Annotated in this window: 47 protein-coding genes and 1 tRNA gene (1 of these 48 running past the window's edge); 20 read left to right on the top strand and 28 right to left on the bottom strand. The window is 58.9% G+C overall.

Annotated elements, in window-relative coordinates; all coding sequences use genetic code 11:
- The 3 genes from DNI29_RS02670 to DNI29_RS02660 all read left to right on the top strand — a co-directional run.
- On the top strand, positions 1–88 hold the 3' portion of the coding sequence (locus DNI29_RS02670) for a hypothetical protein (protein WP_110976517.1). Its footprint begins 626 nt before the window's first position; the window shows 88 of its 714 coding nt (coding positions 627–714); its start codon lies beyond the left edge, outside the window; it ends in the stop codon at positions 86–88.
- A gap of 252 nt (positions 89–340) precedes the next feature.
- Positions 341–1,336: an aldo/keto reductase gene (locus tag DNI29_RS02665; protein WP_110976516.1), complete on the top strand. Its 996-nt coding sequence runs from the start codon at positions 341–343 to the stop codon at positions 1,334–1,336.
- Positions 1,337–1,488: 152 nt separating this feature from the next.
- Positions 1,489–1,935: an META domain-containing protein gene (locus DNI29_RS02660; RefSeq protein ID WP_110976515.1), complete on the top strand. Its 447-nt coding sequence runs from the start codon at positions 1,489–1,491 to the stop codon at positions 1,933–1,935.
- Between the two features lie 63 nt (positions 1,936–1,998).
- Here the strand turns inward: DNI29_RS02660 and DNI29_RS02655 are convergent, their stop codons facing one another.
- Positions 1,999–2,700, bottom strand: coding sequence for a DsbA family oxidoreductase (locus tag DNI29_RS02655; RefSeq protein ID WP_110976514.1), 702 nt, complete (start codon positions 2,698–2,700; stop codon positions 1,999–2,001).
- 145 nt (positions 2,701–2,845) lie between these two features.
- Here DNI29_RS02655 and DNI29_RS02650 point away from each other — a divergent pair, with 145 nt between their 5' ends.
- Positions 2,846–3,322 carry a YdeI/OmpD-associated family protein gene (locus DNI29_RS02650; protein WP_162303480.1) on the top strand — a complete coding sequence of 159 codons (477 nt, stop codon included), beginning with the start codon at positions 2,846–2,848 and terminating at the stop codon, positions 3,320–3,322.
- A gap of 8 nt (positions 3,323–3,330) precedes the next feature.
- Here DNI29_RS02650 and DNI29_RS02645 read toward each other — a convergent pair whose 3' ends face one another.
- From DNI29_RS02645 to DNI29_RS02630, 4 genes are all read right to left on the bottom strand, one after another.
- Complete coding sequence (locus tag DNI29_RS02645) at positions 3,331–3,780, bottom strand: DUF2141 domain-containing protein (protein WP_110976512.1); 450 nt, start codon at positions 3,778–3,780, stop codon at positions 3,331–3,333.
- Between the two features lie 87 nt (positions 3,781–3,867).
- A complete protein-coding gene (locus DNI29_RS02640) occupies positions 3,868–4,323 on the bottom strand; it encodes a hypothetical protein (RefSeq protein WP_110976511.1) in 456 nt (151 codons plus the stop codon).
- A 161-nt stretch (positions 4,324–4,484) separates the two neighbouring features.
- Positions 4,485–4,934 (bottom strand): hypothetical protein, encoded by a 450-nt coding sequence (locus DNI29_RS02635; protein ID WP_123823041.1) that lies wholly within the window; start codon positions 4,932–4,934, stop codon positions 4,485–4,487.
- Between the two features lie 229 nt (positions 4,935–5,163).
- Positions 5,164–6,006 carry an alpha/beta fold hydrolase gene (locus DNI29_RS02630; RefSeq protein WP_110976509.1) on the bottom strand — a complete coding sequence of 281 codons (843 nt, stop codon included), beginning with the start codon at positions 6,004–6,006 and terminating at the stop codon, positions 5,164–5,166.
- Positions 6,007–6,037: 31 nt separating this feature from the next.
- Here DNI29_RS02630 and DNI29_RS02625 point away from each other — a divergent pair, with 31 nt between their 5' ends.
- Entirely contained in the window at positions 6,038–6,517 is a 480-nt protein-coding gene (locus DNI29_RS02625; RefSeq protein WP_162303479.1) for an META domain-containing protein, read from the top strand.
- 88 nt (positions 6,518–6,605) lie between these two features.
- Here DNI29_RS02625 and DNI29_RS02620 read toward each other — a convergent pair whose 3' ends face one another.
- Both DNI29_RS02620 and DNI29_RS02615 read right to left on the bottom strand, forming a co-directional pair.
- Entirely contained in the window at positions 6,606–9,485 is a 2,880-nt protein-coding gene (locus DNI29_RS02620) for a hypothetical protein (protein ID WP_317048743.1), read from the bottom strand.
- Between the two features lie 75 nt (positions 9,486–9,560).
- Positions 9,561–9,956: a hypothetical protein gene (locus DNI29_RS02615; protein ID WP_110976507.1), complete on the bottom strand. Its 396-nt coding sequence runs from the start codon at positions 9,954–9,956 to the stop codon at positions 9,561–9,563.
- A gap of 331 nt (positions 9,957–10,287) precedes the next feature.
- Here DNI29_RS02615 and DNI29_RS02610 point away from each other — a divergent pair, with 331 nt between their 5' ends.
- From DNI29_RS02610 to DNI29_RS02600, 3 genes are all read left to right on the top strand, one after another.
- The gene (locus DNI29_RS02610) at positions 10,288–13,344 is read left to right on the top strand and encodes a PAS domain-containing protein (RefSeq protein ID WP_110976506.1); all 3,057 of its coding nucleotides are present in this window, start codon (positions 10,288–10,290) and stop codon (positions 13,342–13,344) included.
- Between the two features lie 43 nt (positions 13,345–13,387).
- Entirely contained in the window at positions 13,388–14,545 is a 1,158-nt protein-coding gene (locus tag DNI29_RS02605) for a methionine aminotransferase (protein ID WP_110976505.1), read from the top strand.
- 103 nt (positions 14,546–14,648) lie between these two features.
- A complete protein-coding gene (locus DNI29_RS02600) occupies positions 14,649–15,458 on the top strand; it encodes an amidohydrolase (RefSeq protein WP_110976504.1) in 810 nt (269 codons plus the stop codon).
- Between the two features lie 111 nt (positions 15,459–15,569).
- Here the strand turns inward: DNI29_RS02600 and DNI29_RS02595 are convergent, their stop codons facing one another.
- Positions 15,570–17,885, bottom strand: a complete 2,316-nt coding sequence (locus DNI29_RS02595) for a T9SS type A sorting domain-containing protein (RefSeq protein WP_110976503.1) — start codon at positions 17,883–17,885, stop codon at positions 15,570–15,572.
- Between the two features lie 54 nt (positions 17,886–17,939).
- On the opposite strand from DNI29_RS02595, the gene DNI29_RS02590 reads away from it, so the two are divergent.
- A complete protein-coding gene (locus DNI29_RS02590) occupies positions 17,940–19,250 on the top strand; it encodes a UDP-N-acetylmuramoyl-tripeptide--D-alanyl-D-alanine ligase (protein ID WP_110976502.1) in 1,311 nt (436 codons plus the stop codon).
- A gap of 258 nt (positions 19,251–19,508) precedes the next feature.
- Here the strand turns inward: DNI29_RS02590 and rfbC are convergent, their stop codons facing one another.
- On the bottom strand, positions 19,509–20,051 hold the full coding sequence (gene rfbC, locus DNI29_RS02585) for a dTDP-4-dehydrorhamnose 3,5-epimerase (protein WP_110976501.1): 543 nt from the start codon (positions 20,049–20,051) through the stop codon (positions 19,509–19,511).
- Positions 20,052–20,100: 49 nt separating this feature from the next.
- Positions 20,101–21,231 carry a glycosyltransferase family 4 protein gene (locus DNI29_RS02580; RefSeq protein WP_110976500.1) on the bottom strand — a complete coding sequence of 377 codons (1,131 nt, stop codon included), beginning with the start codon at positions 21,229–21,231 and terminating at the stop codon, positions 20,101–20,103.
- Between the two features lie 149 nt (positions 21,232–21,380).
- On the opposite strand from DNI29_RS02580, the gene DNI29_RS02575 reads away from it, so the two are divergent.
- The 3 genes from DNI29_RS02575 (at position 21,381) to DNI29_RS25225 (ending at position 25,723) form a co-directional block, all read left to right on the top strand.
- Positions 21,381–22,169 (top strand): c-type cytochrome, encoded by a 789-nt coding sequence (locus DNI29_RS02575; RefSeq protein ID WP_110976499.1) that lies wholly within the window; start codon positions 21,381–21,383, stop codon positions 22,167–22,169.
- Between the two features lie 49 nt (positions 22,170–22,218).
- Positions 22,219–23,556, top strand: a complete 1,338-nt coding sequence (gene hflX, locus DNI29_RS02570; RefSeq protein ID WP_110976498.1) for a GTPase HflX — start codon at positions 22,219–22,221, stop codon at positions 23,554–23,556.
- Between the two features lie 445 nt (positions 23,557–24,001).
- On the top strand, positions 24,002–25,723 hold the full coding sequence (locus DNI29_RS25225) for a GEVED domain-containing protein (RefSeq protein WP_110976497.1): 1,722 nt from the start codon (positions 24,002–24,004) through the stop codon (positions 25,721–25,723).
- A gap of 206 nt (positions 25,724–25,929) precedes the next feature.
- Here the strand turns inward: DNI29_RS25225 and DNI29_RS02560 are convergent, their stop codons facing one another.
- On the bottom strand, positions 25,930–28,041 hold the full coding sequence (locus DNI29_RS02560; protein WP_110976496.1) for a T9SS type A sorting domain-containing protein: 2,112 nt from the start codon (positions 28,039–28,041) through the stop codon (positions 25,930–25,932).
- Between the two features lie 299 nt (positions 28,042–28,340).
- Between DNI29_RS02560 and DNI29_RS02555 the strand changes: the two genes are divergently transcribed.
- Entirely contained in the window at positions 28,341–28,832 is a 492-nt protein-coding gene (locus DNI29_RS02555; protein ID WP_110976495.1) for a SixA phosphatase family protein, read from the top strand.
- Positions 28,833–28,932: 100 nt separating this feature from the next.
- Positions 28,933–31,017, top strand: coding sequence for a polyphosphate kinase 1 (gene ppk1, locus DNI29_RS02550; protein WP_110976494.1), 2,085 nt, complete (start codon positions 28,933–28,935; stop codon positions 31,015–31,017).
- Between the two features lie 270 nt (positions 31,018–31,287).
- On the opposite strand, the gene DNI29_RS24820 is transcribed toward ppk1, so the two are convergent.
- On the bottom strand, positions 31,288–31,476 hold the full coding sequence (locus DNI29_RS24820) for a hypothetical protein (RefSeq protein WP_238387983.1): 189 nt from the start codon (positions 31,474–31,476) through the stop codon (positions 31,288–31,290).
- 4 nt (positions 31,477–31,480) lie between these two features.
- On the opposite strand from DNI29_RS24820, the gene DNI29_RS02545 reads away from it, so the two are divergent.
- Positions 31,481–31,816, top strand: a complete 336-nt coding sequence (locus tag DNI29_RS02545; RefSeq protein ID WP_110976493.1) for an ASCH/PUA domain-containing protein — start codon at positions 31,481–31,483, stop codon at positions 31,814–31,816.
- A gap of 217 nt (positions 31,817–32,033) precedes the next feature.
- On the opposite strand, the gene DNI29_RS02540 is transcribed toward DNI29_RS02545, so the two are convergent.
- Positions 32,034–33,125 carry a DUF6268 family outer membrane beta-barrel protein gene (locus tag DNI29_RS02540; RefSeq protein ID WP_110976492.1) on the bottom strand — a complete coding sequence of 364 codons (1,092 nt, stop codon included), beginning with the start codon at positions 33,123–33,125 and terminating at the stop codon, positions 32,034–32,036.
- Positions 33,126–33,307: 182 nt separating this feature from the next.
- Positions 33,308–37,216 carry a BamA/TamA family outer membrane protein gene (locus DNI29_RS02535; protein ID WP_238387982.1) on the bottom strand — a complete coding sequence of 1,303 codons (3,909 nt, stop codon included), beginning with the start codon at positions 37,214–37,216 and terminating at the stop codon, positions 33,308–33,310.
- A gap of 247 nt (positions 37,217–37,463) precedes the next feature.
- Between DNI29_RS02535 and DNI29_RS02530 the strand changes: the two genes are divergently transcribed.
- Positions 37,464–38,705, top strand: coding sequence for a Pycsar system effector family protein (locus DNI29_RS02530; protein WP_110976490.1), 1,242 nt, complete (start codon positions 37,464–37,466; stop codon positions 38,703–38,705).
- 108 nt (positions 38,706–38,813) lie between these two features.
- On the opposite strand, the gene DNI29_RS02525 is transcribed toward DNI29_RS02530, so the two are convergent.
- Entirely contained in the window at positions 38,814–39,974 is a 1,161-nt protein-coding gene (locus DNI29_RS02525; RefSeq protein WP_162303478.1) for a DUF2652 domain-containing protein, read from the bottom strand.
- 127 nt (positions 39,975–40,101) lie between these two features.
- Here DNI29_RS02525 and DNI29_RS02520 point away from each other — a divergent pair.
- A tRNA-Arg gene (locus DNI29_RS02520) sits at positions 40,102–40,173 on the top strand.
- Positions 40,174–40,275: 102 nt separating this feature from the next.
- Here the strand turns inward: DNI29_RS02520 and DNI29_RS02515 are convergent.
- Entirely contained in the window at positions 40,276–40,977 is a 702-nt protein-coding gene (locus DNI29_RS02515) for a response regulator (RefSeq protein ID WP_110976488.1), read from the bottom strand.
- 328 nt (positions 40,978–41,305) lie between these two features.
- Here DNI29_RS02515 and DNI29_RS02510 point away from each other — a divergent pair, with 328 nt between their 5' ends.
- A complete protein-coding gene (locus DNI29_RS02510) occupies positions 41,306–41,665 on the top strand; it encodes an STAS domain-containing protein (RefSeq protein WP_110976487.1) in 360 nt (119 codons plus the stop codon).
- Positions 41,666–41,825: 160 nt separating this feature from the next.
- Entirely contained in the window at positions 41,826–43,313 is a 1,488-nt protein-coding gene (locus DNI29_RS02505) for a nicotinate phosphoribosyltransferase (RefSeq protein WP_110976486.1), read from the top strand.
- 48 nt (positions 43,314–43,361) lie between these two features.
- Here DNI29_RS02505 and DNI29_RS02500 read toward each other — a convergent pair whose 3' ends face one another.
- Positions 43,362–43,895 carry a DUF4240 domain-containing protein gene (locus DNI29_RS02500; RefSeq protein WP_110976485.1) on the bottom strand — a complete coding sequence of 178 codons (534 nt, stop codon included), beginning with the start codon at positions 43,893–43,895 and terminating at the stop codon, positions 43,362–43,364.
- A gap of 177 nt (positions 43,896–44,072) precedes the next feature.
- Between DNI29_RS02500 and DNI29_RS02495 the strand changes: the two genes are divergently transcribed.
- Positions 44,073–44,288, top strand: a complete 216-nt coding sequence (locus DNI29_RS02495; protein ID WP_110976484.1) for a heavy-metal-associated domain-containing protein — start codon at positions 44,073–44,075, stop codon at positions 44,286–44,288.
- Between the two features lie 90 nt (positions 44,289–44,378).
- Here DNI29_RS02495 and DNI29_RS02490 read toward each other — a convergent pair whose 3' ends face one another.
- The 11 genes from DNI29_RS02490 to DNI29_RS02440 form a co-directional block, all read right to left on the bottom strand.
- Complete coding sequence (locus DNI29_RS02490) at positions 44,379–45,482, bottom strand: AIR synthase-related protein (RefSeq protein WP_110976483.1); 1,104 nt, start codon at positions 45,480–45,482, stop codon at positions 44,379–44,381.
- 171 nt (positions 45,483–45,653) lie between these two features.
- Entirely contained in the window at positions 45,654–47,162 is a 1,509-nt protein-coding gene (gene purF / locus DNI29_RS02485) for an amidophosphoribosyltransferase (protein WP_110976482.1), read from the bottom strand.
- Between the two features lie 105 nt (positions 47,163–47,267).
- Positions 47,268–47,984, bottom strand: coding sequence for a phosphoribosylglycinamide formyltransferase (gene purN, locus DNI29_RS02480; protein ID WP_238387981.1), 717 nt, complete (start codon positions 47,982–47,984; stop codon positions 47,268–47,270).
- The gene (gene purD / locus DNI29_RS02475; RefSeq protein ID WP_202910358.1) at positions 47,968–49,251 is read right to left on the bottom strand and encodes a phosphoribosylamine--glycine ligase; all 1,284 of its coding nucleotides are present in this window, start codon (positions 49,249–49,251) and stop codon (positions 47,968–47,970) included. Before purD ends, purN begins: the two co-directional genes overlap by 17 nt.
- Before the next feature lie 28 nt (positions 49,252–49,279).
- Positions 49,280–49,663, bottom strand: a complete 384-nt coding sequence (locus DNI29_RS02470) for a nuclear transport factor 2 family protein (protein ID WP_110976480.1) — start codon at positions 49,661–49,663, stop codon at positions 49,280–49,282.
- A gap of 26 nt (positions 49,664–49,689) precedes the next feature.
- Complete coding sequence (locus tag DNI29_RS02465) at positions 49,690–50,622, bottom strand: phosphoribosylaminoimidazolesuccinocarboxamide synthase (protein ID WP_110976479.1); 933 nt, start codon at positions 50,620–50,622, stop codon at positions 49,690–49,692.
- A gap of 46 nt (positions 50,623–50,668) precedes the next feature.
- The gene (locus DNI29_RS02460; RefSeq protein WP_110976478.1) at positions 50,669–51,703 is read right to left on the bottom strand and encodes a phosphoribosylformylglycinamidine synthase subunit PurQ; all 1,035 of its coding nucleotides are present in this window, start codon (positions 51,701–51,703) and stop codon (positions 50,669–50,671) included.
- A complete protein-coding gene (locus DNI29_RS02455; protein ID WP_110976477.1) occupies positions 51,703–54,741 on the bottom strand; it encodes a phosphoribosylformylglycinamidine synthase subunit PurL in 3,039 nt (1,012 codons plus the stop codon). The genes DNI29_RS02460 and DNI29_RS02455 overlap by 1 nt, the downstream gene beginning before the upstream one ends.
- 126 nt (positions 54,742–54,867) lie before the next feature.
- The gene (gene pyrE / locus DNI29_RS02450; protein ID WP_238387980.1) at positions 54,868–55,482 is read right to left on the bottom strand and encodes an orotate phosphoribosyltransferase; all 615 of its coding nucleotides are present in this window, start codon (positions 55,480–55,482) and stop codon (positions 54,868–54,870) included.
- Positions 55,483–55,691: 209 nt separating this feature from the next.
- Positions 55,692–56,453 carry an orotidine-5'-phosphate decarboxylase gene (pyrF, locus tag DNI29_RS02445; protein WP_110976475.1) on the bottom strand — a complete coding sequence of 254 codons (762 nt, stop codon included), beginning with the start codon at positions 56,451–56,453 and terminating at the stop codon, positions 55,692–55,694.
- Between the two features lie 105 nt (positions 56,454–56,558).
- Complete coding sequence (locus tag DNI29_RS02440) at positions 56,559–57,404, bottom strand: dihydroorotate dehydrogenase (protein ID WP_110976474.1); 846 nt, start codon at positions 57,402–57,404, stop codon at positions 56,559–56,561.
- Positions 57,405–57,671: the final 267 nt, after the last annotated feature.

Raw genomic sequence — 57,671 nt, 5'->3', positions numbered from 1 at the left:
CACGGGCACGGCAACCCTCAAGCCCACGCGCCTCACCCAAGAGCTGGTTCGTACGTCGGCCGAAAGCTTTCCGTACCGGAAGAAGTAGGCTTCGGGCCTTATTACGGGGTAGGAAATTGGAGTTCCACCTAGCTGCCCCTACCCCCGCTGGCGCGGCAAAAGCGCTTCATGCCAGTGAGCTGAAGTTGATAAGAAGGCAGCATACAACTGAACCATAGCAGCTGAACTGTGGCAGTCCGGCGCATGGCTTGGGCGTAACCTTTGGCCTGTAGTGTGGGTTTGACTGACTCCCGGACCTTCCCAAGGCCGGGTACTCCTGACACTTCTCTATCCTTTCATCATGGAATACATTGAATTAGGCACCTCTGGGGTGCGCGTTTCGCGGATAACGTTTGGCAGCTGGGCAGCCGGCGGCTGGATGTGGGGCGGCACTGAGCAGAACGACGCCGTAGGCGCCATCCGCGCTTCTTTTGACCTGGGCGTAACCAGCATTGATACGGCCCCCATTTATGGGCAAGGCCTAAGCGAAGAAATTGTGGGCGAGGCCATCAAAACCCTACCCCGCGACCAGGTCCAGATCCTGACCAAGTTTGGCATGCGCTGGGACGAGGCCAAGGGTGATTTTGCCATGAAGAGCAAGAACAACCAGGGCCAGGACATCGACGTGTATAAGTACGCCGCCCCGGCCAGCATTATCCGGGAGTGCGAGGACAGCCTGCGCCGCCTCGGCACCGACTACATTGACCTGTACCAGATTCACTGGCCCGACAAGACTACGCCCATTCATGACACCATGGAGGCCGTGCAGCGCCTGATTGAGCAGGGCAAAGTGCGCGCCGCCGGCGTGAGCAACTACTCTGTGGAGCAGATGCAGGAAGCCGAGCAGGTAGTAAACCTGGCCTCGAACCAGGTACCCTACAGCATGGTGCGCCGCGACATTGAGAAGGATGTGGTGCCCTACTGCCTGGAGCACAACAAGGCTATTCTGGCCTACAGCCCCATGCAGCTTGGTTTGCTGACGGGCAAAATCAAGCCCGGCCAGCACTTCGATGCCAGCGACCTGCGCGCCACGCACCCGCTGTTCAAGCCCGAGTTTGTGACGCGCGTGAATGCCTTCCTAGATAAAATCCGGCCCATGGCGGAAAGCAAAAATGCTACCCTCGGCCAGTTGGTGCTGCGCTGGACGCTGGCGCAGCCCGGTATTTCGGTGGCCCTGGTGGGCGCCCGCAACGCCGAGCAAGCCGTGCAGAATGCCCACGCCATTGATGTGCAACTCTCGCCCCAGGAGGTAGATTTCATCAGCCAGCAACTGGAGCAGCTGCAGCAACCCGCGTAAGGCCTACCCCCTTCGGAAACAAAAAGCGCCACCCATACCGGGTGGCGCTTTTTGTTTGCAACCTTTTGGCCAGTAGCTAACTCTGTAATTTACAACGGCCCTCATATATCGTTTATCTGCCCCCACTACCTCACCTTTCCTACCCTTCACTTATGCGCAAACCTCTTCTCTATTCAGGCATCATCGGGCTGGGTCTTCTGGCAGGCAGCTGCCAGGATGATAATGACTCGCAGCCCGCCGTGGAATTACTGAACACCCGCTGGAAGCTAGTGCAGATAGAAGAAACGCCCATATCTGTTTCCAGCTACTCCGATACCTTCCGCTCCTACATCCGGTTTACTTCCGGCCCTAACCGTACGGAAGGCTTGGCGCCGTGCAATTCGTTTGGGGGCACGTTCACGCTTGGCAGCAGCCCCGGCGTGCTCAGTATTAGCGGGCAATCCTCCACCAGAGCAACCTGCGCCGCCCAGAGCTTGGAGGATAAATACCTGAATGCCCTACCCCGTACCGCAGGTTATGAAATCCGCGGCTATGAGTTGCGGCTTTATGACGCCAGCAACACCTTGCGGCCGCTACTTATTTTCCAGAAAGCTGAGTAGATCCAACAAAAAAGCCATTCCCAGCATTAGGAATGGCTTTTTTGTTGACGGCGTAGCCTACGCTTAGCAATTGCTGCCATCAAGACCGCAGGCGGCCCCGTCGGCGCCGGCCAGTTGCACGGGCTGCGGGCGAGATTCTTCCCATACTTTCTCCAGCACTTCCTGGAACAGCTCGCTTGGCTGGGCACCCGACACGGCGTACTTGTCATCGAAGACGAAGTACGGCACGCCGCGCACCCCAATCTGGCGAGCCTGGTACTCGTCGTGGCGCACCTCCTGGGTGAACTGCTCGGAGTGGAGCACTTGCTCTACTTCCGCGGCGGGCAGGCCTATTTCATTAGCCAGGCGGGTAAGGGTAGCAAAGTCGTTGAGGTCTTGGCCTTCTTCCAGATATGCTTTGAAGAAGCGCTCCTTGGCGGCGTCCTGCTTGCCGTGGCGGTCAGCTAGGTGCACCAAGCGGTGAGCATGCAGAGTGTTGGCGTGTACGGCGCGGTCGAAGTCAAACGCCAGTCCTACCTCAGCCGCCGATTGGGTCATGTTGGCGCTCATCTGCCGGGCCCAGGCTTCGGTATTTCCATACTTGGCGGCCAAGCGCTTATACAAGCTCACGCCGGGCTCGGTCTGGGCCCCGGGGTCCAGTTCAAAGCTGTGCCACTGGATTTCCACTTTATCGGCGTGGGGAAAATTCGCCAGTGCGTTTTCCAGGCGCCGCTTGCCGATGTAGCAGAACGGGCACACAATGTCGGACCAGATTTCTATTTTCATGTCAGCAATGATTTTACAAGTTCAGGCGGGTATAAGCCGCAGGGCCCTCAAAAGGTTTTAGCCGTCAGCCGGCCCCTACAGCATATCACAAAACCCACTGAACAGTGCCCAGGGTTCCTCAGGACCAAATACCCTTTTCATGCCCATGCACTCCTTTGAAGCTTACCTGGAAGCCGGCGGCCCCAGCTTTATGCCTACGCAGGTGGTAGCAGTGCCACCGCTAACCGTGGAGGCCCTGGGCGGGAAAAGCGCCCGGCGCGTGGTGGGTACTCTGAATGGCTACCCCATCCGGCTGAGCCTATTGCCCCAAACGGGCGGTGGGCGCTACCTCATGATCAACAAGGAGCTGTGCTTGGCCGCCGGGGTGCAGGTGGGCCAGCACGTACAGCTCAGCCTGGAACCCGACCCGGAGCCCGACCGAGTGGACCTACCCACCGAACTAGCCGAAGCGCTGGAGGCCTGGCCGGAAGCGGAGCACAACTTTCAGCTACTGTCTGGTGCTATGCGGCGCGCATTGGCTCAGCACATCAGCACGGCACGGCAAGCGGAAACCCGCGCCCGCCGCGCCGTAGAAACGGCCGAGCGGCTCGCCCGCGGGGCTCATCCGTTCCGCAAGGGGTAGGCGGACGGCTACTTCGTCAGGGCAATGCTTACGACTTTGCCCGCTCCGTTTACCGTGAACTTGCAGTCGTTGAAATCGGGTGGGGATAGGCGCGGGCGCACGTTATTGGAAAAGGCGAAAGGCTCCGTCGGGATGCCCATCAGGTTCTTGTCCAGCTTATCGTTGTTGTTGGTGTCCTGGGTGATGGCCACGGCCCACTCGCCGGGCGCCAGCTCCACCGGCAGGCTTACCTGATGCTGCCCACTGGGCTTTACCACCTTCATAAATGCATAGCCGCCTTTAGTCAGAAACTTTTCCCGCGCATTATAGAAGTACAGCTTTACGCAGGAGGAAGTAGACGCCAGGGCCGACACCACCACCGTGACAGAAGAAGGCCCGCCCGCCACCGAGGAAGTGGTGGGAGCAGTTAAACCAAGAGTGCAAAGGGCGGTCAGGCAGAGGGGCTTCAGTACTTGCATGGCAGAAGATAAGCAAAGGGACACTGCCAGGCCAACACGGCTGCTAAAAAAATAATTACCTCAACTCCTTACAGATATCCGGCCGGCCTACCCCCTGCTACGGGCACGGCTCCCGGAAGGGTTTTGCTGCGGCTTCAGCTGTTGGTACGCTTGATCCAAGGATGCATAGTAGCTCACCCCCAGGTGATAGTCGCCGTGGAGGGTGTTTTGGGAATACTGCTGAATGGCAATCTGCCCGAATACATTTTCGGGCCCAATGAATCCAAAGTTTCGAATGCCCGCCTGGTAGGCGCGGCGGTTCCAGTCGGTGGCGGCCCATTGCTGGTCGGCGGGAAGCATAGCCCCGAATTGTCGGGTATCTGATAGCCAACTCAGGTTCGGGTACTGCAAGCGGTAATGTTGGTAGAGCGTCAGCCCTTTATCTAGCAGAAATCGAAGATTACGACTGTTGGCAAACCCATGCCACCGGATGAGTAGGCAGGGTACTTCGGGCAAGAGGAGCAGCTCACCGAACGGTTCGGTATGGAGCTGAATTTCAGACATAGGATAGGAAAACGTAAACGACGTATCTGGGCCCTTCTTAGTCTAGAACCCATATTCGCTTAAGTTTACGGGAGCCTCCTGCCCAGGGTGCTACCCCCTCGGCGAACAGAAACCTTATGCCGACCAACCATAACCCGGGCTCGTTGAAGCACGAGGTTGGCTTAAAACTGCCGCAGCCACTCGGCGGCCATGTTGTACTCTTCGAAGGTGAGCACAAAAGGGTACGGGCTTCGGTTCACAGCGTAGTCGGTGTATTGGCGGCTCTGCTGATCAGGAGAATATACCCAGGCCAGGTACTGCAAGCCAGCACTAATTAGCTGGGGCAGTACGTGCAGGGCATCCCATTCCGGGCTTGTCACGGCCATTACCGTCAGGTGGGTATTGTCGTTGAGCAGCTTAGTGTACTTGCCACTAGCAACGGCGGCTATTAACATTTCTGAGCCAGCCCGCATGGTAGCCGCCGTTTGGGCCCCGTACCAATCGGCGTAAAGCCAGCCGTTAGTAGCATCATACGAAAGCCGGACCTGAGGCAGTTCCTGCAAGAGCTGCACCCCGGATGAAGAAAAGAAAGGCTGCTGCTCAGAGGTAGAACCCGGCAAACGAGACGTCACAGTGCTGATTTGGCTAAAGAATGAAGCCGGATGGGTCCGGGGCAACCTACACAAACCGTCGTGCCCGGCCGGGATGATACTAAATAACGACAATTTCTAGTAAAACGCACTCTAAACCATGATTTTATAATGCGCTTTAATTAGAACATTTCCAAGTTATTAATCAGTGCCATCGACGCTTCCTTGCTATTGATTTAGTATGCGCAGCTTCTCTTTACCAAACACCTACCTAAATGCCGGTTTGGAGGGGATTGGTTAGAGGAAAAAGCTTCAGGCTTCGCAGAAAATCGGTGGTTAGGTCTATTACCTGAGTGGGTGCCTGGCGGTGCGGGGTGTGGCCCAGGCCTGGCAGGAGTTCGGCGCGCACGGGCCCGGCTACTTGCCCGGCAATGGCCGCTACCTGCGCTGGGGTGCCGTATTCGTCGGCGGTGCCCTGGAGTACCAGCACGGGGCACTGCACCTGAGGCAGATAGTGCTCAATGTTCCAGCTTCGGAAGGCCGGGCTTAGCCAGGTATCCGTCCAGGCCCGGAACACAGCTTCAGTATTAGCGCCGTGGTAGCGAGCCAGGCGCTGGGACAAATCGGTGGTGGCATATTGCTGGCGGGCCTGCTCAATGCCGCGCAGGGTTTCTGCCTCCACAAACACATGGGCGCCAATGGTTACGGCCGCGGCTACCAGGCCCGGCTCGGCGGCCGCTACCAGCAAGGCCAGCGTACCCCCATCAGAATGCCCAAACAGCACGGCTTGCGCAACTCCGCAGGCTGATAGCACAGCGGGCACGGTTTGAGCTTCCTGTTCGAGGTAGGCAGGCGTACGGAGCTCGGGACCAAACGGTGCCGACTCACCGTAGCCGCGCCGGTCGTAAATCAGGGCGTGGCATTGCAGGGCGGTGGCCAGCTGCTCGGGTAAGTCGCGCCAGAGACGGATGCTACCCAGCGAATCGTGCAGGAATACCAGCCAGGGCCGCTGCTCGGCCGCCGGACTAACGTGGCGGAGGGTGCGTACGCGCAGGTAATGGTCGAGGAAGGGCAGGGTGAAATCAGTGGCAGAAAGCAGAGCGGGCGCGGGCATGATGCAAGTATGCAACCATTTACTGGCTATCTTGCTCCTTTCTCCGTCCTACCTCATCCTTCCGGCTCAATCCATGCGGCGTTTTCTACCCCTTGTTTTCATTGCAGGCACGGCCCTGCTTACTAGCTGCGCTAAAGACACGGAGCCCGTACCCGCGCCGCTGTATTTGCTGGATCAGCGCTGGGTGCTGGCCGAAATAGAAGGGAAGGCCGCGGGTGAGCAAACTGGCAGCACTAGCACCGATTTGATATTGAGCTCGGTAGGGAGTTCGAACAGCGGCCGGGCTTTCTGCAACCAGTACGGAGGCCAGTACCAACTGGCGGCGGCCTCCGCCGGGCTTCGCTTTAGCAACCAGCATGCTACGTATGCCACCTGCTCTAATCAGGATCTTGAAACCCGCTACCTGCAACTGCTACCCCAGGTAACGCGCTACAGCATCAGCAACCGCCAGCTGGCCCTCTACGACACGGAGCACGCGCAGCCGCTGCTGGTGTTTAAAGCCGCTAAGTAAGACAAGGTTATACGACTTCATACTTCAAGACAAGAAAGCCCGGTTCTGACAGCAGAACCGGGCTTTCTTGTCTAAACCGGGGGTAGGCCTAAAAGCCGATGTTGAGTACTAGCGGCTGCAGCTCCCAGCGCCCGTAGGCGGAATTGTACACGGTGCGCACCCCTGCTTCCAAGGGCGTCCGGAGCCGCAATGGGTTAAACACCGCCGACAAATCGAAGCCCATGGCATAGTAGCTGCCAGCCGATCTGCCCGATTTTCCCCAAACGCCATCCACGAAAGCCGCGCCCTTTAGCCGCTGCACGTACAGCACCCGGCCGATGTCCCAGTGCATATCGGCCAGGGGCAGGCGGTACTCGGCGCTCAGGGTGGTTAGCTGATTGTAGCTTAGGTAGGGCAAAGAGCGAGGGTAGAAGATGGCCGAGCCGAACCGGTACTCGCGCTGCTGCTGCCATTGGTAGCCCGCCCGCAGTCGGATGGCATGGTGCCAGCCCAGGCCCGGCAGAAACAGGCTGCCCTGCGCCGCCCGCTGCCCAGCCGACAGCCCCGTGCCGAAGGGGGTACCCCGCCACACCAGGCTCAGGCTTTGCCCCCAGCGGGGCCCTACGTCGCGGTAGCTCTGGCGCAGGGTGCGGGCAAAGGCTACGCTACCAACCAAGGCGTGCAGAGGCCGGCGGCCTACCTCCGTACGGCTGGGTTGAGCAACCAAGTCGTAGCCTTGGGTTTGTTCCAGCTGATAGTAGGCTCCTACCGTTAGGGAAGTGAGCATGCGGGAGGTAGTGAGCGTGAGGGGCAGACGGCTACCCACGCTCAAGCGGTTATACTGCCACCGGTCGTAGTCAACGCCGCCGGCCGCCAGAACGCCGGCCACCCGGCGGGCACCGTGCTCCACGCTTACATCCAGCACGGGCCAAAGCCCCTGGTAGCTGACATCGGCAAACACGCGGCCCGTGCGCTCCACCCCATCGTAGCCCGTCCCCACCATCAGCTGGGTTGTGCTCAACACATCCTGCGCCCGCAGGCCCAGGTTCAGGCCCGTTCCCGAAGGGCTTTGCACCAAGCCCCAGCCGTACGCATTAAAGGCATGGGGTAGGCGGCGGTAGCGGCGAGCTACCAGCGGCGCACCTGCTACGGAGTCGTGGGGCAGTACCGGGCCCACGGTGCGGGTGCCAGGCTCCCCAGCAGTCAACTCGTCGGCGTAGCGGTTGGCGGGGGTGCCGGCGGTAGGCGACGAAACCGGGCGCCACTGCTCCGGCTGCAGGGCCATTTCCAGCACGCGGCTGCCTTGGGCCCGCACCTCATGAAAGGCCAGACGCTGCCCATCCGGCGAAACAGCGGCGTGGTAGGCCCCCACCAGACGCGCGGTTATTTGCCGGACCTCGCCGGTTTGTGTGTGCACGGCATATACCTCATCCTGCCCGGAACGTGGGGAGTTGAATAGCACGTAGTCCTGCCAGGGCTGGGGGTGCGAAATGTTGTCGTTGGCGGCGGGCAGCAGCGTGCGGCTCTGGTCGGTTTCCAGCGTCAGCAGCTCCAAACTTTTACCGGCCGGCTCCAGGCGCACGATGGCAGCGGTGCGCCCATCGGCACTGAAGCGCGGGTGCAGGTAGGGCAGGTTGCGGGGGTTATCGAAGGTACGCAGTACGGCCCCGGTGCCGGTATCGAGCAGGTGCAGGCGGTGCTGGTAAGCCGAATCGGTGCTGACGGCTAATAGGCGCTGCCCATCCGGGGCCAGCACAGCGGCCGTGTAGCGGGTACGGCGGTCGGGGCGGCTTACCTCACCGGTAGTCAGGTTGAGCACGCGCAGCTCGGAGTACACCTGCTGCTGCCACCGGGGGCCGTAGCGAAACTCCAGCCAAGCCGCTTTCCCGCCGCCCACCGACAGCTGCTCGGCATTGTGGTGCAGGCCCAGCACCCACCGGCGCCGCTCCCGGCCGCCACGGCTTAGCTCTACCAACTGCGGCGTATGCCCCAGGCCGCTTTTCAGGGCCAACACAGTGTTGTTATCAACATACTGGGGGTACTGATACTCCGTGAATACCTTTTCAGTAGCCGCTACGGGCAGCTCGGTGGCGGGCGTCAACTCGCGGCCGGCTTGCTGGGCGCGCCAGGTGCTGTCCAGCTCCTGCATGGTGCGGGCGTAGAGGTCGTCGGTACGCAGGCCGGTGGTGCGGCGCAGCTTATCGGAAAACGACAGCGGGTACACCGGGAAATGGTAGTAGCGGTTCAGCACCTCGCCCCAGGTAGTGGCTCCGGCCGTGCGCTTCAGGCGGGTAGTCAGGAAGTAGCCCAGCACATAATGGTTGGGCACGTTGTCGCGGAAGGAGCCGGCCACGGCCTTGGCGTAGGAGTAGCGGCGGCCGGCCAGCAGGTTGGCACGCAACGGAGCATCGAAATTGGGAATACGCCCCCGCCCGCTGCGGGTCAGGGCGGTTTCGGTACCCACGGCGTCGCCTTCCGCAAACCAGTCAGGTACGCCCAGGGTCGTCAGGCCCAGACCGCCGTAGCCGCCCAGGATATAACCCAGCTGCCCCAGGCCCTGGTGGGCCTTGTCGTACTGCACTACGTGGCGGTATTCGTGCACGGTCAGTTCATCCAGCCAATCCAGTGTACCCGCCAGGAAAGGGTCTTGGGGAAAGGTAGTGTAGAACTCGGAGCGGCGCGGCAGCAGCGTCACGAAGCCGTTACCCACGGTGGTGCGGGTTTGCAGCACTACGGTTACGGGCCGGGCCGCCAGTCCTAAGGAGGCGCCAGCCGGCTCATGCACTTGTTCTAATCGGTGGGCCGTCCGGCGGGCCCGGTCGGCAAATCCTTCGGGGTACAGTACCCGGAAGTGGGGCGTGCGCACCTCAAACCACCGCACGGAAGCCGGCACCTGGTCGAGTATGGGGAGAGTTTGGGCCAGAGCGGCCCCGCCGGACCAGGCTGCCAGGGCCACGGCTGGCAGCAGCGTACGAAAAGAGAATATCACGCGAAGAGCACGGGTTGGGATTCCCGAAGAAACTACCGTTCCGGCCCGAAAGCAAACCCGTTGTTTAGCACGAGGCTACATCTGCCGCAGCCAGGCTTCAGCGGTTTCCGGGTTATCGAAGGGTAGGACCACGGGGCGGGTGGTGTGCTGCAAGGTTAGGTCGGTGGAAAGGCGGCTGTACACGTTGGGCGAGTAAATCCAGGCGAAGTACTGCAAGCCGGCCGCGGCCATGGCCGGAAACCACTCCTTGCCGCCCCACTCCGAGGCATCTAGCCACATGCTGGTTACACGACGGTTATCATTGAGCACCTTGCGGCATTGCTCCTGCCGCATCAGCTCCAACATCCGAAGCGCACTGGCTTTTACCGATTCTCCGGTTTGGTCACCGGTCCAGTCAGCGTAAAGCCAGTCGTTGGCGTAGTCGAAATAGATGCTGATATGCTCGTCCTGGTGCAGTAGTCGTAGGGCCATAATGCTTCTTTCTGCCAGCAAATAAACACTACTCCTGGCACATACCGGAGGTTGCTGCCCTACCCCTTGACCAGGCTTCAACCTCCAGTGCATTCCGTTTCGTTATCGGCATCTGCCTTAGTCTGATGAGGGTACCCTTGCTTCTCGCCCACTCCCTACCCCTACCAATTGGCTAAGCCCAAGGCGCCCGGTTACGAAAGCCAACGTGAGGCCTGGGCATGATTTATGAGGTAGGCGGTGGTGGTTTCTTTTTCCGGGCGACGTACACTGCTACCTTGCGGCAGGGCCCGGACGGCCGGACCTGTATTTGCCCGCCCCGCCCTCTTCTCTCATGACCTCTGAGTCGCTCGATTTTCAGCTTCTTTTCGAAGCGCTTCCCAGTCCACACCTGGTTTTAACCCCCTCTCTCAGCGTAGCCACGCTGAACAAAACCATGTGCCAGTTGCTGGGCGTGCGGCCGGAGGCAGTAATAGGCCAACCGGTGCTGTCAGTGCTGCCGGTGGAGCCTGGCACCCCCACGGCCGAGCTGTGGCAAACCACGCTGCTGGAAGTGGTGCAGCACCAGGAGCCGCGCCGCCTTGATGCCCTCCGCTACGAGCAGCCACCAGCCGGGCCTTCGGAGCCGGGTGGCACGCGCTATTGGCAGGCTATGCTGCAGCCCGTACTGGCCCCAACCGGTGAGCTGCGGCAGATTCTGGTTCGGGTGCTGGATGTAACCGACCAGGTGCAGGCCGAGCAGCAGGTGCAGTTGAGCCGTGAGAACTTCTCGACCTTAGCCCGCACCAGCCACGATGTACTCTGGGACCTGGACCTACGCACGGGCCAGTCGTGGCATAATGAGATGTTTACCACGGTGTTCGGCTACCCCCGAACCCCCGAATACCAGAGCTTTGAGTTCTGGTACAAGTGCCTTCACCCCGACGACCGCCCCCAGATAGATGCTGCTATAGCGGCCATAAAAAGCGGACAGCAGCCTGTCACGCAGCTTTCTTACCGCCTCCGTCGGGCCGATGGCAGCTGGGCCGAATTGGTGGACCGCTACCACCTCATCTGTGATGAAGCCGGTCAGCCCGCCCGCCTGTTTGGGGCCGTGCAGGACGTGACCCAGGCCCGGACTACGGAGCGCGCCCTGATCCACAGCTTGGAGCAGTTCCAGGTTCTGGCCGATATCATTCCGCAGCTAGTATGGGTGCTGGACCCGCAGGGCCAGATCTTGTATGCTTCGCAGCGGTGGGAAGACTACATTGGCCTGACTGCCACCGACAGCAGCTGGCCCGCTCTTCTTCACCCCGAGGACCGCGCGCGGGCGCTGACAACTTGGGCCCAGGCCCGGGACACGGGCGGTTACTACCAGTGCGACTACCGCCTGCGCGGTAAGCAAGGCCAGTACCGCTGGTTTTTGGCCCAGGCCCGGCCCCTGCTCGATGAAAAAGGGGAGGTAGCGAAATGGTTTGGCACCTGCACCGACATCGAGGATCAGAAGCAAACCCAATTGCTGCTGGAAAAGAAAGACACTCAGCTCCAGCTGATTCTGGGCCAAGTGCCGGCCTATATTGCTACCCTGCTGGGCCCCGAGCACTTGGTTAGCTTCATCAACCAGCGCTTCAACGACCTATTGGGCGGCCAGATCAGGGTAGGGCAGACAGCCCGGCAAGCCGCTCCTGTTCTGGCCGATCAGGGCCTGCTTGACTTGCTGGACGAAGCCTATGCCACGGGGCAGCCCGTGATAGAGCAGGAACGCAGCGTGTGGCTTCCGAGTGAGGATGAACTCCAGCAACGCTATTTCGATTTCACGGCGCAGCCCCTGCTTGACAACGCGGGCGTAACCCAGGGCTTTCTGGTGTTTGCAGTGGAAGTGACGGAGCGGGTGGTGGCCCGCCTGCGGCTGGAAACCCTGAACGAGGAGCTGCGCCGCCAGGATGAGCTACTGCGGGTCACAACGGAATCGTTGCCCCAGATTACCAGCATCACTCGCCCCGATGGCTCCATGGAATACCTCAGCCCCCAATGGTTTGAGTACACCGGTCAGACCATCGACGACCTGCCCAATTGCTGGATACTGGCACTCCATCCTGAGGATGTAGCGCTGTGCCGACAAGCCTTTCAGCAAGCCATAGCCGAGCTTAGCCCCTTCAGCGTGGAAATGCGCCTGCGCCAGCACGATGGGCAGTACCGCTGGCACCTGAGCCGCTCTGTGCCATCATTTAACTCGGAAGGAGAGCTGCAGTATTTTTATGGAGCGTGCGCCGATGTGCAGGATCAGCGGCTAATGGCCGAGGAGCTGCGCCGCAGTGAGCAGCAGTTCCGGTTTTTGGCCGAAAGCGTGCCAGCCGTCGTCTGGACGGCCCAGCCCAATGGCACCATCGACTACCTCAATTCCCGCTGGAGCCATTATACCGGCGTGCCGGTGGACCAAACCCTGCGCGAAGGCTGGACAGAGTTACTCTGGCCCGAGGAGCGGGAAGCCATAAACCAGGAGTTCAGCCACTGCATCCAGACGGGAGCTGACATGAGGATGGAAAGCCGCCTGCTGAACGTGAGCACCGGCCAATACCGCTGGTTTCTGCACCGGGCCCATCCTCTGCGCGACGAACAGGGCCAGATTCAGCGGTGGTTTGGCACCACCGCCGACATTGATGACTATAAGCAGGTGCAGCAACGCCTGGAAGAGAAAAACGCCGAGCTTACCCGCACCAACCAGGACCTCGACAGCTTCGTGTACGCCGTTTCGCACGATCTGAAGCAGCCAATTCATAACATGGCGGGCATCTTTCAGGAGTTGATTCGGACGGCCTTCTTCCGCGACCCGGACGCCATGAAGCTCATCACCATGTTCGAGAAGTCGTTGCACCAGATTGACGGTACTATTCACAACCTCTCGGAGCTGGTGCGCATTCAGAAGCTGCGGCACCAGCAGCCAGCCGAACGACTGGATATGGCCGAGCTTACGGAGGAAGTGCTGCTGAGCATTCATGAGCAGGTGACCAGTTCCCGGGCCCTTATTCGCACCGATTTTAAAGCGCTGCCGGCTTTATTTTTCGTGCGGCCTCATCTGCACAGTGTGCTGTACAACCTGCTCAGCAACGCCCTTAAGTATGCCGCTCCGCTACGCCGCCCCCGCATTCAGGTGCGCACGTTGCTGGTGGAAGGGCAGCCGGTGTTAGAGGTGCAGGATAACGGCCTGGGCCTGGACCTGCAGCGCTTTGGGGGCGAGTTGTTCCAGCTGTTTCGCCGCTTCCACGACCACGTAGAGGGGGCCGGCCTGGGGTTATACCTCGTAAACCGGGTAGTACAAAACGCCGGCGGCCATATCACCGTCGATAGCACCGTGGGCGAGGGCACCACGTTCCGGGTGTTTCTGCCGCCCAGCGCCCGGCCGGTTTCATAGCTCGTCTGCTTTAGTACCTTGGGTACAGTTTGTATTTGCTGTTATGCCCTACCCCTCCCTCGCCTCCAAACTGCCCGACGTGGGCACCAGTATTTTCTCCGTGATGACCCAGCTGGCCCAGGACAGCGGGGCCATTAACCTGGCCCAGGGCTTTCCGGATTACGACCCGCCCCGGCCGCTGCTGGAAGCCCTGGCCCGCCATGTGCTTACCCCCGGCCACCAACAATATGCGCCCATGCCGGGCCTGCCGCGCCTGCGCGAGGCCATAGCCGCTAAAACCGCCCGTCTGTACGGTTACGCCCCCGACCCCGCCTCCGAAATTACTGTCACCAGCGGCGCCACGGAGGCGCTGTACGCGGTGCTAGCTGCCGTAGTGCGTCCCGGCGACGAGGTGCTAATTCTGGAGCCGGCTTACGACCTGTATGCCCCGGCCGTGCGCCTGCAGGGCGGCGTGCCCGTATACGTGCCCCTGCTCCTGCCCAACTTCCGCCCCGACTGGGACCAAGTAGCGGCGGCCCTTACGCCCCGCACCCGGCTGGTCATGATCAACTCGCCGCACAACCCCACCGGCGCTACCCTCACCTCCACCGACCTGGACACGCTGGCAGAGCTGCTGCGCCCTACCCCTACCCTTGTGCTCAGTGATGAAGTGTATGAGCATATGGTGTTTGATGGCGAGCCCCACCGCAGCGTAGTGGGCCATCCGGAGCTGCGCGAGCGGGCCTTTGTGCTGTCTTCATTTGGCAAAACCTACCATGCTACGGGCTGGAAGGTGGGCTACTGCGTGGCCCCACCGGCCCTGACTATGGAGCTCCGCCGGGTACACCAGTTCGTGACCTTCAGCGTGAGTACACCTACCCAGCACGCCCTGGCCGATGTGCTGCCTGATACCAGCCTCTACGATTCGCTACCTGCATTTTACCAGCAAAAGCGCGACCTGTTCCGGGAGCTGTTGGCTGCCACGGGCTTTCGGCTGCTGCCGGTGCAGGGCGCTTACTTCCAGGTAGCTGACTTCCAAGCCATAGCCCCCGACCTCGACGATGAAACCTTTGCCCGCCGCCTGACCCAGGAGACGGGGGTAGCAGTGGTGCCCGTTTCCGCTTTTTATCATAATCGGCAGGACCACCAGCTGGTACGCTTCTGCTTTGCCAAGCAGGACGCTACCCTGCGCGCCGCCGCCGAGCGCCTCCAGCAGCTATAAGCCGGAGCTCCCGCATCGGACTGGAACTTTATAGTCGGTATATCGTGGTTTTTCGGTATACTTCCTAGACCGAACTTTTCCCTCTTGCCCTAATCCCACTACTGTGTCCGATCTGACCGTCTCCTTCGTGCAAACCTCCCTGCAGTGGCACGACCCGCATGCTAACCGCCAGGAAATGGGCCGTCATATTGCTGAAATATCGGTTCCTACTGACCTGATTGTGCTACCGGAGATGTTCACCACGGGCTTCAGCATGAAGGCCGCCGAACTAGCCGAACCGGTTGACGGCCCCACCACCGACTGGATGCGCCAGCTAGCCGCCAGCCGCGACGCGGTGGTAGTGGGCAGTATTATCATTAAGGATCAGGACGCTTACTACAACCGCCTGCTGTGGGTGCGGCCCGATGGTACCGTCAGCCACTACAACAAGCGCCACCTGTTTACCCTGGCTGGAGAGCATGAGGTGTACAGCTCCGGCACCGACCGCCTGATTGAAGAATGGCGGGGCTGGCGCATCTGCCCCTTGATCTGCTACGATTTGCGCTTTCCGGTGTGGAGCCGTAACCCGCTCGATAATCCTTACGACTTGCTGCTGTACGTGGCCAACTGGCCGGCCACCCGGCGCACCGCCTGGATAACCCTGCTCCGGGCCCGGGCCATTGAAAACCTGGCGTACACCATAGGCGTGAACTGTGTGGGCCTCGATGGCAATGGCCACGCCTACACCGGCGACTCGGCCCTGCTGGACATGCGCGGCGAATACCTGGTGGAGGTTGGCAACCAAGAAACCAGCATTACCCGTGCCCTGCGCCGCTCCGAGTTAGAGGCTTTCCGGGAGCGTTTCCCAGCCCTGCACGACGGCGACCATTTTGCACTGCAGAGCCTGGTGCTGCAGCAACCTTCCGCGCACTAAGGCTGCCTGCTCTGCATAGCTAGCATCGTTTCATTCTAAGTTCTAAAAGCCAGAAGCCCGCTGCATCTGATATATGATGCAGCGGGCTTCCTGTTTACATTGACAATCCGTCTACTGACCAGCTGTTACTTCCAGGCGGCGCACGGCGGTTTCACCAGTCAGAGCCTGGCAGCGTACCAGATAGATGCCAGCGGCTAAGCCCGCCAGATTCAGCTGGTGACGGCGGGCGGCAGGGGTAGCAACCCGCACTACCCGGCCCGCTAGATCCAGCACCGTGACGCGCACTGGCTCAGCGGCTTCCACGGTGGCGGTAGCCACGGCTGGGTTTGGGTACACTTGCAGGGGTAGGGAAGCGCGAGTAGGCTGCTGGGAGGTAATCAGGCGGTTACGGGTCACGAAGCTGGAAATGCCACCGCCCTCCAGACCCAAGAACAGTTCGGGGGCACCATCGCCATTTACATCGGCGGCGGCGGGGGCGTAGTGAAACAACGCGGCCAAGCCTTGCCGGCCGGGCTGAAACTGTCCGGTCAGGGAGTTGAAAAATAAATCGGTGCGGCCGGTAAAGGCGCCGGTTTGCGCCCGGTAGTTCGAGAAAAAGCGAATCTGCCCACTGGCATCGGCTGTCAGCAAGTCAGGACGACCGTCTCCATCGAAATCAGCCACGGCGGGGTGCAGATTGCCGGGCCGGGTGCCGGTAGCAGTTCGTAGCTGCCCGAAATCGGCATCCTGCAGCACAAATGTTTGGCTAAGTGCGGCGGCCCCTACGTTGCGGTAGTAGCGCAAGGCACTCAGCGGCACGTCGCCGGAGTTAGTGCCCAGCAGCAGGTCCAGGCGCCCGTCGCCGTCCACGTCCGTAAAGCACGGCGCGTTGCCAGGGGTAGCAGGCAGGTTAGCGAAAGTAGCCGTAGCGGCCGTATTGAATACTGCCGCCTTTCCGGGTCCGGCCGTGTTAAGCACGTAGTAAAGCGCGGAGGTAGTGGGCTGCGTACCGGTAGCACCCGGCGTGGTGGCTGAGTAGGCCAGATCAAGGGCCCTATCCTGGTTTAAGTCGGCCAGCACGGGCTTGATGAAGGTGTGCTTGCGGCTGACCAGGCCCAGATAATCGTTGGTTACGAGCTCAAACACCGGCTGCGTGGCCGTGCCGGTGTTGCGGTAAAAACTAAGGGAGGCACGGTAATACCCACGGGCGTTGTTGCGGCTCACGCTACCCACCAGCATATCTACCAGCCCGTCGCCATCCACATCCCCGAAGGTAGGGGCCGCATCCTCGCTCAAGTCCACTATATCACGCTGCAGAAAATCGGTTTGCTCGCGCACCAGGGTAGGCGCAGCCCCGGTGCCCGCGTTACGGTACAGCCATACCGACTGCCGGGTTTCCACGGTATCCACGTTGTCGTAGAGGTTAGGCGCTACCAGCACGTCGGGGCGACCATCGAAGGTAACATCGGCCAGATAGGCGGCCGGAAAGTTGGGCACGCGCGCAGCCTGGGTGCCCGCCGGGAAGCCGGCGCTCAGGCCTGAACGCGGCATTAGGGCCGTTTGGGGCGTGCCATCATTGCGCAGACTCACGAGTTCAGGGCAGTTGTCGCGCCCGGTCAGCACATCCTGGTCACCGTCGCCATCCAGGTCAATCAGGCTGATGTTGAAGCCGCCGGTGTGCTGAGGGCGCAGCGGCGCAGCCTGGCACTGGTCTTTATTGAAAACGAAGCCGGTGCAGGGACCCAGGCAAACTGAGAAACCGCCCCACTGCTCGGAGCCTAGGCGGAAATCCAGCCCCCCGCAGGCAGTAGTGCTGGTATTGAGAAAGTAATTAACGCCCGGTGCCGAAGAAGCAAAGTCGAAAGTGACGATGTCCAGCCGGCCGTCGCCATTCACGTCCCGGATATCGGGCATATTGTAGCCCCCGGCTGTGATGTTGATGTTGCCGCCCTGAGGGCTGGGGTCGAAGTAGTTCAGCTGCTCGGTTACCAGCTGAAACCCCGGCCGCCCTTGGGCATCCGGCACGTGCCGATACACCCGCACGTTGCCACCGTTGCCGTAGGTAAACAAATCAGGCCGGTTGTCGCAGTCGTAGTCGCGCAGCAGCACCCAGCTCTGGAGGCCAGCCGGAAACAGCGTTTCGTACTCGGGAGCGTACTGCCAGGCCCGGCCCGTGGGAGTAGCCACGCTCAGAAATGTGAATACCCGCCCTACGGCCCGATCAAACACAAACAGGTCGGGCTCCTGGTCGGCATTGAGGTCGATGTTGGAAAACTGGGGCGAGTTCAGACCGCCCACCCAGGGGTTGCGCAGCGTATAGGTGCCGTGCACTACTTTTGCCACGTCGCGGTACTCAAAGCCAAAGGGCGCACTGCTCTGGGCCCAAGCCGGTGAAATGCAGCCGCTGAGCACAGCGGCCAGGAAACTGGCGGTAAAATACTGACGCATGCGTACGGGCGTTATGGTCCGGGTTACGAACACACTTCTACTGCTCTAAGTTACATGCAAAACCGCACGCCCGACCTCGCGGCACTCTATGACCGGTACCGGGCCGCTTCGGCCGTCAGCACCGACTCGCGGCAGCCACAGAACGGCACCCTGTTTTTTGCTCTCAACGGTCCCTCCTTCCAGGGGCGCGACTTCGCTCCCCAGGCCTTGGCCAAAGGCGCGGCTCATGCCGTGGTCGATGATGAAGCTTTGGCGGCTCAGGATCCGGAGCGCTACACCTTCGCCCCTGACCCGCTGGTAGCCCTGCAGGAGCTAGCCCACTACCACCGCCGCCAGCTGATTATTCCGGTGCTGGCTATTACAGGTTCTAACGGTAAGACCACTACCAAGGAACTGGTACACACTGTACTGAGCCAGCGCTACAAGGTACAGTACACCCGTGGTAACCTCAACAACCACATTGGGGTGCCGCTTACGCTGCTCAGTATTCAGCCCGGCGAGCACGAAATGGCTATTGTGGAAATGGGCGCCAACCACCAGGGCGAAATTGAGCTGCTGTGCCGCTTAGCAGAGCCTACCCATGGCCTGATCACCAACATTGGCAAGGCCCACCTCGAAGGGTTTGGTGGCATTGAAGGCATCGTGAAGGGTAAGGGCGAGATGTTCCGGTTCCTGGAGCAAGCCGGCGGCACGGCCTTCGTGAACACCTTGGATGCCCGCCTGCCTGAGCTGGCCCGTTCTATTGCTGAGCGCGTTACCTACCCCGGTCCCACCGACAGCTACCCTGCCGAGCTCATCAGCGCGGCCCCGCAGGTAGTGCTGCGCTTGTACGAGGGCACCACCGTGGAAGCCCAGATAACGGGCGGCTACAATTTCCCGAACCTGGCGGCGGCGGCGGCAGTAGGTGCTTATTTCAAGGTAGAACCCGCTGCTATTGCGGAGGCTTTGGCTAGCTACGCGCCCACTAACAACCGCTCCCAGCTGGTGCGTACTGCTTATAATGAGTTGGTGCTGGATGCTTACAACGCCAACCCCAGCAGTATGGCTGCTGCCCTCAACAGCTTCGCAGCTCGCCCCGGTAACCCCGCCGATAAAGTGGTGATTCTGGGCGACATGTTTGAGCTAGGTCCGGAAAGCGAAGCCGAGCACCGGCTGGTTGGGCAACTGCTCAGCGGCCTGCCCTTCGGTACCGTTGTTCTGGTAGGACAGGATATGCGCCACGCCGCCCTCGACCCTAGCTTCCGGCATTTCGCCACCAAAGCCGAAGCCGCTGCCTGGCTGCAGGACTACCCCCTGCGCAACCGCCAACTCCTAATTAAGGGCTCCCGCGGCATGGGCCTGGAAACCCTGGTAGAGCTAGTTTAAGCTTAAGAAGTGAGATGGTGAGTTTGACGCTCTGACGGAGCCGGCTGTACACAGTCTTAAAACTGCAGTACATCAGTAGCCTCCTACCCCTCTTCGCAGCACAAAGCCCTAGCGGGGCGACACCACTGTTAAACAATTAGTGTCGCCCCGCTAGGGCTTTGTGTGTTTCATTCCTAGCCTTCTATCGATATGCTGACCCAAAGGGCTATCAGACAAACCGAGCTGCTGGCGCCGCTAAAATATCCCCCCCTGCTTGACCTAGAAGGGGCTTTCGAACTCTGCGAGGGTAGGCAGCACCTGGTCTTTAGCGGATACGGTGGCATTTTCTACCCCCCATTGAATGGCCAAGGCCGGGTCGTTCCAGAGCAGGCCGCCTTCAGATTGTGGGGCGTAGTAGTTGGTGCACTTGTAGAGGAAAAGGGTATTGTCTTCCAGGGCCGTGAAGCCGTGGGCAAACCCCGGGGGCACGTACAGCATGTTGTAGCGCTCCGAGTCTAGCTCTACCATAATGTGTTGGCCGTAAGTAGGTGAATCCTTGCGGATATCTACTATCACATCTAGGGCGCAGCCCTGGGCTACGCGTACCAGCTTGGCCTGGGTGAAAGGTGGCTTCTGGAAGTGCAGACCACGCACTACCCCCCGGTCGGAGCGCGACTGGTTATCCTGCACCCACTCACCGATAATGCCGGCTTCGGTCATTTTCTGAGCGCTGAACGACTCAAAGAAAGCCCCGCGAGCGTCGCCGAAAACCCGAGGCAGTATTTCCACCACCCCTTGAATATCAAAGTACTTGAACTCCATGTAATATCGATTAGTGATAAAGCAGTCTGCCGCCGCAAATTAGATATAATTACGAGCGGTTTGTGCTATTACCGGTTACTTCCTGCACAATATTCAGATACTTGTCCAGCACGATGCGCTCATCGAACTTCTGTTCCGCCAAACGTCGGCCGGCTCGGCCCATCAGTTCCAGCTCAGTAGCTGGCAGCTGTAGCACGCGCAGCATCTTGTCGGCCAAGTCGCTGGCGTTGCGCACCTCGCAGAGCAGCCCATTCTGGCCGTCCACTACGGTTTCGCGGCAGCCTGGCACATCGGTGGTTACAATAGGCTTGCCCATGGCGGCAGCTTCGAGCAGGGTTTTGGGGGTACCCTCGCGGTAGGAAGGCAGCACCACGCAGTCGGCCAGGCGGATGTGGGCGGCTACGTCGTCAGAGGTACCCAGGTACTCCACGTTGCCGGCCTGTAGCCACTGCTCAAACACGGCCCGCTTTACGCCTACCCCTCCGCTTTCATCAATACCGCCGAGCAATTGTATGCGGGTGCCGGGCGCGGCTTCGCGCACCAACCGGGCGGCCTCAAAGTATTCTTCTACGCCTTTCTCATACAGCACGCGGGCAATCATGAGGAAGGTAAAGGGCTCGTGGCGCTCGAACACGGAGGCGGGCCGGAAGCGGTGGGTATCAATGCCAGAGCCGGGCAACACATCGGTTACGCGCTTATCTACCAGCCCGTGCTGCAGAAACAGCTGGCGGTCATCGTCGTTCTGAAAAAATACCCGCTTCGGGAATTTGAACGCGAAGCGGTAGAGGCCCAGCGCCACCCGGCTCACGAAGTTCTTGACGATAAATACCGTACCCAGGCCCGATACGTTATTCACGCTCGGGATGCCCGCCAGCTTGGCGGCAATGGTGCCGTAAATGTTGGGCTTGATGGTGTAATGCAGCACCACATCGGGCCGCTCGCGGCGGTAGATGCGGTAGAAACGACGCGTGAGCTGAGCGTCTTTTACGGGGTTGGTGCCTTTGTTCTCCATCAGGATGGGCACGTAGCGGCAGCCCAACTCAGTTTCCAGGCGCGCCGAGTAATCATCAGGGGGGGCAATGGCCAGCACCTCGTGGCCGGCGGCCTGCAGGGCTTTCACCAGACTGCGCCGGAAGTTCCAGATGTTCCAGCTGGTATTAATAACAATGGCAACGCGCATTCTAGGGAGGTGAGGAGCCGATAAGAGTGAGCAAAGGTACGAGGGCTACGCGGCCGGGTTCTACTGCCTTGTATAAATCCTACGCGCCTACCCCTTACTGGCGGCCCAACCCCTCTTGCCTGCCTGGCAGCACCTATCTTTGTCCGTCTATGGCTGCTTTTCCTTTTTTACTGCGCCTGCACCTGGTGGTGGTACTGGCGTTTTTGCTATTCTATGCCTTGAAAGCGGGGCTGCTGCTCTCCGGCCGCCTCGAGACCCTACGTACCCTGCGGGCCCGTACTCGCGTCGTAGATTCGGTGCTGGGCCTGCTGATTCTGGTTTCCGGTGGGGCACTGCTGGCGACGCTGCCGGGCAGTGCGCCGGGGTGGCTCTGGGTGAAGCTGGGCCTGGTGATAGTACTCCTACCCCTGGCTATTGCTGCCATGCGGCGCCAATTTAAGCCAGGTGTAGTTCTCACATTTATCGGCTTTCTCTACGTGTATGGAGTATCAGAAACTGGTTCGCTAGCCTTGCGGAAGCCTGCTGTACCGGGCCAGGTAACCACTAGCACCGGCTACGCCAACGCGCCCGGCTTGGCCGAGGCCACGCCCACCCCGGAAGCGGCTACCCCCGTTGATACGACCCTGGCTACCACGGGGCTATCTGCAACCGATTCGGCTACCCTGGCCGCAGCTGCCGAAGTGCCACCCGCCGATGCCGGAGCTAACCAGGCACTAATTGCGGGCAAAACACTGTTTACCCAACGCTGCGCCGTGTGCCACGGCCACGATGGTAAGCTGGGCCTCAACGGCGCCCACGACCTCAGCAAAAGCAACCTGAACACCACGGGCCGCGTGTACATGGTAACCAACGGCCTGGGCAAGATGCCCGGCTTCAAAGACCAACTCACCGAAGAGCAGATTCAGCAGGTAGCGGCTTACTCCCTTACCCTGAAGTAAGCCTGCCCGTACTTACCTGCCGCTTACCCGGCCCCTTACCTTTCCCACTATGGCCAAAGAATCTAAACGCCGCCAGAATAGCACCCGCCACCCCGGCTCCTTCGATACCGTGAAAGGCCGGGCCGGCCGCATTCTGGCAAAGGGCAACAAAGACGCTACTTACGAAACCACCTCCGAAGAGGAAACCGCTGTACTGGTAGCTGTGCCCGACAAGCGCCAGGCCGATGCCCGCACCCAGGAATACCTCGATGAGTTGGCTTTCCTGGCTGAAACGGCCGGCGCTACCGTTACCAAACGCTTTGTGCAGCGCCTCGAAAAGCCTGATATCCGCACGTTTGTGGGTGAGGGTAAGCTTGAGGAAATCAAGGCTTACGTGCAGCACACCAATGCCAGCATGGTCATTTTCGACGATGACCTCTCGCCTTCCCAGCTGCGTAACCTGGAGGCCGAACTGAAGGTCAAAATCGTGGACCGCTCTCTGCTCATCATTGATATTTTCGCGCAACGAGCCAAAACAGCCACGGCCCGCGCCCAGGTGGAGCTGGCCCAGTACCAGTACCTGTTGCCACGCCTCACCGGCCTCTGGACTCACTTGGACAAGCAGCGCGGTGGCGGCGTAGCCCAGCGTGGTCCGGGTGAAACGGAAATTGAAACTGACCGCCGCGTAGTACGCGACCGGATAGCCTTCCTGAAAGACCGCCTCAAGGAGCTTGATAAGCAAAGCCATACCCAACGCAAAACCCGCACCGGCGTTGTGCGGGTGGCTTTGGTAGGCTACACCAACGTAGGCAAAAGCACCATCATGAACCTGCTGAGCCGGGCCGAGGTGTTTGCTGAAAACAAGCTGTTTGCCACCGTCGACTCTACCGTGCGCAAAGTAGTGCTCGATACGCTACCCTTCCTGCTGTCTGACACGGTAGGGTTTATCCGGAAGCTGCCTACCCGCCTGATTGAGAGCTTCAAGAGCACCCTGGACGAAATCCGGGAGGCCGACCTACTGGTGCACGTAGTGGATATTTCGCACCCCACGTTTGAAGAGCAGATTGCGGTAGTCAACGAGACTCTCAAGGACATTGAAGCCGCCGACAAGCCCATGCTGCTGGTGTTCAATAAGATTGACCAGTACACCCAGGAGCCAACCGTAGAGCACCACGGTGGCTTCGAGGAGATGAATACCGATGAGGAAGGCCCGGCCCCGCGCCCCACGCTGGAGCAGTTGAAGGCAACCTACATGGCCAAACTCCACGACCCGGTTATCTTTATTTCGGCGCAGGAGCGCGAAAATATCGACGAGTTGCGGGCCCTGCTTGTGCGCAACGTATCGGCACTGTATCAGGAGCGCTACCCCTCCGTGCAGCCCATACAGCCCGAAGATTCAGAATTCTAACGGCTGCTACTCCTCCGCAAACGCCCGACTTACCTCGTAAGTCGGGCGTTTTTTTGTGCCCTTTCCGCGGGTAAGCTTCACATCTTTTACCGCTTGGCCCAGGTGCATTCTGGAGCGAGTAAGCAGGCGACAGGTAGCGTTGCCGTTTCATTTTGAAAACAGCTTGACACCCTGTGCCGTCCGGTTAAGCTATGCTCACAGAATAGCTGTCATAGTAAACGAAATCAATGACTTCCCTGGTGGGCCAGGATTTATCTGTATTGGATAATCCAATTCAAAATGGGAGAAGCTTAGAAGCTCACCCTAAATGATATTTACAAATTATTGATCTTATGATTAAAATATTTTCAATAATTTGGCACCCTTGCTTCTCTTTTCCACAACCCAACACCGCGTTTTACGTTTTCCGTCCTGTCCTCTTTTTTCCACAACCAAAACACGTTCTATGAAAAAAACTATTTACGCAATGGCCCTGGCCTGCCTTGGGCTGGGAGCCACGCTTACTGCTGATGCTCAGACAGTACGTCAGTGCGCCACCATGGAAAACCTGGCCGCCCAGGTTGCCGCCGATCCGGCCTTGGCCCAGCGCATTTCGGCTATTGAAGGCCAAACCCAGCAGTTTGTCAGCAAATCGGCTGCCAAGCGCACCACCGCTGTTATTACCATTCCGGTGGTAGTGCACGTGCTGTACAACACCTCGGCCCAGAACATTTCTGACGCCCAGATTCAGTCGCAGATTGCGGTACTGAACGAGGACTTCAGCAAAACCAACGCCGACGTGAGCAAAACGCCAGCGGCCTTTGCTGGCCTGGCAGCTAACCCCAACATTCAGTTTGTGCTGGCCAAGCGCACCCCCACGGGCGCTGCTACCACCGGTATCGAGCGGAAATCAACGAACAAAACGAGCTGGGGCACGAACGATGCGATGAAGAAGGCCAGCACCGGTGGCCTCGACGCCTGGGATGCCAGCAAGTACCTGAACCTGTGGGTGTGCAATCTTTCCGGCGGCATTTTGGGCTACGCGCAGTTTCCGGGTGGCGCGGCCAGCACCGATGGGGTTGTAATCCTGACCTCGGCGTTTGGGCGCGGCGGCTCTGCTTCGGCCCCGTTTAACCTGGGCCGCACGGCAACCCACGAGGTAGGCCACTGGCTGAACCTGCGCCACATCTGGGGCGACGCCAGCTGCGGCAACGACTTGGTAGCGGATACGCCCACTCAGCAAACGAGCAATTACAGCTGCCCCTCCTTCCCGAAAGTAACCTGCTCCAACGGCCCGAACGGCGACATGTTCATGAACTACATGGACTACGTGGACGACGCCTGCATGTACATGTTCTCCAACGGCCAGTCGGCGCGCATGAACGCACTGTTTGCCGCAGGTGGGGCCCGCGCTTCGCTGACAACCTCTGACGGAGGTACGGCTCCGGGCGGCACTACCCCCACGCCTACCCCTACCCCCACTACACCTACTTATTGCGCTTCTAAAGGCAATAACACATCGTATGAATGGATTGATCTGGTGCAGCTGGGTTCCATCAGCCGGACCTCGGGTGCCAACGCAGGCTACTACGATGGTACCGCTTCGGCTACCACGGTAACGGCTGGCTCCTCGCAAACCATCAGCTACTCGGCTGGCTACGCATCGTCGGCTTACACGGAGTACTGGAAAGTGTACATCGATTATAACCAAGATGGTGACTTCACGGATTCGGGCGAGTTGGTAGCCAGCCGCAGCTCTTCCTCGGCCAGCACACTCACCAGCACGTTCACGGTGCCTGCCACGGCCAAAACCGGCGCTACCCGCCTGCGCATCGTTATGAGCGACGCCTCGGCCACAATGAGCTGCAACAGCTACAGCTACGGCGAAACCGAAGATTACACCCTTACCATCACAGGCGGCGCGGCGCGTCAGTCGGGCCAAACGGCGGAGGCGGCCGGTTACCGCGTCTTCCCGAACCCAGCTACCGATGTGCTTAACATTGAAGTTCCTGCTGCCACAAACGCCGCTACCGTATCGGTAAAGGTGTATGACCTGCGGGGCGCCGAAATGAAGCAGATTACCTTCGATGGCAACCTGCTCAACATCGGCCACTTGGCTAAAGGCGTGTACACCCTGCGCATCACCGATGGGCAACAGGTGTCGCACCAGCGCTTCGTGAAACAATAAGCAACCCTACCCCCTCAAACCTACGCAAAGGCCTGCCCGAATGGGCAGGCTTTTTTCGTGCTGGCCTTCCTCAACAATGGGCAGCATAATTAGTAAGACCCTGATCTGCAGCCTAAGCGCAGCCCATCCATTTCGTACAGCCGCCAACGGCAAAGCCGCCCCTGCAACCAGGAGCGGCTTTGCACCTTATGGAAGGGGTAGGGAAGTTATTTTTGGAAGCGCTGCACTAGCAGGTCCGTGGTGCTTTGCACTTGCAGCACGTACCAACGGGCCGCCGGCAACTGAGCCGCCGCTACCTGCAATAAGGTGGTAGGCGTATCTAGCTGGCGCTGCTGCTGCCACACTACCCGGCCGGTAGCGTCTAGGATGCGCAAAGACACGGGGCCGGACAGCGGAGTACGCAGGCGGATGTTCAGCTCTGAGGTAACAGGGTTAGGGTACACTACCCCGCTCAGCGGAGCGGTATTGAGCACGGGCACTACGGGGCTGTATGCACTCTCACCGTTTATATCTACTTGGTGGAGGCGGTAGTACGCCGTACCTGCGGCCGGCTCGTCATCGGTGAAGCTGTAGCGGCGCGTGGCGGTGCTGTTGCCCGCAGCCGCTACCCGCCCAATGGGCTCGAAGGAGCGGGCGTTGAGGCTGCGTTCTACGGTGAAATAGGCGCTGTTGCGCTCCAGTGCCGTTTCCCAGCTCACAGCTACCGCTTGCCCGCGAAGGGCAGCCCCAAAGCGAACCAACTCCACCGGCAGGGGTTGCAGCACTACCGGAGGGGTAGTGGCGCAGGCCGTGGTGGGGTCGTAGGTAATCTGGATGGCGTTGCCGCGGGCCAGCAGACCTACGGCGTATGAGTTTACCAGCCGTCCGTCGCCTTGGTTAGCGGTCCACTTGTGGCTGGTGGCAACGGTGTTAGTACCGATGGGGTTGATGAGCGGGGCCGTGAAGTTGGGCGCCAGCAAAGAGTCGTTCCAGAAAATATAGTCCTGGGCACCCTGGTTGCCGGGGCGCACATCCTGCACCGAAATACCGGTGGTAGGAGCTTGCTCACAGTCCCAGATGGGAAAGTTCACGGGCCCTACCCCACTGGAAAACGTCACGCTCAGGTTAGTTTGGCTCATGGCCGCGCCACTGTCAGTTTTGCCGTCCCACACAAAAGCGTTGTCGCCGATGGCGGTGTTATTTTCCAGCACCCGGTCCTTGGTCCGGTCGTATTGCCCGTTCTGGTCGCCATCAATAAACACTACCCCAAAGCCGGCCTGATCAACCTTCAGGGTGAAGGTGGTGATGCCGTTGGCGCAGCTGGTGGTTACCGTAGGGTTGGTGGGCCGCGGAGAGGTAGGGTATATGGCAGGGTCGGGGTTGTTGACGAACAGCTTGTACTCGGCGTAGCCTAAGTTGGTCGTCTGGCTTTTGCGCTTGGCCTTGAAGTTGCCGGCGGCCGTGGTGCCCGCGCTGTTAGCCACCAGAATTACCCCAAACGGCTGGATGCCGGCGTAGCTGACGCGCTTTACAAAGAAGCTGTTGTTGCCAAAGTTTGGGTTCGGGATGAGAGGGTAAAGGGCAAAAGACGAAGACAGGGAGTTGTTGCCACCAGCGGCCGTAAACGACCAGTGCTGGGAGTACAAGCGGCCCGGTTTCTCCCCGGCCGCGTCGCGCACCGTGAAATCCCAGATATCATACCACGACTTGCGCTGGGCTATTCCTGCATCGCTGCCGTTGGCATCTACTTCCATAAACTCCACCCAGTAGTCGCGCTCCGGAGCGGTGGCGGCCGGAGTGTACACCAGGGGGTTGTAGCCGGCAGTGGGGCCGCTGGCCCCGGCCTCGTAGCGCGGACCGGCCGCCGCTTCCTCGGGCGTATTGATAAGTCCGGCCTGGTTAGGCGCCAGGTTTATTCCCCCCTGCGAACTGGCCCCTTGGGCATTGAGGAAGTACGTCCCTCCTGTCTGGATGACGTTGTTGTTATCAAGGTATTTCACCTCCAGCCGCAGCCGGCCATTATCAACATCATTGGAGCGAATGCGCCGCACCCCAAAATACAGGGTTTCGCCGGGCTTCATGCGCACGTACATGCGCTCGGTGGCAGGGCTGCCCTTCTTCAGAAACTGTGCGGAGTTGTCCTGGCTACCTCTGTCATTGTGTTGCAGGTACCCGATGTAGTTGTTAACACCTGTGGCCGTGCCGCGCGTGCCGGTACCGGGCGTCAGGTTTTTGGAGCCCTCGGCTCTCGACGCCGCCAAGCCCGCGAGACCCAAGCTCACCGTTAGGCCCACTATCCGTAAACTCTGCCGCAGGAAATCAGTAAACTTTAACGTCATAAAGAAAAGGAGTACAGAAAGCTGGAAGGAACTGACTTTTCCCGTTTTGATGCAATCAGCCCAAAATGGTACACAAGTTTAGAAACTCCACTTTTCATAACCTACTGATTTCTACACCTAAGGCTTTTCTTTCCTGTTGAGCTACCATACTCCAAACTCCGCTCCCCTGTCATTTGGGGCGCTGGTGCCAGTGGAGGGTTGATGTGCCCGGAAGGGGTAGTAACTGAGTAGTTGGTGCTTCCCAAAACCTTTTCGAAACGCCACAGTAAAGAGGCCTGCCACCCGTTTTTCTCTCCCTTATGAAGACGCTGTACCTGATGCGCCACGCCAAATCGAGCTGGAGCTTCGACGACCTAACTGATAAGGAGCGCCCGCTCAACGACCGGGGCCGCGACGATGCCCCTGCCATGGGCCAGGCCTTGGCCAAACGCCAGATTCAACTGGATTTACTGGTGTCCTCGCCGGCTGTGCGCGCCCTGAGTACGGCGGCCTTGGTAGCGCGCGAACTGGATTACCCCACAGAGAAGCTGCAAGTGGAGGACGCCATTTATGAGGCTACTGTGCCGGACCTGCTGGGGGTAGTGCGGCAGCTACCCGATGCCGCCGACGCAGTGCTACTGGTGGGCCACAACCCTACCATCACTGATTTTGCCAACGTCCTCTCCCCCTCCGACATTCCGGATATGCCCACGGCTGCCATTGTGTGCCTGAAGTTCAACTGTGCGCGGTGGGCCGAAATTGACCGCGCCAACGCCGAGTATTACTTCTACGACCATCCGAAAAATAACTAAGGCCTTATAGAGCTTGTTGGCTTGACGTCCAACGACAACCTAAGCAGGCTGTCTGAACATCAAGCCAGAACCCAGGCTCCTAAGACCCTACCCCCTACCCATGTCCGAAACCACACAGGCGCAGCCCCGGCTGCAGAACCGGGAACTGAGTTGGCTGGCCTTCAACTGTCGGGTGCTGCAAGAAGCCCAGAACCCCGAGGTGCCCTTGCTGGAGCGCATTAAGTTTCTAGCCATCTTCAGCAGCAACCTCGATGAGTACTTTAAGGTGCGCGTGGCTACCCTGCGGCGGCTGGTAAAGCTCAAGAAAAAAACCCGCGCCAAACTGGGCGAAGACCCCGTAGTTCAGCTCCGGGACCTGCTTCGGGAGGTAGGGCGCCAGCAGCAGGAGTTTGGCGACACCTTTCGCAACGACATTCTGCCGGCCCTGCGCGCCGAGCACATTCACCTAATTTCGGAGTACGACCTTACGGCTGAGCAGCGGGAGTGGGTGCAAACCTACTTCCGGGAGCATGTGCAGGATTTGCTTTCGCCCATTATTCTCGACGACAACCTGCACCACCTGTTCCTGCGCGACCAAAGCGTGTACCTCACGTTCCTGCTGACCCAGCCCGAAAACCGCAAAAAGCAGGACGAGGAACGGGTAGTGGTGATGGAGCTACCCACCAAGCGCCACGGTAGCCGCTTTGTGGAGCTACCGGCCCAGGGCGAGGAGAAGTACGTGATGTTTCTGGACGACGTAATCCGCTGCTGCGCCCAGGAGCTGTTCCCGAAATATCAAAAGGTGCAGGTGCACGCTATTAAGCTCTCCCGCGACGCCGAGTTGGATATTCAGGAAGAAGTATCGGGCAACATGCTGGCCAAAATCAAGAGCAGCCTGCAGAAGCGCGAAACCGGCTACCCCGCCCGCCTGCTCTACGACCCCGCCATGCCCCAGGAAGTGCTGCGGGCCGTGATGCAGAAAACCGGCATTGGCAAAGAGGAATTGGTGGAAGGCAGCCGCTACCACAACTTCCGCGACTTCTTTGGGTTCCCCGATTTTGGGTTGGCCCAGCTGCAGTACGAGCCCATGCCCGCCCTGCCCCACCCTACCCTACCCCGCACGGGCAAGATGCTGCCCGCCATTGCCGAGCGCGACCATCTGCTGCACCTGCCCTACCAGTCCTTCGACTACGTAACCCGCCTGCTGGGCGAGGCGGCCGACGATCCGCAGGTAAGCAGCATCGGGATTACGCTGTATCGGGTGGCCAGCAAGAGTGCCGTAGCCAAAAAGCTGCTGAAAGCCGCCAAAAACGGCAAGCAGGTTACGGTGGTAGTCGAGCTGAAGGCCCGCTTCGATGAGGAAAGCAACATGTTCTGGGCGGAGAAGCTGCAGAAGGCTGGCGCCAACGTGATTTATGGCATTCCGGAGCTGAAGGTGCACAGCAAGCTGCTGCTCATTACCCGCTCCGAAGACAACCAGAACCGCCTCTACGCCTACCTCAGCACTGGTAACTTCAACGAAAAAACCAGCGAGATTTACGCCGACTACGGCTTGTTCACGAGCAACCCCGAAATCACGCGGGAAGTAGTGGAAGTGTTCCGCTACTTCCACGATCGCCACGACAAGGCTGGGCTTTTCCAGCACCTGCTGGTGGCGCCATTTGAGTTACGCGAGAAGCTGGTGGCCCTCATTGACCGGGAAATAGACCTGGCCCGCGACGGTCAGGACGCCTACATCATCCTGAAGCTGAATGCCCTGCAGGATGAGCGCATGATTCTGAAGCTCTACGAGGCCAGCCAGGCCGGCGTGCGGGTAGAGCTGCTGATTCGGGGTATTTCGTGCCTGATTCCGGAGCTACCGGGCCAGAGCGAGAACATCCGGCAGCGTGGTATGGTCGATAGATTTCTGGAGCACGCCCGTGTGTATGTGTTCGGCAACGGCGGCGAAGAAAAGGTGTACGTAGCCTCCGCCGACTGGATGGCCCGCAACCTCGACCGGCGCGTGGAGGTGGCCTTCCCCATTCTGCAACCCGACTTGCGCGCGGAGGTGCGCCACCTATTGGACTTACAGCGCCAGGACAACGTAAAGGCCCGCGACTTCCACAACCGTTTCATCGGCGCGGAGGATACGGCCGCCGCTCGCATCCGCTCCCAGTTCGATACTTATCAGTACCTACGGGAGTTGAGCAAGAAGAAGCGTAAGTAGCGTAATACTAACCCGCCGATAAAACTCAAAAGCCTCTGCCTTTCCGGCAGAGGCTTTTGAGTTTTTGACCTGAACCCAGATAAGCTGAACAGCAACGCCAGTTATTGGGAGTGGGAAGGCTTTAGCAGACGGAAGGGGGTAGGAGCAACCAGCACATGTTATGCAGAGCTGTAGCATCTCGCCTGCTGCTGTTGCAAGCTGGGCTACACCAGATACTTCAGTATGCTTGCCCTTCCATTCCTACCCTGCTCTCCGGTTACAACCTTCTTCTTATAATTGCCGACACAGCTTCCTAGCATTACCGTCATCATCAGGTAACACGTATCCGGCAACTTTGCAGCCAAGTGAAGGCAGCCTAAACATCACGCCTACATTACCTGTTTTGTAATCTTCACAAACATTTTTCGGGTAATACGGCATGATTTTCTCTGCCCCATCCACTTCACCTTCTGACTTCATACTCATGACTTATACATCTTCGGGCACGTTGGCGCCTACCCGTGGCGCCACGGCCAACCGCCACGAACTAAAGGTATGGCCCGCCTGCTTTGCCGCCGTAGTAGCCGGTACCAAACCCTTCGACGTGCGCTTCAACGACCGAAATTTTGAGGTAGGCGACGCCCTGCTGCTGCGCGAATACGAACCCGAAAGCGAGCAATACAGTGGCCGCACTACTGAGCGGTGGGTAAGCTACCTGCTGCAGGGCGGCTCCTTTGGTATTGAGGCCGGCTGGTGCGTGCTGGGCCTTTCCGAACACCCACCTCTGCCCGCTGGTATCAGCAACACCAAGCTATGGTAGCGCCTTGCTTGGTGCTGGTATTGCCCTTCTAAGCCCCTGCCCCTGGTAGGGGCTTTTTGTTGCCTCACTTCATCATCAATCAAAAACCGGTCGTCATTGATATGCAGTCGGTGCAAGACGCGCAAAGGATACTTAGGCACTAAACACAAACAGCCCCAACGCAGCAAGTGTGTCGGGGCTGTTTGTGTTTAGTGCCGGCTAGGGGTAGGCAGGCGGTTTACTTGTCTACGGTCTTCTTCAGGAACTTGCGCGGGGGCACAATGAACAACTCAAAGGAGGCATACGGAGCACCGGCCAGCTTGCTGTCGATGATTTTAAAGCGGTTGTCGTTGGTGCGGTCGAAGGCGTCGAAGGCGTAGTTGTAGCGGTAGCCGCCCTCTAGGCCAAACCACAGAAAATCATAGATTTCCCGCTCCCAGCGGCCCCGGAATTTTACCTCGGTTTCGCGCAGCTCCAGCGTGCGCAGGTCAATGGCTCCTTCGCGGCGCAGAGGCTCGCGCAGCTTGATGATGTAGTTAAGCCCGTCCACGGAGTAGCCCGCAAAGAACAGGGAGCGGGGCGAGGCATTGTAGCGCATAGTAATGCGGGCCGGGAACAGCGCCTCTACCCCCCAACGGTTGTTGAAGGTGCGGTTATACAGCACGGCCGGGTAAATGCTTTGCCGCCCGAAGGTATAGCCCAGCTGTAAGCCTACCCCCCACGAGAAGGTAGGGCTGCGCTTCCAGCCATACAGAAACTCCGACGACACGCGCAGGTAGTCACGCACGCTCAGCTCCGAGGAAGTGTAGTCGCCGCTTAGCTCGCCCTTCACCCGGAAGATGTACCAGTTCACTTCATTCACAGGCCGGATAATAGCCAGCTGGGCGCCCAGGGTTTTCAGGCCTTTGTCCTCGATGTTGTCGTAGAGCTCGTAGCCGGTAGGCCGGTCCCGGAATTTGAATTCCTCCCGCTCGTAGTTCACGCCCAACAGCATTTTCAGGTGGGGCCGGTTCCAGAACGGAATGTAGCCTTTGATAACCAGTCGGGCATTTTTCTCGGCCTGCGAGCGGTAATCATTTAGCCCTACCACTCTCCCATCCGATGACACGTTGAAGCGCGGCATCCGCTCGTAGTGAAAAATGAGTCCCTTACTGGGGCCCATGCCTAATACCGAGGGGGTAGCAAACTCCTTCTGATTTGCCGCGGCAATGGTGTCGCCGGCTGGGGGTGCGGGCGGCGGATATACGGGTGGTGTGGTGGGTGTTATCTGGGCCTGGGCGGCTTCGGCGCACAGCATGGCTACTGCTAAAGCGGCCAGAGGCCGTAGCATCCTCAACGTCTTCGAAGCGGAAACACAAATCATACGGGTGGAAAGCGAGGGTATAAACCGACGTAAAGACGTCCGGCTAGCCTTAACGTCTTTTGCGCAAAAAGGATAAGGCTTTAACCACAACCGGCCCGACGAGCTTCGCCCGCCGGACCGGCTATGATTACGCGAAAGAGTGACTTAGCTTAAAACAGAAAGTCGAAGCCGACAAAAACCAGGTTTTCTTCACCTACGGAATAGGTAGCATTGATGACGGCCTGCTTCAGAATATCAGCCCATACACCGCCACCTATAGCCGTGTGGAATGCTTTCAGGCCAGTGTCGGTGTCACGCGAGGAGTACACACGGGCAGCATCGGCCAAGCCCAGAATACCGAACTTACCGGGCACCAAGTAGGCATTGAAGGTGAAGAGCTGCACCCGCACCTCCGCGTTGCCATACACCGACGAGCGGCCAGCGTAGCGGGTGCGACGGTAGCCACGCAGGTTGGTGGTGCCCCCTAGAGTATTAGCCTGGAAGAAGCGGTAGTCGCCGAGGTTGCGGTTGGCTCCGATGCGGCCGGCCCAAGTTAGCTGGAACGGGAAGTTCGGCGAGACGTAGGCGCGGAACTCCGTAGCCAGACGGCCATAGCTCAGCTTCTCGCCATTGAGCTGGTGGTTGTACTCGGCCGAGTTGTACCAGCGCAAGCCAATGCGGGGGTTTTTGGGTGAAGACGCAGCATCCAGGTTCAGGTAGGCTTTACCACCCAGGTAGCGGTTCAGGCCGAAGTCAGAGGAGCGGATGCCGGCGGCGGCGGTGCCTTCGCGGCCGTTGCCGTTTTCATCGAGCCCGGCGGCTATTTCGCGGCCAATCTGGTCGCGGTCTACCCGGAACTGGTCGTACTGTGGGCCGATACCGAACTTGAGGAAGCTGAACAGATCCTTTTCCAACATGGGCGCCACGTACAGCCGCGAGAAACGGATGCGGTACGTATTGTTGATGTCGCGGGCGCGGGTGTCCCGGTCATCGGCCAAAATGTTGCGCGTGTCGTTGCCCAAACCGAAGAAGTTATAGAGCAGCTGCGGGCCGTAGAGCTGAGCGGTGAGGCGCAGATCGGTTTTGCCCAGCACATCCACGAAGTGCCCGAGGTAGCGCACGTTGTAGGCGCTCTGCGAAGGCGAGTAGTTAGCGGCTAGGCTCTGCTCGGTAGCATAAGGTGCTTTCCGGAAACCGTAGGTGCGGTACACCAGCCCGCCGCCGAAGAACAGCCGGTCATCGACGTTGTAGCCAAAGTAAGCGGTAGGCCCGAAGTAATTCAGGGTGTAGTCCTTGCGGTCGGTGCGGTTGTGCACGTCGTAGCGGCTTACATCAATACCGGGCTCCAGGCGCAAGCGCGCGTCCTTGCCGCCCACAATCACGTTGCCGGTGTCGGCATCATATACATGCAGGCGGTGGCGGAAGCCACTTACGTTAGAGGTGTTGATGATGGAGTCCCGATCAACACCTCCAATGATGCGCACCAGCGGACCGCTTTTCACGTCACCCTTTACCTCGTACTGGTCACGGCCCTCAAAGCCGTAGAGGCGCAGTTCCTTAGTTACCTTATTATCAAAGATGCGGTCGAAGAGGATTTTAGTTAGCTCGCCTTCCTTATTGATTTTCTGCACCGTTACGTGCGTCTTATCATCTTTCAGGCGCTCTACCACAAACCGCTCACGCTTCTTGGAGCCCTTCACCTCCGTTACTTTGCTAAGCACCTCGTAGTAGTCGGCGGCTACCTCGGGTAGCAACTCGCGGCGGCTCTTAAGCTTAGCAATGATTTCGGGACCGTGGAGGTCGTAAATCTGTTTGGGCCACCGTTCCCGGAAGGCTTTCTCAATGACCTCGTCAGTAAGGCCGGCTTTCATTTCTTCGGCCTGCTTTACCCATTCCTCCTTGGTCACGGAGGCCAAGTACACCCGGTCGTTGCTCAGGGCCGTCAGATTCAGGCCTTTCCAGTCGGCGTAGTCTTCTCCGAAGTTCTGGAAGTTGCGGATGGCCCACTTGCGCGAAGCCAGCCACGGGAATATTCCATCTCCCTTGAAGAAGGCAATGTCCCGGTCCTCGGGCACCGCCGTGAATTTTCGGTCGCCGTCTTTGTCCTTTTTCTCGGCCCAGCGCCATTGGTCTTCATGCCGGTCCCAGTCGCCAATCCACATATCGAAGAGGCGGGAGCGGGCAAATGCTTTTTCGTTGACGCGGTTATCGTTGTCGTCGGTAATGCGCTCAAATACCTTGTCGGTACCTACCAAGTTTTTGGCGTTGCCCAGGCTTTCCACGTTGCTTTGGTCGTCCTTGGCATCTTCCTCAATGGCAGCCGGGGTGTTGCTGAACCGCTCCAGGTACTGGCCCAACAGGGGGTCTTGGGGGATGTAGCGCAGCTCGGGGTTAGTGTGCAGAATACCAGCCGCCGTAGCCAGCGGCGGAATAACAATGGAGCCATATGGGTGCTGGGCCGATATCTGATCCTGCAGAATATCGGCGGCGGCTCCTTCGCGCAGGGCCTCAGGCAGTACAGCCGAAGGGTCTTTGTTAAGGCTGCGAATGGTGAAGTTGCGACCTTCCTCGTTGCGCACTTTCAGCGAGGCGGTTTGCTTGCCACCCCCAATTTTGTAGGGCGTCAGGCCGCCTTTCTCGGTAGACAGGTCCAGTACCGGGAACTTCACGGGGGTAGCCCACTCCTCGCGGTAGTGCTTCCCGAACAACGACTTGTGCAAACCGCTCCGGTCGTTGTAGCGCTTGTTCACGGCTATCGTCACGGTGCTGTCGGCGAAGTTGGGTCGGGGCCCTGCCACGGGTTTCGCTACCGAGTCGGAGGCGGTGGCTATCTGCTGGGCATACAGGGGCGAGCGAAACACGAGGCGGCCGGTTTGGCCTGCCCCCTCGGGCACGTAAAACTCCGTCCAGACCTCACCGTTATCGTAGTAGTTCACGCGGGCAAAGCCCTTCTCCTTGTCAGAGAACAGCGCGTCGCCACCGCTACCGGGCTTTACGTGCTGGGTTTTGCAGCCCGAACCGCTGACGATGTGGTTGAGGTTGCCTTCCTTGAAGAACTGCAGGTTGTGCTCGTGACCGGCAGCGTACACCACATTGGGGTACTTCTCGAAAATTTCCATCAGCCCCTTTTTGTACGCCTGGTACAGTGGGTGCGGAATATCCTGGCTGATGCCGCCGTACTTGCGCGCAAACGGGTAAATGGAGCCAATGACCGGCAGCGGCACAAAGGCGTACTTGAACACGATGCTAAGCGGGAAAATATGGTCGGCCAAGGTGAAGTAGCCGCCATGAATACCGTCGGAGAACAGCGGGTGGTGGGCCACTACCATGATGTTCTTGCCGGCGTTACGCTGGATGATGTCCTCGACCTGGGTAAAAAAGTCGGTTTCGTTGGCTACCCCACAGCCGCTGTTGGCCCCGTACGGCCGCTCGCCCGAAGTCTGCAAAAACCACTGCGAGTTAATGGCAATCAGCACCAAGTCGTCCTGCAGGCGCACCTCCACGGGGCCTGGGCAGGCATTGCGGGGTAGGAAAAAGTCGCCCGTGTAGGGGAATGCCGCTGAGTCGCTCTGCAGATAGTTTTCCACAAAGAACTGTTCGCGGTTTACCTGTTCAACAGCGCCGCGGTTGCCCTGCTTCCAGTCGTGGTTACCCGGAATCATGTATTTCTCGCCCTGGTAGTCGCGCAGAATCTTCATCTGGTCGATGATGCGCCGCTCCGACTCCTTGCGGTCCGAGGCTTTGGCCTCGGGCATGCCGTACTCGTAAATATTGTCGCCGAGGTACACGGTAGTGCTCTTGGCTCCGGCCGTCAGAATTTGCTTGCGCAAGTAGTTCAGCGACGGCTCGCCCCCTTCCGCTTCCGGAATGGGTTTGCCCACGTCGCCAATCAAAAACACGGTATAGCGGATGCGCGAGCTGTCGGGCGGCGTTTTGGCCTGCCAATCGAGCCCGCCCTTGCGGTAGTTGGGGCGCTCGGGGTGAGGCGTCTGGGTTTTCTGCTGCGCCAGCGCCGAGGGCGCGGCTGCCCCAGCCAATGCCAGCAGCAAGCAACAGGACGACAGGAAATGTCTGCTCATATAAAAGAGAGGGGTAGCAAGTAAGCCGAGGGCTTGCCAGGGCACCAAGGCCGAGGAACGGATGTTCAGAAAATACGGGAAACGTACCGGTAACGGACGGCCGCCGCACCGTGTTGTAAGTACGGTGCGCTGCCCTACGCAGTTCAGCCGGGTACGGTTGGGCTGAGGCCCGCAAAACCCGGCGGCGCGAAACCCGTTGTAAGCCGAACAGCCCTTTGCTGTTGTTGTTGTTGTCTGCTCTCCGCTGATGGAACCCATTCTTACCCAGAAACCGGCCAAAGCCGAAATCATCAAAAATGCCAAGGCCTACGCGCTGGCGCTGCTGGAGCAGAAGCTCCCGCCCCAGCTCGTATACCACTCGCCCAAGCACACGGCCACGGTAGTAAAGGAGGCCCGCGCCTTGGGCGAAGCCGCTGGCCTGGGCGAAGCCGACCAGGAAGCCCTGGTGCTGGCTGCTTGGTTTCACGATATTGGCTACACGGAGGTGTACGACGGACACGAGTACCGCAGCGCCGAAATGGCCGGTGAGTGGCTGCGGCAGCAGGGCTACCCCTCCCAGCGCATTGAAGTGGTGCAGAACCTTATTAGGAGCACCCACCGCGACGCCCCCCGTGAAACGGAGCTGGAGCAGCTGCTGGTAGATGCCGATATGAGCAACATGGGCCGTGAGAGCTTCTTTGCCGAGGCCGAGTTGCTGCGCGCTGAGTGGGAAGCAATGCTGGGCAAAACCTACACCAATAAGGAGTGGGCCGAAACCCAGCTGGCCTTTCTGCTGGCTGGTAAGTACTACACCAAGGCCGCCAAGGAGCGCTACCAAGAGCAGTTCAAGGAGAACATCAAGGAGCAACGGAAGCTGCTAAAGAAAATCGATAAAAAGCAGAAGAAGAAGGAAGAAGAGGCTGAGGGCACCTTCGCTGAGCCCAAGCGCGGTATCGAAACCATGTTTCGGACCATGTACAGCAACCACATGAAGCTCTCGGACATGGCCGATAAGAAGGCGAACATGATGATTTCGCTGAACGCGGTCCTGATGTCGCTTATTATTACCTACTTCGGGGCCAAGCTGGGCAGCAAAACGGCGGCTCTGAGCAACGTGGGCATCATCCGTAATCCTATTGTGGCTGTACCCATGGGCATTCTGCTGGCTACGGCCCTCGCCTCAGTTATTACGGCCATTCTCTGCGCCCAACCTGATGTCACGAGCTTTAAGTGGCTGAAGCGCAGCCCCCAGATTGCTACCAACCGCCGCGTAAACCTGCTGTTCTTTGGTAACTTCAGCAAGCTCAGCCTCGACGACTTTCAGCGGGGTATGACGGAAATTATGGGGCAGAAGGAAGCCTTGTACACCAATATGGTAACCGACATCTATTACCTCGGCGACGTGCTTACGAAGAAGTACCGCCTGCTGCGCCTGAGCTACACTATCTTCATGGTAGGCCTCATCCTGACGGCTCTTTCCTTTGGCATCACCCTTTTATACAAGGTATAGGGGGTAGGCACCATAGGCTTGCTTAGATACTTGCACTGCAAACTCACCATACAAAAGGCCCACCTGGCACTGCAGGTGGGCCTTCTGCTTTTCGAAGGGGGTAGGCGCCTACCCCTCTGCTGGCTCCATGAGCTGGGCCAGCCCCTGGATAGACCGCCCCAAGAAGCGGTGCAAACGACGCAGCTGACCAAACCGAATGAGGCGGCTGGGGCTGGCAATGTGGCCGTAGCGTAGCTCCATCGTAACCAGGCAGGCGTTGCCGGTAATGGCTTCCACGGAATAGAAGAGCAAGGTGTTAGGGAAAAGCCGGAAGTGCGAAATCTTCTCCACGTACTCTAGCCGGCCGTCCTCGTCCTCAAAGCGCTGTACGGCCTGGAAATCAATCTGCCCGCTGAATACATCTACCTTATAGCTGGTGCCCAGGCGGCCGACCTTGGTCACGTCGTAGTGCACGGCGGTGGCGCCTTCCATCCAGCGGGGGCGCAGGCGGAAGTTGGTGATAACCCGCAGGGCATAAGGGGCCGAGATGCGCACAGCTCGCCGCACCTTCAGGGCACAGCCCCGGCCCGGCGGCACATCGTCGTCTATTTCCGGGGTACTCAGCAGCAGACGTAGTGGCGAGAGGCTGGCAAAGTGGTACGTGGTTTCGCCGAGGTACTCGTAGTAGGTAGCGCCGGGGAGCAGGCGTGTCCAGGAAAATGCCTGGGCTAAAGCTGCCGGCGTTTGGGTGGCCACGTATCCCGCCGACAGCAGCACATACTCCGAGCCGGTTACGTTGTTTTTCAGTAGCCGGTGCACCACAATCACGTCGCGGCCCATCAGCTTGGTGTACTCCCGAATGCGCGCCACGCTCACCCGCCCGTAGTGCACTACAATTTTCAGCGTGAGGGCCAACTCATGCAGAGCCGCTGCCAGCTCCGAGGTAGTGTCGCGGGCTACTAGGCGCAGATAATTCTGGAAGTCGAGGTAGATGCGGCGGCACTGGCGCACCAGCTCTGCCACCGGCGGGGGTGGCCCCAGGCGGTAAAACAGCACGGCGTCGCCTTGTATTTCATTCACCTGCAAATCCAGGGTGTTGGCTTCAATTAGGATTTCCAGCAGATCGGCCACCAGAAACGGCGCCTGTGGGCTCCCTGACTCCTCAATGAAGCGCGTAAACCCGCTGATGTCTGGGATAAGCAGCAAGGCGGGCACTTGCTTATCGGAGCCAAAGCGCGGCGCGGCACCGGTGGTCCGCCGGTCAGCACGCAGGTCATCCAGTACACCCATGAAATTGAAAGAGAAGACAGTGAGGGGAGAGCAAGATAGGCTACGGAACGTACCCATCCGAGGCCACCGATGCTGCGGGTTTGGGCCGGCAGCGCTTTCGGCGTAACTTTGTAGCAGAGTGTTTTCTGGCTGCGTAGTTCAACGGATAGAATAAGGGTTTCCTAAACTTTAGATGTGGGTTCGATTCCCGCCGCGGCTACTGACAGGTGAGATGGTGAATTGGTAGGTTTGGTGTTCGATTGGCGCTGTTTGCGTCGACAGAACATAAAACCCGCTAGTTCACCATCTCTTTTTTTCACCTCTACTCTATCAGCCCGTGTGTCATGGCGTAGCGGATTAGGGCAGCGGTGTTTTTGGCCTGCGTTTTCTCGATGATATTCTGGCGGTGGGTTTCAATAGTGCGCTTGCTGGCAAACAGCTGATCTGCTATTTCAGCATTCGTCAATCCTTCCGCAATTAAGCGCAGCACCTCCATTTCCCGCACCGACAGCTCCACCGTGCCGGAGCGGTTCAGAAGGGGGTTATAGATGGGTGGCATATCGGCCGCGTCATTGAACTCAGTTGCCTCCGAGGCGGGGGGTAGGCGCTGGGTAGAGCGGTAGAGTAAGTTCAACCCGATTTCAGTGCAAAGAAATGGCCGCCCGGCCCCTACCGACCGAATGGCGTAGACTATCTCGGTGGTATCAGAGTTTTTGAGCACATACCCCAGCGCACCAGCCTGCATCATACGGTACACATAGTTTTCGTGTTCGAGCATGGAAAGCACCAGCACGCGCACCTCTGGGTAGCGGGTACGCAGGGCGGTCATGGTAGCGAAACCGTCCAGCACGGGCATGTTCACGTCCATCAGTACCACATCGGCAGCCGTATCGGTGAGCAGCTCCAGCAACGCCTGCCCGTTACCGGCCTCCCCCACTACCTGTATATCAGGTTCGTGAGACAATATGGCCCGGATACCATCCCGCAGAATGGTGTGGTCATCAGCAAGCATTACGCGAATCATAAAAAGCAATCAGGGCAAATATGGTAAATACACAAGCCGCGCTCCGGCGGCTTGCCATTAGTACGCAATATGCACCGCGAAGGCTGCTGCCCGGCACCACACCAGTGCTCGGAGGGTTCAGGCTCCGGCTGGGGGTAGGCAGGCCGGAGAACCCGCAGCTCAGCCCTACGTATTATTACCTAGTTATAAATCAGTGTTTTATACCCAACTCCCGCGCCGTATATACTCTATATTTGACTACATTTCATTAGCTACACGTAACCCGGCCTAGCTGCTCGGAAACTGCTTTTTACACGGCTTGCTTCATCTTTAACCAAGAACCTGCATCATGGAGGTATACCGTGAAATCCTACCGGAAAGCTACCTGCTGATTCTGGCAGATGATAATGACCCAACAGGTGGCGCCCAGTTGTCGTACGCCCTGCGACGCGCTTGCCGCAGCGGCAAGCCCAGCATTTGGGTTGACTGCAGCCACCTTCGCAATCTTTCTTTCTCGACTCTGCGCGTGCTGGTACGCTACTACCAACGGCTGCAGGAGCGGCATATCCCGCTAGTGCTCTGCCACCTCGGCGACTCCGCGGGTCAATTGCTCTCCAGCCTCCCCGCCTCGCTCTGCCCGCCAGTCGTTCCGTCGTTGCTGGATGCTGAGCGCTACTGCCGCACCCAACGTACAACTGCTACCAGCTAACTCTTGCCCGCACCCAACTGAATAGTCCCCCTCAGGAAAACCATTACCCTTCCCTACCCCCGCTAGCGGCTGCAAGCCGCTTGGCCAACACAATAGGGGGTAGAAAATCGACGGAATCAAATATTCTGCGTAAGCTTCGGCATCTCAACCGTTGCTTTGCATGAACTCTGCTCCGCTCTCCGGCCTGTACGCGCCTTCCCTTAGCCTCCTCACCGACCTCTACCAGGTTACCATGGCCTACGGCTACTGGCAACAGGGTTTGCAGGACCGTGAGGCCGTGTTTCACCTGTACTTCCGCCGCCCGCCGTTTGATGGGGGCTACGCCGTAGCGGCCGGACTAGCCTACGCCGTTGATTTTCTGGAGAACCTGCGCTTCTCGGAAGATGACCTCGCCTACCTCGGCAGCCTGAAAAGTGCCAAAGGCGCGGCCATGTTCCCTCAGGAGTTCCTGGACTACCTCCGCGACCTGAAGTTTACCTGCGACGTAGATGCCATTGCTGAGGGCACGGTGGTTTTCGCCAATGAGCCCCTGATTCGGGTGCAGGGCCCGCTGCTGCAAGCTCAGCTGGTAGAAACGGCGCTGCTGACGTTGGTAAACTTCCAGACCCTCATAGCCACCAAGGCGTCGCGCATCCGGGAGGCCGCTGGCTCTGATACTGTGCTGGAGTTTGGCTTGCGCCGCGCCCAGGGCTTCGATGGGGGGCTGAGCGCCAGCCGCGCTGCTTACTTGGGCGGGGTTGATGCTACCTCCAACGTACTGGCGGGGCAGCGCTTCAACATCCCGGTGAAAGGCACTCACGCCCACAGTTGGGTTATGGCTTTTAATGACGAGGTAGAAGCCTTTACTGCCTATGCCAAGGCCTTCCCCGATGACTCGGTTTTCCTGGTAGATACCTACGACACCCTGGACGGTGTACGACACGCCATCAAGGTAGCTCGCGAGATGCGCGCCAATGGCCACGAGTTAGGTGGCATCCGCCTCGATTCGGGAGACTTGGCTTACCTCAGCCGGGAAGCCCGAGCCCTGCTCAACGAGGCCGGATTTGAAAACGTGCGCATTGTAGCCAGCAACGACCTGGAGGAAAACCTCATTACCAGCCTCAAGCTGCAAGGCGCTAAAATCGATACCTGGGGCATCGGCACCCAACTCGTCACGGCTTACGACCAACCGGCCTTAGGCGGAGTGTACAAGATGGCCGCCCTACGCAAGCCTGATGATTCGGGCTGGGACTTCACCATCAAGCTCTCCGAGCAGCTCGCCAAAACCAGCATTCCCGGTATTTTGCAGGTACGCCGCTACGAAAGCGAGAAAGGCCAGCCCCGTGCCGACATGCTCTACAACACCGCTGAGCCCCTGCCCGAGCGCCTCACCATCATCGACCCCGTGGATGCTACCCGCCGCCGCCCCGTGCGCCCCGATGCTACCTATCGGGAGCTGCTGGAGCCCATTTTCCGCCGCGGCGAGCTGGTGCACCAACTGCCCACCCTGCAGGAAAGCCGTGCCCGTGCCCAGCGCGAAGTCCTCAGCCTTGACCCCAGTATCCGCCGTTTCCTTAACCCCCACACCTACCCTGTGGGCCTAGAGGAAACCCTCAACACGTTCCGCACCAACCTGATTCTGGAGAAACGGCCACTGCGGCCGGCGTAGAGCATTTGAAAAAGAAGGCCTAGTTGTTCGTGCAGCTAGGCCTTCTTTTTACACCGCGCCAAACTTCTTCCATAGCTTCGGCAGCATCTTCGGTAGCTGATTTTCAGTCCAGTCTTCACCTTTGGTTTCGCATCTGGAATCGTAATCAAGTCCGCGCTCAGATGCTATTGCTCTGGGAAAAGTTTCATCTTCCTCCTTTCTGCCCGTACGCTTTTCAAATGCTATAGTAGCCACATACAATAGCGGTTCAAAGTCCTGATAAGGGTCCTCAATGATGCTTGCCAGGCTATCAGGGTTTCGTAGCGCATCAGAGAATATTGCTTCGCCCTGGCCGATTAACCAGCACCGGAAATACAGGTACGGGTCGTCAGATACGTAGCCATCGATGATTTTCTGAGCCGCTATAATGTTGTAATGGTCGGCTTCAATTAGGTACTCACGCAGGAAGCATTCAAACTCAATTATTTGTTCTAGATCTAGCTTTTCCAAGCTGCTGATCAAGGCCTGCTCCTGAACTTGCTGGTTACCACGAGCTTCTACCTTCGCTGACTCTACTATCTGCCAAAATGCAGTCTTATCCATCTCAACTAAGTTTATAATAAAGCTCTGAAATACAGCAAAACTCTGCACACTGCCAGCCAAAGCCTGTACCAGTCAAGCTTGTTCGACAGCTAATTTTGTTTCGTATTCGTTGTTACAGCAACTCACTTGCCGCTGCCAGCATCCCTACCCCCTGCAGTGGCCTAGAACCTACTTCCCATGTCAACCCTGAAATTCAAAACCACCATCAACTGCGCCAACTGTGTGCGCGCCGTCACGCCTTTCCTCGACGCCGAAGCCAGCGTGGAAAAGTGGAGCGTGGATACCAATAGTGCCGACAAAATCCTAACGGTAGAGGGCGAAAACCCCATTCCCGAGCTGATTATGAAGTCCGTGTCGCAAGCGGGGTTTGATATTGAGCCCGTAGCTGCTTGATGGGCCGCGTAACGACTGATTTTAAAACGAACGTCCTGCTGCGCTAAGCGCAGCAGGACGTTCGTTTTATTCCCCAATATAGGTATTGGCTTAGCCTTCGTAGCGCAACTCTCCCGCTCCAACGCGCAGCACCACATCGGTTTCCGAAGTAATGCGACCAGCTACCTGGGCTTGATAACCATGGCTGCGCAGGGTTTCGGCTACGGCTTCGGCCTGAGCTTCTTCAGTGACGAGCAGCATGCCGTTGCCCATGTTCCAGTAGAGGTAGGCTTCCGTGGGTGTGATGCCGGCCAGCTCGGCCAGTTGCTGCATGGCGGGCAGGGGCTCGAAGAGGTTATCCAGCTCGGCGCCTACACCGTTTTTGAGCACGCGCTTGAAGTTGTCGGCAATGCCGCCGCCGGTGATGTGTGCGGCCGCACGCAAGGGTAAGCCGGCATCCAACACCGCTGCCACACCAGACGAAAAGATGAGGGAGGGAGCCAGCATTACTTCGCCCCAAGTATGGCCCATTTCATCGGCGTCGGGGCCGGTGTAGGGTGCTGTATGCCAAGCTTCGCCAAAGGCTTTGGTGAGGGCACGGCGGGCTAGAGAATAGCCGTTAGAGCGAAATGAGGGCGACCGAAGCGCCACCACTGCCTGCCCAGCACGCACGTTGGCGCCGCTCAGAGGGCGCTCCAGGCTGGGGTGTAGCACTCCTATAGCCGTCGAGCACCAGTTGAAGTTCATGCGGGCGCCGGGGTAGCCCCCGATGCGGTTGCCCAGCTCGGCTATTTCACCGCCTGTCACGGCAATCTGGCTGAATTGGGCCGCGTCGTGCAGACCGCGCATCAGTTCATCTACCACCTCGTAATTGAGCGTGTTCACATCGATGATGTTCGACAGGTTGGTAGGCACGAAGCCAGCCACTACCAGGTCGTCGGCCACCATAGCAATCAGGTCGTAGCCCAGCGTATCGTAGCGGTCCGTGCGCTCTGCTACCTCAATCTTAGTCCCGATACCATCGGAGCCGATGCCCAGTCGCTCACTGCCAAACCGAATTTCATTAGAGAAGCCTCCGGCTAGGTCCTGAGCCGGCTCGCCGGGCTTACCCGCGCGGGTCGAGAAAGTTTTCTGGGCCCAGTGGTAGGCGTTCTTGGAAGCGGCGTTGCCTTCTTCAATGGAATAGCCGGCGGTGGCTTTGAAGTCAGAGGACATATGGAGAGCTATGTAAAGCTAGAAACTAGTTCCTCTCTTTCCCTGAAGAGAGGGTAGAGGTGGTTAATTGGCACTGAATGGCTTAGAGTAAGGCTACAAGCTAGCTCCTTTCTTACCTCTTACCGGAAGAGAGGAATTAGCTTATAGCCTTACTCTAAGCCGCTCAACATTCTAATGCTCGGTGGGCGCAGGGGCCTTGGCGCTGACGGAAGGCAAAGCAGATGAGTCGCCTTTTTTGTCGGCGCGGTGACTTTGGCGCTCCTCCTGAATGTGACGCAGGTACTTAGTCACGTCGCCAGTAGGGTACTTGCCAGTGAAGCACGCAAAGCAGTTGCCGCCGTGGCCCTTCGCTTCTGAGAACAGCTCTTGCAGGTCCTCAATCGACTGATAGATAACCTTATCAGCCTCAATGTAACGGCAGATTTCCTCCTCAGTGTAATTGGCCGCAATCAGCTCGGTGCTCATGGCCATATCAATGCCGTAGATGCACGGTGCAATGATAGGCGGGGCACTGCTGATAAAGTACACCTCTGCCGCGCCAGCCTCGCGCAGGATGCGCACGATGCGCCGAGAGGTAGTGCCGCGCACAATACTATCATCAACTACGGCAATCTTCTTACCCTCCACAAACTCCCGGATGGGGTTCAGCTTCTTCTTCACAATGTCCTCGCGGCCGGCCTGGCTGCTTACAATGAAAGAACGACCCATGTGGTTGTTCTTCACCAGCGCCCGGCGGTAAGGCACGCCAATAGCTTCTGCCAGACCAGAGGCCGAGAAGTACCCCGACGACGGTACGTCAATCACCATATCGGGCTGAATGCCCGAGGCAATGACTTTTTTGGCTAGCATCTTGCCCAGACGCACCCGTTCCCGGGCCACTAGGCGGCCGTGGATGGTAGAGTCTTCGCGGGCGAAATAGATGTGCTCGAACACGCAGAACGCCTTTGGCTGGGCGTAGGGGTTCTTGTAGTGCACCTTGAAGTCCTTATCAATAAAGATAGCCTGACCGGGGCCTACATTCTTGATAAACTCGAAACCTAGGTAATCGAAGCAGGTGCTTTCCGAGGCGAAGGCGTAGATAGGACCATTTTCCGTGTCGCGGCGGCCCAGCACCAGCGGCCGGATGCCCAGCGGATCGTTGAAGGCCAGCAGGCCGTGCCCGGCAATGACAGTAATGGTAGCGTAAGCTCCTTTCACCAGCTCCTGCGTCGTTTCCACCGCATCGAAAATATCGATAACCGAGAGGTTGTCGAGGTTTTTCAAGCGCAGCTCCGAGGCGAAGGTGTACATGATGAGCTCCAAGTCGTTGCTGGTTTTGGGCAACACGTGGTACTTCTCGTGCAGGCGCTTGGCAGCCGAGCGGAAGTTGATGACGTTGCCGTTGTGCACCATGGCCAACCCAAAGGGGTAGCTGGTAGTAAACGGCTGCGCCAGTTCCGCATCTCCGGAGCCCTGGGTGGTGTAGCGCGCATGACCGATGCCGATGTTGCCTTTCAGCTTCTTGAGCTGCTTAGGTTTAAACACATCCGATATCAGGCCGTTGCCTTTGCAGAGGTGAAAATTATCGTCGAAGGTGGCTATGCCAGCCGCATCTTGGCCGCGGTGCTGGAGCGCCGTCAGACCAAATACGATGTCGTGAGCAACGTCATCGGGGCCGTAAAAACCTACAATTCCGCACATGGGAAGTATCAGGAAGTGGTAGTGAGCAGGGAAGCCCGCTACCGGGGTGGTTAGTGTGACTCCTGGAAGGCACCGGGCTTTCCTGGGTTGAGGAGGGTAAGCGGCCTAACCCGCATCTTCCTTTCCTTGCGGAGAAGAACCAGCGGCGAGAGGCAATAGAGGATCGGTGGTGGAAGCTGAAACGGCGGCCGCAGCTGCTGTTTCAGGAGTGTGCAAGGGCAGCTCACCTTTAATAAGATGGGCTAGAGTATCGGCGTAGAGAAAGTGCTCCACTGCTAGGCCACGGCGCTCCACTTCTGCCAGAGTATCAGCGCCCTGTAAGTTGACAGGGTGCTGGGCGAGAATGGGTCCGGTGTCCAGGCCCTCATCAACCAAATGCACCGTTATTTTGGTTTCCGACAGTTGATTTTCAAAAGCCCATTCGTAGGCGTGCAGGCCTTGGTGTTGGTGCGTATCGGCGGGGTGAATGTTGAGGATACGGCCTGCAAACGCCCGAATGAACGTCGGCGACAGAATGCGCATGTAACCAGCCAACACCACGTAATCGGGTTGGCATTGGTTTAGCACTTCAACTACTTCAGCATCGAACTCCGTCCGCTTGCGCCCCTGGCTGCTGAGGCTGGCGGTAGTACAGCCCAGGGCTGCTGCGGTTTCTAGGCCAGGAGCATCAGGCTTGTTGCTGAACACCACGGCTACCTCGGCCAGGTTCTGCAACACTCCGTGTTGCACGGCCTTTACCAGGGCCACCATGTTGGAGCCCCGACCCGACAACAAAATAGCCAGGCGCTGTTTGCGGATGCTATGGTTACCAGTTTCCTGCAAGGGTCGGTTCCGGCCGCTGGCCGATATCGGTACGGATGTACACATCCTTAAATTTAACTCTTTCTACTTCCCGATACACGTGGCTCACTGCATCTTCCAGCTCGTTACCGTGCCCAACCAGCACCATCACCCGGCCGCCACTAGTCACCAGTTCCCCGTCCTGCTTGCGGGTAGCGCCGTGGAAAGCCAAGATGCTGGGGTGCAGTTGGTCCAGGCCAGTAATGGGGAATCCGGTAGGGAATTGAGCCGCGGGGTAGCCGCCTGAAGCCAATACTACCCCCACATAATACCCACGACGTTGGTGCACTACTGTTTGCTGAAGCGTACCATCCAAAGTGGCTTCAATGAGTTCTAGCAGGCTGCTTTCCAGGGCCGGCAGCAGTACTTCCGCTTCCGGGTCGCCGAGGCGGACGTTGTATTCCAGCAGCTTTGGCCCCTGAGGCGTGAGCATGATGCCGAAATACAGGAAGCCCTTGAAGTCAAATTGTTCGTTTTGCAATCCTAGCAAGGTAGGGTCCACGATGCTGGTACGAATGGCGGCCAGTACGTTGTCGTCGGCGAAAGGCACGGGGCAGTAAGCGCCCATGCCGCCGGTGTTCGGGCCTTGGTCGCCGGCCAGCAGTTGCTTGTGGTCCTGGGATGGAGCCAGTAGCCGCACGCGGTTACCATCGGTTACGCCAATGATGCTGATTTCGGGGCCAGTCAGCTTTTCTTCCAGCAGGAAGCTAAACCAGCCGGTGTGCTGAGCTTGCAGGTCGTCGAGCGCGGCTTGCGCTTCTTCAATGGAAGAACACACGTACACGCCTTTACCAGCTGCTAGCCCATCGTACTTCACTACTACCTGCCCATCCAGCTCAGTGGCTTTGGCGCGAGCCTCCTCGAGCTTGTCGCTGCGGTACTGCCACGACATAGCGGTTGCTACCCCATGCCGCCGCATAAAGTCCTTCGACCACACCTTAGAGCTTTCCAACGTTGCACCAGCCCGGCTGGGGCCAAACACTCGGATGTCGGAACCAGTGAAGTAATCCGTCACGCCCGCCGCCAACGGAGCTTCGGGACCCACCACAATCAGCTTCACGCCGTTGGCTTCGCAGAAGCTCTCGATGGCTGGAAAGTCGGTAGCGCTGATTTCGGGGTGGCTGTTCGGAATGCCGCCGTTGCCGGGCAGCACGTGCACGGTAGCCCCGTCGCGGGTCAGCTTCCACGCCATAGCGTGTTCACGGGCCCCGCCGCCGAGGAGTACTATGGTTTTATTACTGTTGCTCAAAGGAATAGGTAGTTAGGCTACGATGCGTCTAGCTGATGTCATCGATGGAAATAATCAGCCCATCAGCAAACTGAAAAACGGACTTGCCCTGCAGTTGTAGTGTGTCACCGGCCTTTAGGCCAGTAGGAAAATCCATTGCGGCAACGGCGGTATAGTCCAGAAGGACCTCCACGCGGCTGTCGGCTACTTGCCAGTCGGTGACGCGCTGCTCACGCTGGGTGAAGTACTGCAAAGCTTGCTGAGCCTGCTGTAGGAAGGCTTCCTTACCTGTCAAGGTCAGGTTTACTTCACCGTTGGAAACGTTGCGGAAGACTACGTCCTCGTGCAGCTGGCGCAACATGCCGTCTATATCAAAGCGATTATACGCTTCGATGTAGTCTTGCACGAGTTGTTTCTGTTTCGCGACGTCCATTGGCTTTGTCTTACAGTGCTTATAGCTCAGGCCTTTTGCATGATGCCAGCCTGCACCAAGTTGCCTATAAGGCGGGCCTGTACGTCACCGCCGGTTGCAGTGTCGTTGGCAGCAGGCAGCGGGGCACCCGTGATTCGCTCGTAAATATCGAGGTAGCGGCGGGTGGCTTCGGCGGAAACTTCGGGGGTAAGGGCGCGAGGGTACTGGCCGTCCTGCTTGTTGGCAATCAGCCACTGGCGAACGTACTCCTTGTCAATCTGCTCCACGCCCTCGGGGTTCTTGGCGTAATCCTCGGCGCTCCAGAACCGTGACGAATCGGGCGTGTGGATTTCGTCAATCAGAATCAGCTCCCCATCCAGCAGGCCAAACTCATACTTGGTATCCACCAGGATGATGCCGCGCTCCGCCATCCACTGCGAAGCAAAGTTGAACAGCTCCAGGGACTTCACCCGCATCTTCTCGTACAACTCCGCCGACACCCAGCCTTCCGATACCAGGTTTTCGGGCGTAATCTCGCGGTCCGATTCCTCCTTAGTGGTAGGCGTCACGATGGGCTCGGGGAACTTCTGGTGTTTGGTCAGGCCGTCCGGCACCGTTACGCCTGAGAAGGTACGCTGACCGCTCTGGTAGCCGCGCCACATGGAGCCCGTGAGGTAGTTGCGCACCACCATCTCCACCCGAATCGGCTCGGCCTCTTTAGCTAGCGTCACGTTCGGGTCGAGCAGCGAAATCACGTGGTTCGGGATGATGTGCTGGGTTTTCTCGAACCAGAAAGCCGCCAGCCCGTTCAGCACCGCGCCTTTGTGGGCCACCGGCGTTTCCAGCACCGAGTCGAAGGCCGACAGCCGGTCGGTTACCACGATGAGCCGTTCGCCAGAAGGCGCGCGGTACGAGTCGCGGACTTTGCCGCGGTGCAGGAGTTCGAGCTGAGGGGTATCGAAGTGGTTGAGGGTGTTCATACAACAAGGTAGCGGCCGGCACTAGGCCAGCGGCTTGCGGAGGTGTCTAGGATGAAAACTGGCTGGCTTCCTGGGGAACAGCGGCGGTTTGGCTCTGCACGTGCTCCACAATGTTGCGGAACAAGCGTAGGCCATCCCCTTCCTCGCTCAGACCGGGATTCTGGCGCTTGCGTCGGGCCCAGTCGGGGTGATTATAGAGCGAGAGGAAGGCCTCGGGGTGCGGCATCAGCCCGAATACCTGGCCGGTGGTGTCGGTCAGGCCGGCGCAGTTGAGGTCGGCACCGTTGGGGTTGTGCGGGTACACGTCCGTCGGCGAGCCATCAAAATCCGTGTAGGCCAGGCAGTTTAGGGCACGGCCCTGGATTTCAGCCAGGGTTTCTTCGCCCTTGATGATCAAGCGACCTTCGCCGTGGCGCACGGGCACTTCCATCGAGTCGATGCCTTTCAGGAAGGGAGAGTTCGACTTAGGATTGACTTTCAGGCGCACCCACCGGTCTTCATAGCGGCCCGAGGCGTTGTGCGTCAGGGTTACTTCTGGCGTCACGTTGCCGCTCAGGTTAGGGAGCAGGCCTAGCTTCACCAGCACCTGGAAGCCGTTGCAGATGCCCATCACGAACTTGCCGTTGGCAATGAACTGCTTGATGTCGTCGAGTAGGGTACGGCCCTCCGCATTCTTGCGGTAGCGCAGCTTGTTCGCCAGCACCACGCCCGAGCCTAGGTCGTCACCAAAGCTGAAGCCACCGGGGAAGTTTAGGATGTCGTAGTCGTGGATGCTGACGTGGCCGTGCAGCACCTGGTTCAGGTGCACAATGGTGGGCTCAGCGCCAGCTAGCTTGTAAGCGGCGGCAAACTCCTCTTCGCAATTGATACCGAAGCCCGTCAGGATGAGGGCCCGCACCGGCTGATTGGCAGTGGCTCCCTGGGCGGAGTGGCCTAGGGGCTCTGTAGATTCATGACCGGCGTCCACACTCTTGAAGCCAAGCACCTGCAGGCTACCGTCCGCGGCCGTGATGGGGCCGCCGTGGTCGAGTTGGGGCCGCGGGGGGGTATTTAGATCCGGCAATTTGGGTTGTTCTTCCATTAGGATTGCGCCGCTTCGTGCTGGCCGAAGCCGATAATTCTGTTTACTGGGCCATTCGTCCATTCGTGGCGCAGGGCTGCCGTGCTGGCTGAAATGACCGTCTGGCCGCCGTGGCGCACCGTGAGCTGGCTGTCCTGCGTTACCACGCCGAGACGGGTAGCGCGGGCACCGAAGTGCTGCTCGAAGGCCACCACATCTTCCGGAGCCACCGTGGCCACGAATCGGGAGTGCGACTCCGAGAACAGCTGCGCCGACAGGCCTAGGCCAGTAGCGGGCAGCTCCACATCAGCGCCAAAACCGTGACCAAACGTGGCTTCCGCCAAGCCAACGGCCAGGCCACCATCCGACAAATCGTGGCAGGATTGGATGAGGCCTTTCTCGTTGGCCTCGCCCATCAGCGTGTAGAGGGCTTTAGCTTCCTCGAACCGGACCTTGGGCACATTGGCACCTAGCTCGCCGAAGAGCTGATAGAACTCCGAGCCGCCTAGCTCGTCGTAGGTCTCGCCCAGCAGGTACACCACGTCGTCGGCTTGCTTGAAGTCGGAGGTGATGGTGCGGCGGACGTCCTCGATTTTGGCGGTCATGGAGTACAGGACCGTAGGCGGCACAGAAATCTTCACGCCATCGGCCTTGAAGTCGTTCTTCATCGAGTCCTTGCCCGAGGTGAGCGGAATGCAATAGGCCGCCGTGGCGTCGCGCAGGGCCTGGCACATGCGCACCAGCTTAGCCAGCTTGTGCTTGCCGTCAGGGTTGGTGGCGGGGTCGTACACCGAGTCGGGTACGCAGAAGTTGTCGTTGACGGACCAGAAGTTACCGTCCCCGTAGCTCAGGTTGGGCAGCTTCCCTCCTACCGCTACAATCTGACGCACGGCCTCGTCAAACGCACCAGCCGACATATGGTATGCGTCTAGGTCGCCGAAGCGGGGCAGAATACCGTTGCTCACGGCTACCCCCTCCCAGCTCTCGAAGTTGAAACGCACCACGGCGGCATCCTGTGGAGCCTGGCCGGTAGCGCCCATGAGCGGCTTGATGATGGTGCGGCCTTTCACCTCGTGGTCGTACTGCCGAATCACCGACTCGCGGGAGCAGATATTGAGGCTGCCCAGCAGGCGGCTCAGCATGTCGGTATAGTCGAGGTCAGCGGGTAGCGCGGGTTCTTGAGCCGTGGGTTTGGTCCACTCGGCTTCCAGCACTTTGCGCGGCACGCCATTGTGTAGGAACTCCATATCGATGCGTGCTACCGACTCACCATCGAAGCACACATCAAGGCTGCCATCCGAAGTGAAGTAGCCGATATCGGTCAGCTCCACTTCCATTTCCTGACCTAGAGCCATCAGCTCCTCCATCTTGCTCGGCTCCACGGCTAGCGAGAAACGCTCCTGCGACTCCGACACGAAGATTTCCCACGGGCGTAGGCCAGGGTATTTCAAGGGTACTTTCTCCAGCTCCACCACGGCCCCGCCGCTGATAGTAGCCAGCTCTCCAATGGACGAGGACAAGCCCCCCGCACCATTATCGGTGCTGCACTTGATGAGGCCGCGGCGGGTAGCCAGGATTAGGAAGTCCATGGCCAACTTCTGGGTAATCGGCGAGCCAATTTGCACGGCCGTGGCGGGCGAGGTTTCATCCAGCTCAATGCTGGAGAAGGTAGCGCCGTGGATACCGTCTTTGCCCACCCGGCCACCGGCCATAATGATGCGGTCCTGGGCGTCAATCTTCTTCTCCCAGGAGTCGAGGCCGGCAAGTTGCATGGGCATTACGGCGCCGGTGCCGCAGTACACCAGCGGCTTACCCGCGTACCGGTCATCGAACACAATGGCCCCGTTCACCGTCGGAACGCCCGACTTGTTGCCGCCGTCCTCAATGCCCTTGCGCACGCCCTCGAAAATGCGGCGGGGATGCAGCTGGTTGCTCAGCAGGGTGCCGTTGAATTCGGGGTTGCCGAAGCAGAGCACGTTGGTGTTGAACAGCAGCCGCGCGCCCCCGATGCCAGTGGCCAGCGGGTCGCGGTTGTTGCCCAAGATGCCGGTAATAGCTCCACCGTAGGGGTCAATGGCCGAAGGAGAATTGTGAGTTTCCACCTTCCACACGAACAACGACTCGGGGTTGATGCGCACGGCGCCGGCGTTGTCGGAGAACACCTTGATCAGCCAGTCGTTGCCGTTGGCGCGGAGCTGGCGGTCTACCTCGGAGGTAGCGTTCTTAATGTAAGTCTTGAACAAGGAATCCACTTCGAACTCCTCGCCGGTGTCAGCATCTTTGTACTTAATAACGGCCGAAAACTCCTTATGCTTGCAGTGCTCCGACCAAGTCTGGGCTATGATTTCCAGCTCACAGTCGGTGGGGTCCTGGGGCAGACCAGCGGCCTGCCGCTCCTCGGCAATGCTAGTGTAATGGTCGCGCACGGCGCGCATTTCCTCCAGGTTCAGGGCGTAGAGGTTGTCCTTCGACAGCTTCACTAGCTCCTCATCGGAAAGGCCAACCAGCGGCACCGTGTTCGTAATGGATTCGGCCCCACCACCCGGCCGCGGCGTATAGTCGCGAATCTGGGCTATGGGGCCGACCTCGAAGCGGTTAATCATTTTGTTGCCGAGCAGCTCTTCCGCCAAGCGGCGCAGACTACTCTCTGGCAATTCGTGCTCCAGGAAGTAGAGCCGTTTGCTGAAGATATGCTGGGTATGGGTGTCCAGCGGCTGGTTCAGGAAGTCGCCAAGGGCGTTCTGCGCCGATATGCCTTCGTCGTCGGTTACGCCGGGCAGCTTAGCAACCAGAATGTAGCTTTTATATTCAGATTCAGAGCCGTGGCGGAACTCGTCGAGGGCCACGTCGTTCAGCACCGGGTCTTGGAGGCAGTGGGTGGCGAAGTCGCGCAGTTGCTCGTCGCTCACGGGGTAGCGCACCGTGTAGAGGGCGGTGCTTTGCACCCGGCCAGTAGAGAGGCCTAGGTGACGTTGGGCAGCTTCGGCAACCCGTTGGCCCTCGCCGTCATGTTGGCCGGGCTTGAGCAGAAGCTGTATGGTTCTTTGGGTAGAGTCCAAAAGGAGAATGGTTATCTATTTTTCGGGTTTCCCACGCTTAGGCGAAGGTGCCCGCGTGAGGAAGCATACCCGCGCAGGGTACGCCGAAAATGCCTTGCTCAGCAGCCGTTTGCTGGCTGAGTAGGTTTAAGAAAACGCTTTTTCCGGCCGACTGCCGGGTTTCACCACCGGAATACCTGCCCGGCAAAGCGGGCAATCATCGGGTGCGTAGGTGGCCGCCGTTACCGGCAGCAGGGCAAAGTTCGGAAAAGTTAGCTCAGCTTTCCCACCCGTGCGGTCAATTAAACTCGCTACGGCCAAAACTTTTGCGCCTAAGCCCTCCAACACCCGCGCTACCTCGTTGGTGCTCTTGCCGGTAGTCACCACATCTTCGGCAATGACAATTTTTTGGCCGGGCTCAATAGTAAAGCCCCGCCGCAGGGTCATTTGGCCGGTATCGTCCCGCTCGGTGAAGATACCAGGCACGCCCAACTGCCGAGCTAGCTCATACCCAATCACCACGCCACCCATAGCTGGTCCTACCACCACATCAGGCTGCAATCCTGCCTGCTGTATCTGCCGGGCCAGTTCTGCCGCTGCCGGTGCCGCCAAGTCGGGCCGGCGTAGAAACCGGGCGCATTGTACATAGGTATCGGAGTGCAGGCCGGAGGAAAGTCGGAAGTGCCCGCGCAGCAGTGCATCTTCCTGCAATAGTTGTTGCTCCAGAGTTTCGGAGGCGAAGGTGGTTTGGGGGGAAGTCAAGATGTATACCCTATGTATGAGGTGCGAAAAGGATGATTACTTAGACTGTCATTCTGAGCTTGTCGAGGAATCTCGCATGCTGATGTTGCCAAAGTAATCGTCATGCTGAATGCAGCCGAGGCATCTCTACCGCTTCGTCTGTATCAATTCAACAACCAATATGCCGGTCCTTGACAAGCTCAGAATACATATTGGTTACTGCGTGCAAGTTACACTGCTACCTGTCGGAACTGGTTAATCTGTTCTACTAGCTCCCGCGCGGCGGCACCGGCATCAGCTGCTTGCCACAACACACGCGATGTATTAATGAGAAGGCCGGAGCCATCAGGTCGGAGGCCTGCTTTCATAGTAGCCTGCAGGTCGCCACCCTGGGCACCAACGCCGGGCACCAAGAACCACTGCTGCGGCGTGAGGCTGCGGATACGGGCTACGGCTTCGGGGTTGGTGGCTCCTACTACCAGGCCGATCCCACCATGCTCTTCATCCAGTTTGCGGATCACGTGAGCGGCGCAGTCTGAGAGTGTGCCGCCGCGGGTGAGGGCTACGTCTTGCAGGGAGTGAGTAGGCTTATTACTGGTTTTGGCCAGCACGAACACCAGCTTACCGGGGCGGGCAAAGGGGACAATGGCGTCGTCGCCCATATAGGGGTTTACTGTTACGCCATCGGCCCCGATTACGTCATAGGTGAACTTGGCGTAATGGTCGGCAGTGTTAGCAATGTCGCCAAACTTGCCGTCCAGAATTACTGGAATACTTTCAGGAATACGATGCACGGTTTCGCGCAACAGCTTGACACCATCTTCCCGACTCAGAAAAAAGGCCAGGTTGGGTTTAAATGCAGCAGCATACTCGCTGGTTTGGTCGATGACTTCTGCCAGACGACGCGCTACTTGGGCATCATCGCTCACAGGGTCGAGGCCGACGCAGAGCAGAGAGTTGGCATGCTGAACGCGTTGAAGTAGCTTTTCCATGGGGTGGGAAATAGCGCTAAGCTTTCGCTTGGCGTGATGTTGGATAGGCAATGCTGTTACAACAGCAGGACAAACAGTGCTCGGAAACGAAGCAGGAGCTTCGGGTTACATATTGGTAGGCACCAAATGCCCGCACTCAGCGGATAACCGGGCCGTAAGGCCAGGCTCCAACCACTCGCCGCTGGCAATTTGCACGGCATTAGCCCCGCACCGTAGATAATCCGTTACGTGGCTAGCGGTGAATATTCCGCCTGTGCCGAAGATAGGCAGTGTTATCCGTTCATCGTGGGCTAGCTCCCATACGCAGCGCAGAGCCACCGGACGCAGAGCTTCCCCGGAGAGACCACCGGCCACTGGGGCAGCGGTAGCGTCGTCGGGCAAGTGTAGCCCTTTTAGCAAGTTGGTAGCGGCTAGCGCATCGGCCCCACCGGCTTGCGCCCCTAGGGCTAGGCCACGGATGTGCTCTGGCCACGGTGGTAGCTTCACGATTACGGCAGCCTCAGGGCCCAGCTCATTGCGCACGGCTTGGGTGGCTTCGCGCACGAACTTGGCATTGAGTTCCTCCCCTTTTTCGGTGTCGGGCTGGGCGATGTACACTTCTACGCCCGCAATCAGGCTACCGGCTTCACGGGACAGAAAGCGTGCAATCTTGCGAAAACCTGGAATGCCAGGAGCCGTGATGCTTACAAACACGGGCACACCGTAGCGGCGCAGGTTAGGCAAGTGTTCCTGCACTAAAATCTCGGCGCTTTCGGTGCGCATGTTGGTGGCGTTCAACAAGGTCTGGTCGGCGACCTGCCAAATACCTTCTTCGTAGAGCCCGGGCTTCGGCTCCATAGTTACGGTGCGGGTGAAAATCGCCCCCAGCCGCTCGTAGCCCGTTCCATCCAACTGCCAGGGGGCGGCCGCGAGGCACACGGGGTTCTGGAGTGTGAGTTTGCCGAGTTGCATAGGTTTTAAAAAGCTATGATTTTGCTAGCAGCACCCGCTACCTGCAAAATCAGATGAATGCCCTACCCCTGGCTTTAGCCTGAAGCAGCTAGCAATTACTTATGAAGTACCCGAAAAACGGGGTGGCCAATTTGCGGACCGACTTGCGTCAGAATCCCCCCTGATTTCTATCACCCCGCTCCTTGCACCACCCCGCCCCGATGCCGCCGTTAGGTGGGCTTCGGGAAAATCGGGCTGTTGAGTTTCAGTTTTCAGTCATTGGTTGAA

It is taken from the genome of Hymenobacter sediminis (assembly GCF_003231285.1).
GTDB lineage: Bacteria > Bacteroidota > Bacteroidia > Cytophagales > Hymenobacteraceae > Hymenobacter > Hymenobacter sediminis.
The sequence above is the reverse complement of the archived record's forward strand: the minus strand, read 5'-3'. Positions and strand labels throughout refer to the sequence as shown.

Bases quoted from the DNA above. Each gene is read 5' to 3' on its own strand.
- DNI29_RS02665 (WP_110976516.1), top strand. From the start codon at position 341: ATGGAATACATTGAATTAGGCACCTCTGGGGTGCGCGTTTCGCGGATA.
- DNI29_RS02660 (WP_110976515.1), top strand. From the start codon at position 1,489: ATGCGCAAACCTCTTCTCTATTCAGGCATCATCGGGCTGGGTCTTCTG.
- DNI29_RS02655 (WP_110976514.1), bottom strand. From the start codon at position 2,700: ATGAAAATAGAAATCTGGTCCGACATTGTGTGCCCGTTCTGCTACATC.
- DNI29_RS02650 (WP_162303480.1), top strand. From the start codon at position 2,846: ATGCACTCCTTTGAAGCTTACCTGGAAGCCGGCGGCCCCAGCTTTATG.
- DNI29_RS02645 (WP_110976512.1), bottom strand. From the start codon at position 3,780: ATGCAAGTACTGAAGCCCCTCTGCCTGACCGCCCTTTGCACTCTTGGT.
- DNI29_RS02640 (WP_110976511.1), bottom strand. From the start codon at position 4,323: ATGTCTGAAATTCAGCTCCATACCGAACCGTTCGGTGAGCTGCTCCTC.
- DNI29_RS02630 (WP_110976509.1), bottom strand. From the start codon at position 6,006: ATGCCCGCGCCCGCTCTGCTTTCTGCCACTGATTTCACCCTGCCCTTC.
- DNI29_RS02615 (WP_110976507.1), bottom strand. From the start codon at position 9,956: ATGGCCCTACGACTACTGCACCAGGACGAGCATATCAGCATCTATTTC.
- DNI29_RS02610 (WP_110976506.1), top strand. From the start codon at position 10,288: ATGACCTCTGAGTCGCTCGATTTTCAGCTTCTTTTCGAAGCGCTTCCC.
- DNI29_RS02605 (WP_110976505.1), top strand. From the start codon at position 13,388: ATGCCCTACCCCTCCCTCGCCTCCAAACTGCCCGACGTGGGCACCAGT.
- DNI29_RS02595 (WP_110976503.1), bottom strand. From the start codon at position 17,885: ATGCGTCAGTATTTTACCGCCAGTTTCCTGGCCGCTGTGCTCAGCGGC.
- DNI29_RS02590 (WP_110976502.1), top strand. From the start codon at position 17,940: ATGCAAAACCGCACGCCCGACCTCGCGGCACTCTATGACCGGTACCGG.
- rfbC (WP_110976501.1), bottom strand. From the start codon at position 20,051: ATGGAGTTCAAGTACTTTGATATTCAAGGGGTGGTGGAAATACTGCCT.
- DNI29_RS02580 (WP_110976500.1), bottom strand. From the start codon at position 21,231: ATGCGCGTTGCCATTGTTATTAATACCAGCTGGAACATCTGGAACTTC.
- DNI29_RS02575 (WP_110976499.1), top strand. From the start codon at position 21,381: ATGGCTGCTTTTCCTTTTTTACTGCGCCTGCACCTGGTGGTGGTACTG.
- hflX (WP_110976498.1), top strand. From the start codon at position 22,219: ATGGCCAAAGAATCTAAACGCCGCCAGAATAGCACCCGCCACCCCGGC.
- DNI29_RS25225 (WP_110976497.1), top strand. From the start codon at position 24,002: ATGAAAAAAACTATTTACGCAATGGCCCTGGCCTGCCTTGGGCTGGGA.
- DNI29_RS02560 (WP_110976496.1), bottom strand. From the start codon at position 28,041: ATGACGTTAAAGTTTACTGATTTCCTGCGGCAGAGTTTACGGATAGTG.
- DNI29_RS02555 (WP_110976495.1), top strand. From the start codon at position 28,341: ATGAAGACGCTGTACCTGATGCGCCACGCCAAATCGAGCTGGAGCTTC.
- ppk1 (WP_110976494.1), top strand. From the start codon at position 28,933: ATGTCCGAAACCACACAGGCGCAGCCCCGGCTGCAGAACCGGGAACTG.
- DNI29_RS24820 (WP_238387983.1), bottom strand. From the start codon at position 31,476: ATGAAGTCAGAAGGTGAAGTGGATGGGGCAGAGAAAATCATGCCGTAT.
- DNI29_RS02545 (WP_110976493.1), top strand. From the start codon at position 31,481: ATGACTTATACATCTTCGGGCACGTTGGCGCCTACCCGTGGCGCCACG.
- DNI29_RS02540 (WP_110976492.1), bottom strand. From the start codon at position 33,125: ATGCTACGGCCTCTGGCCGCTTTAGCAGTAGCCATGCTGTGCGCCGAA.
- DNI29_RS02535 (WP_238387982.1), bottom strand. From the start codon at position 37,216: ATGAGCAGACATTTCCTGTCGTCCTGTTGCTTGCTGCTGGCATTGGCT.
- DNI29_RS02530 (WP_110976490.1), top strand. From the start codon at position 37,464: ATGGAACCCATTCTTACCCAGAAACCGGCCAAAGCCGAAATCATCAAA.
- DNI29_RS02525 (WP_162303478.1), bottom strand. From the start codon at position 39,974: ATGGGTGTACTGGATGACCTGCGTGCTGACCGGCGGACCACCGGTGCC.
- DNI29_RS02515 (WP_110976488.1), bottom strand. From the start codon at position 40,977: ATGATTCGCGTAATGCTTGCTGATGACCACACCATTCTGCGGGATGGT.
- DNI29_RS02510 (WP_110976487.1), top strand. From the start codon at position 41,306: ATGGAGGTATACCGTGAAATCCTACCGGAAAGCTACCTGCTGATTCTG.
- DNI29_RS02505 (WP_110976486.1), top strand. From the start codon at position 41,826: ATGAACTCTGCTCCGCTCTCCGGCCTGTACGCGCCTTCCCTTAGCCTC.
- DNI29_RS02500 (WP_110976485.1), bottom strand. From the start codon at position 43,895: ATGGATAAGACTGCATTTTGGCAGATAGTAGAGTCAGCGAAGGTAGAA.
- DNI29_RS02495 (WP_110976484.1), top strand. From the start codon at position 44,073: ATGTCAACCCTGAAATTCAAAACCACCATCAACTGCGCCAACTGTGTG.
- DNI29_RS02490 (WP_110976483.1), bottom strand. From the start codon at position 45,482: ATGTCCTCTGACTTCAAAGCCACCGCCGGCTATTCCATTGAAGAAGGC.
- purF (WP_110976482.1), bottom strand. From the start codon at position 47,162: ATGTGCGGAATTGTAGGTTTTTACGGCCCCGATGACGTTGCTCACGAC.
- DNI29_RS02470 (WP_110976480.1), bottom strand. From the start codon at position 49,663: ATGGACGTCGCGAAACAGAAACAACTCGTGCAAGACTACATCGAAGCG.
- DNI29_RS02465 (WP_110976479.1), bottom strand. From the start codon at position 50,622: ATGAACACCCTCAACCACTTCGATACCCCTCAGCTCGAACTCCTGCAC.
- DNI29_RS02460 (WP_110976478.1), bottom strand. From the start codon at position 51,703: ATGGAAGAACAACCCAAATTGCCGGATCTAAATACCCCCCCGCGGCCC.
- pyrF (WP_110976475.1), bottom strand. From the start codon at position 56,453: ATGGAAAAGCTACTTCAACGCGTTCAGCATGCCAACTCTCTGCTCTGC.
- DNI29_RS02440 (WP_110976474.1), bottom strand. From the start codon at position 57,404: ATGCAACTCGGCAAACTCACACTCCAGAACCCCGTGTGCCTCGCGGCC.